Raw genomic sequence first — 57,671 nt, forward strand, 5'->3', positions numbered from 1 at the left:
TGTCTGATAATCAGCAGAATAAAGTGCAGCTGCAGGGTGGTGATTGGGTGAACTTGTTGCCTACGAAGAATATGAAACTTACTGTCGATAAGAGTGCAGTGTTAGCTAATAATGTCGTGCCTAAAGGGTGGGAAGCTTCTATTGTGGATACCATGGAATGGACCTACTCTATGAATTATGTGAGCCGAGCCGAATTGTCTATCATGGCTATGTTGGTCAATAATAACTGGAAACGGCCTATATACTTTACGACCACTACACCGGAGGTTAATTATATCGGGTTGGATAAGTATTTGGTGTCGGAAGGCTTTGCGATGCGTCTGATGCCTATTGATACGGGGAATAATGATTCGGAAGAAGGTTTTGCTCCTGTTGCAGATGTGGATGGTATATATCATAATATTATCAATAAGTACCAATGGGGAAATATGTCTAAATCTTCTTATTTGGATCCTGATTCCTATCGCTATATCAGTTTGTATGTGAGTTCTATCTTTGGAGAGACAGCTCAGAATTTACTACATGAAGGGAAGAAAGAAGAGGCGCGTAAAGTCGTAGTGAATGCCTATGAAAATATGCCTAAGAAGGTGTATCAAATGAGCGAGCCAATGAGTTATGTTTTACTGATCGATGCGATGTATAAAACAGGAGAATCGGCAAAAGCTAAAGAAATTGCATTGAGAAATCTGACCTTCATAGGTGAGAATATGCGTTACTATACGTCGAATAAGCTATTGAGTAATTTAGGATCGGAGCGAAATGTGCGTTTGGGATTAATGGGATTGCAGCGCTATAAAATGGTCGCTGATGAAAGTAAAGATTCTGATGTTCAAAAAGCTGTCGATGGATTGCTGAAAGAGTTTGGCTACTTTTTTGGAGGCCAATAAATAGCCTGGAAACAGAAAAGAAGAAAGCCATCTATTGCAGATGGCTTTCTTTGTTTTATTCTCTTGATAAAATATAGACACTTTAAGAAAAAAAGCCTATTTTTGCCTAAATAATCCCATGATAGAATGGTCATGAGCTTTATTTGTAGATGGGTGAAATCCTTGATAAATAGCGAGCTGAATGAACTAACAGATGCGAAAGCAAGCTCACTTAAGGTGTTTTGTACCTACGTTAATAAATAACTTATTCTGATGAAACAATCTATTTTATTAGACGGTCCCAAGTTTCAGATTACAATTCGAAGATTGTGTCAACAATTGATTGAAAATCACGGTGATTTTAGTAATGCTGCGTTGATAGGGATTCAGCCCCGTGGCACTTACTTGGCTAATAGAATCGCCAAGGAGTTGAAAGAAATGGTGGGTAGAGATGTCGATACGGGTATTTTGGATATCACATTTTTTAGAGATGATTTTCGGATGAAAGGAGGTTCTCCTCTCTTGGCCAATAGCACGCAGATTGATTTTATCGTCGAGGGCAAAAATGTCATTTTTGTGGATGATGTTTTATGGACAGGGCGGACTATTCGTTCAGCAATGGATGCTATACAGGCTTTTGGCCGTTCTGAAACAATTGAATTGCTTGTGTTGGTTGATCGTCGCTTTTCGAGGCAGATTCCAATACAACCTGATTATATCGGTATACAAGTGGATTCTATCGATTCGCAAAAGGTAATCGTTAGTTGGGAGGAAGTCGATAATGAAGATAGCATCGTGCTAATTACAGAGAGAAAATAAGCGTTCAGTATATATATTTGCAGACCATGTCAACAACAACAGAGCAGTTAAGTACACGACATCTACTTGGTATCAAGGACCTGACTGAAAATGATATCCAACTTATCTTAGATACAGCAGCAAATTTTAAAGATGTCTTAAATAGACCTATAAAGAAAGTGCCTTCACTGCGTGATATCACTATTGCTAATGTTTTTTTTGAAAATTCAACGCGTACACGTCTGTCGTTTGAGCTTGCTGAAAAGCGTTTGTCTGCAGATACTATTAATTTTGCAGCTTCTTCTTCGTCGGTGAGTAAAGGGGAGACGTTGATCGATACCGTCAATAATATATTGGCGATGAAGGTGGATATGATTGTCATGCGTCATCCTTATGCGGGAGCGGGAGTTTTTCTGAGCAGACACGTAGATGCGCAGATCGTCAATGCAGGCGACGGTGCGCACGAACATCCTACCCAAGCATTATTAGATTCTTTCTCAATACGTGAGCGTTATGGCGATGTGGCAGGGCGTAAGGTTGCTATCATAGGTGATATCCTGCATTCACGTGTGGCACTGTCCAATATTCTATGCTTACAAAAACAAGGAGCAGAGGTGATGGTGTGTGGACCGACGACATTGATTCCAAAGTATATCACTTCATTAGGAGTACGAGTAGAACATGATTTAATAAAAGCGCTGAACTGGTGTGATGTGGCTAATATGTTACGGATTCAGCTGGAAAGACAGGATATAGCATACTTTCCTTCATTAAGGGAGTATTCGATGCTTTATGGATTGAACAAAGAAATATTGGACTCCTTGGATAAGGAAATCACTATTATGCACCCCGGTCCCATTAATAGAGGGGTGGAGATTACTTCGGATGTAGCAGACAGTAAACATTCTATTATATTGGATCAGGTAGAGAATGGTGTTGCTGTGCGTATGGCTGTGCTCTATCTTTTGGCTGGTAAAAGAGGTTAGAGGTTGTTAAACCTTGTTAAATATAAAGAGGCCATCAATATTTTGATGGCTTTATTTTTATCTTTCTAGAAATAGTTTTGGAAATTTTAAGCAGGTAAGTTGTCCGTTTTAACTACGGGTTATTAACAGGTGTTAAGAACTTTTGGGTAAAACTTGTCATTGATGACTTAATTTAGTATACTGAATAGAAGTATCACAACGGAAACAGAATTTTGGCATTATAAATGGTAGAATCAAACTATTTATTATTGTATAACACATATATAAAGATTAAGCACCGATATGTATAAAAAGATTTACGGATTAGGGGTCGCGTTAAGCTTAATGACCTTGCCTACATTTGGTCAGCAGACTGCTTGGCAAGATATCAATAGCGCTTATAAGACGGGTCTAGAGTTGTTTGAAAGAGGGAAATATAGTTCTGCGGCGAAACAATTTGACAGGGTAGAAGAGTTAAGGACAAAATCTACACTCCAGTTGGATGAGACAGAAGAACTTACTTTATTAAAAGAAGGTGTCCGCTTTTACCAAGCCGTATGTGCGTTAGAGCTCGGAGATTCTGATGCAGAAGCTCAGTTTCTAAAATATATCAAAGATTATCCATCAAGTGCCAATTCTAAAGCTGCTTTTTTTCAAATAGGTCGTTCTTACTATGCGAAAAAAGACTACGCAAAAGCTATTGAGTGGTTTACAAAAATTGATTCTAAGAACCTTGCCGGAGCCGAGAATACTGAATATAGGTTCAAGCTGGGCTATGCACGTTTTATGACGAATGATTATAAAGGTGCAAAACCATTGTTCCAAAAGCTTAAGGATGACCGAGGACAATTTCAAGAAGCGTCGATTTATTACTATGCGTACTTGTGTTACTTGGATGCAGAGTATAAAACTGCTTTAAATGAATTTGAACGATTGAATGGTTCGAAGACATTTGAGAACAGTTATCCCTATTATATTACTGCTTTATACTTCCTGGACAAGCGTTACGATGATGTCTTGAGCTATGCATTGCCTATTCTACAGACTACAAAGCAGGAGCATGAGACGGAGATGTTCCGTATTATAGGTGCTACTTATTTTATAAAGGGGGATCTCGCTCGATCTAAAGATTATTATGATAGATTCCAGGCACAAGATCAGGGTAAAACTCAAAATAATCAAGATAGTTATCAGATCGGATATATCGCCTACAAGCTGAAAGACTATACGAAGGCTATAAGCGAGTTAGAAAAGTTGTCCGAGCCTGATGCTTATTATCAAAGTGCGATGATTACACTGGGGGATGCTTTCTTGAAGACAGATAATAAACAAAGTGCCCGTAACGCTTTTTTTAAAGCTTCTAAGCTGGACTTTGATCCTCAATTGAAAGAAGAAGGTTTGTTCAATTACGCAAAGCTTTCTTATGAATTGGATTTTCACCAGGTAGCACTTGATGCTATTCAAGAGTATATAGCTACTTACAAACAGACGAAGCGAAAAGAGGAAGCTAATACCCTATTGGCAGAGATTCTTTTGAGTACAAAGAGCTATCGGGCTGCTGTGGATGTGTTGGAGTCGACAGAACGCACTTCTCGAGAGACTAAATCTGCTTATCAAAAAGTAACCTACTATCGCGGTTTGGAGTTCTATAATGAGCGTGCATTTGAAAATGCGATTTCTATGTTTATGCGCTCCGAAGCAAATCGTTTTGATGAGGAAATATATGCTCTTTCTACCTATTGGAAATCCGAGGCTATGTATGAAGTGAGGAAGTATAAAGAAGCTGTAGCGAATTTTAATAAGTTTTTGCAACTTCCGGCTGCTCGCAATACAGATGTATATCACTATGCCAACTATGCATTGGCGTATGCGGCATTCCGTAATGACAATTATAATACTTCAGCAAATTACTTTGAGCGTTTTCTGGCTGGGGGAGGCAAAGATGGTATCGAGCTTAATACCCGTAATGATGCTATCGCTCGCTTGGCAGACTCTTATTTTGCGACTAAGAATTATGGTAAGGCGATGTCCTACTATGACCGTTTGATCAGTTCTAATGCGCAAAGTCAGGATTATGCGTTGTTCCAACGGGGTATCATCCAAGGGTTGCAGGGAAATAACGATGCTAAATTGGCAACGCTGAACTCGGTGATCACGAAATATCCAAAATCGAATTATGCTGATGACGTAGCCTTCGAGATCCCTTATACTTATTTCCTTATGGGACATTATGACAAGGCGATATTGGGACTGCAGTCTATGGTTGAGAAATATCCACGTAGTTCCTATGTGCCGCGTGCTTTATTGACAATCGGTCTGGTACAGTATAATCAAGATCACAATGATGCGGCTTTAGCAACCTTTCAACGGGTTGTAAATCAGTACGCGACAACAGACGAAGCAAAACAAGCGATACGCTCGATTGAAAATATCTATTTGGATAGGGACGATGCCACTGGGTATATCAAGTATGCGACATCCACGAATATCGGTAACCTTTCGACTGCGGAACAGGATGCACATACCTTCGGTGTAGCACGTAATCTTTTTGATCGACAAAACTGGCAGGGTGCGGTAGAGGCTATTAACGCTTATTTTGATAAGTTCCCTAAGCCAATCCAAGAAAAGTTTGCACGCTATATTCGTGGAGAGAGCTACGCCAAGTTGGGTAAGGATTCGGAAGCACTACATGATTTCAATATTATCATGAATGACTGGACTTCGGCTTATACAGAACAGACCTTAGTCAGTGTTTCTAAGCTACACCTTCGTAACAAGGCATACAATGAGGCGGTACAGGTTTTAAAGAAACTGGAGCTAACATCAGAGTATAAATCTAATTATGGTTTTGCCGTTAAAAATTTATTGGTTAGCTATTATCATATAGGTGACTATATCGAGACGCTAAACTATGCTAACATTTTGAAAGGCTATGAAAAGGCTTCAGAGGAAGAGATTGCTTTGGCACATTTGTACGCTGCTAAAGCGTATCTAGCAACTACTAAATGGGCAGACGCTACGAAGGAGTTGAATTTGGCAGCGTTGAAATCTAAGACGGAAACAGGCGCCGAAGCACGTTATTTGGTAGGGGAGCAACAGTTGAGAGCGAAGCAATATGATAAAGCGATTGAATCTGCTTTTGATATCTCGAATACATTCTCGTCCTACGATTATTGGGTAGCTAAAGGTTTTATCTTGATGGCAGATGCCTATCTTGGAAAAGGAGATAAGTTCCAGGCGAAAGCTACATTGGAAAGTGTGATCGATAACTACGAGAACAAAGAGGACGGTATCTTAAAGGCCGCCAATGAACGTTTAAAAAAGCTTAAATAAGAAGAAATAGGAATAAGATGAAATGGAGTCCGATATGATCGGACGACCTCTCGTCTGCCACAAAGAAATATAATTAGATGAAGTTGCATAAAACAGTTTTTAAGAATTACGCTATAGTTGCCTTGTTATTGGGAGCCGGATATCAAGGTTATGCTCAACAAGACCCAACTAAGCCAGTAACGATAGACTCTTTTGATGTCGTACGTGATTATAAGCCTATTCTTGCTGATGCGGTCAAAATACGCCGTAGCCCAGATATGAGCAATAAGCGAAGCTATATGCCTAAACTGAGTTATGGGAATGTGCCTGATAAAAAGTTAGATATCAATACTGGTCTTAAGGAGCTTAATGTACAGGAGCTTCCTTTTACAAAGACACAGGATATCAGTAGCAACTATGTTAAAGTTGGTGTGGGCAACCTAGGTACTATCTTGGGAGAGGCTTACATTGCTGTAGAAGATTATGAAGATCTTCGTTTTGGTGGGTTTGTAAAGCACTTGAATCAGAAGGGTTCGCTAGATGACCAAAAATTCTCTAGACAAGAAGCCGGATTGTTTGGCCGTCGCATTTTATCGGCATTTACCGTAGATGGAGTTTTGGGTTACAATCGATATGGTACTCGTTTTTACGGGGTGCCAGTAGATGTAAATGGAGTAACTCTTAACAAGGAGCATGAAGATCAGGTATTTAACGATATTTATTTTAAGGGTGAATTGACAAGCAATTTTGACCCTGCAAATGAAGAGGCATTTTCCTATTCTGCAAAAGTGGATGCTTATACCTATAAAGATAAGTTTGATGCCAGTGAAAATTCTCTTGCCCTATCGGGATATTTGAATAAAAGATTGCGTACATTCAATGTCGGAGCAAATGTCGCTGTAGATGTCAATTCTATTGGTGGGAGTAGCAATGTCGTCACAAAAGGAGATAAGTTCAGTAATTCTATTGCTAATATCAATCCTTATATCAGCCTAAGAGGTACTAATTATACATTGACGTTGGGCGCAAACATTGTTTCTGAATTTGGGGATAGCACACGGTTCAATGTGTTCCCTTCGGCTGAGGTAGATTTCTCCTTGGTGCCAAGTTACATCCACTTGTTTGGAGGGATAACAGGCGGTGTTCAGAAGGCTTCTTTCAAGAGTCTGTCGCAAAAAAATCCGTATTTGAATCGTGACTTGGAATACCAGAATATGGTAGAGCGTTTGAGCTTCTTTGGAGGAATCAAAGGAAATGCAGGTGCTACTTTCGGGTATAAAGCCAAGGTGATGTACAAAGCTTTGGAAGGTATGCCACTTTTTGTCAATAGTAAGGACCGTCCTTTCCAATTTGATTTAGCTTATGATGGCAATGGAGATGATAAGGTCAAATATTTGGGCATTGAAGGGGAAATAAATATACGTCTTTCTGAACTGGTTAATTTGGGTGGACGTCTGAATATCGATAACTATACGATGGCCCAAGAGCAAGAAGCATGGTTTACGCCAAAATTGCGTTTGGCTGCTAATGCTCGTTTCAATATCTCAGAGAAGCTTTATATTGATGCTGAAGCTCTTTTTCATGGCCTGTCGTATGCTAAAGCTTACGAGTATGATGCTAATGGCGCGCCGTTGGCAGCTTACAAAAAAGAGTCTGTTCCAGAGTTTTTTGATTTAAGTGCTGGAGCCGAGTATAAGGCATTATCCAATTTGGGCATTTTTGTAAAGGCCAATAATATATTCAATAAGGAATATCAACAATACCTGTACTATCCCAAGTTGGGCTTTAATGTGATAGGTGGAGTTAATTTTTCATTTTAATAAAAATAGATTATAACTTTGCATCACACCGTTGTGCTATAAAAACAAATGAATTTAGGAAGGCAAATACATACATTACTTAAAAGACAGTCGTCCGTCTATGTCAATAGACTGGGAACATTTAAACGTGTGCATACCCCTGCTGCATTTGATGCTAAGCGTCATGTGTATCTGCCTCCGATTACTTTCGTTGAGTTTGATAGTGGTTCTAATGATGGGTATGATTTTATAACCTATGTGCAGCAGGCGAATGAATTGGATCGTAACCAAGCTGAATTAAATGTAAATCAGGCCGTCGCTGTCGTGCTGGAACAGCTCACGCAATTGGGGCAAGCTCGTCTCGACAGCCTAGGTGACCTAGTCAGTTACGGCAATTCATACGTGTTCAAGCCCTTGGATCTTTCTGGGTTTAACTATACTGCCGTAAGCGAACAGTTTCATGATGAGGTGGCCGCACCTGTGGAGGCGTCAAATCCGGATGAACTTCGTAAGCAAGAGGCGATAGTGGAAACGCCGATTCAAGTGGTCGATGAGGTGCCTTTAGAGGATGCGAAGCCCGTTGCGACTAACAGTCCTGTTGTGCCACCTTCTACCGATGTTTCTGCAGTAACAGCAGTAGACCAGGGTTTGACGCTTGATGATCCAGAGTTTGAGATTCCTGCTGAACGTAAATCAACCAGCGCATATGTATATGCCTTAGTGGCCGTTTTGGCTGTAGCACTGTTGGGTGGATTGTATTATTATAGTACTTACATGCAAGATGGCAGTGGTATTGCCGAGAACAATGAAGTAGTAATCGTCCCAATGGATTCAATAACTACGGATACAGTGAGTACTGTGCTTCCTGTTGATTCGTTGAGTAGTGTAGAGCAGGACACATTGACAGCTCCTCTACCGGAACCCGAAAAAAGTGAAGAAATAGAAACACCTGCCAATCATCGTTATACCATCGTGATAGGTACTCATAAAACATTAGCTCAGGCTTATGACGAAGCTGAAGCTTTTAATAAGGATGGGCATAAGTCGGTCCGGGTCATTACTCCTAATCTTGCTAAAAACTTAAAGCGCGTGGTATGGGATACTTATGCAGAGAAAGAAGAGCGAGATTCGGCATTGCGTTATGTGAGAAAGCATATCAAAGCAGACGCTTGGCCCGATGTAATCAAATAAAAGAACATAAACCAGTAAATAATTATTTTTAACGCTATGTCATTATTACAAAGCAATCTACCCGTAGATACATTAAATCAAGCACAACAACAGGCGATAGAGTTAGCCACGCAACACGAAAATCTGAACTTGCTTCAGCTTTTGATGAAGGGCGGATGGATTATGATTCCGATTCTTTTATTGTTCTTCTTGGGACTTGTTATTTTTATCGAGCGCTATATTACTATTCGTAATGCTTCGAAAGCAGATGGGGGGTTGATGGCACAGATTAAGAGTAATGTTCTCTCTGGTAAACTGGATTCGGCGATAGCCGTGTGCCGTTCAAGTAATTCGGCCTTGGCTCGGATGTTGCAAAAAGGCTTGACACGTGTTGGACGTCCGATTAAGGATATCGAAGCAGCTATAGAAAATGCAGGTAAATTGGAAGTGTCTCGCTTAGAAAAGAATATTAATATTTTGGGAATTATCGCGGGTATCGCACCGATGCTTGGCTTTGTGGGAACAATCTTCGGAGTTATACAGATCTTCCGCGATGTGGAGATAGCAGGTGGTATTGATATCGGTTCGGTATCAGGGGGACTGTATGTTAAGATGATTGCTTCGGCTTCGGGTCTTACGATTGGTATCTTGGCTTATATCGGTTATCACATTCTAAATATGATGGTCGAACGCCTGATTTTGAAAATGGAGACTGAGGCGGTTGAGTTTATTGACTTATTGGACGAGCCTGGAGTATAGTTCTTCACTAATTACTTTTGCGAATATGAACTTAAGAAATAGAAGAGGAAAGCCGACTGCAGAGGTACATACCGCGGCCTTGAATGACATCATGTTCTTTTTGATGTTATTCTTTCTCTTGGCGTCTGCCGTAGCTAACCCTCAAGTTGTAAAGCTGCTATTGCCGAAGTCGAGTGCTGGTGAGCAGTCCGTGGCTAAAAAGACGATAACGGTTTCTATTACGAGTGATCTAGCTTATCACTTGGATAAGGCTGTTATTCCTTATGAAGCGTTAGAGCAAGCCCTGCAGGGACAGATTAACTCGGGAGAAGAGGTCACTATTATGTTATATGCAGATAGTACAGTGCCGATTCAAAATGTAATCGCTGTCATGGATATTGCAAATAGGCTTAAAATTAAATTGGTTTTGGCAACAGAGCCGAAGAAAGATTAGGAGGCTCGAGTGCTTGGCAAGTCTATTGCTTTTGGCTCCTGGTTTTTTAAATTAGACTTTTAACAGAGCTTCATGTAAGCTCATCTAAGATAGTTTTGACATGTATTACCATCTTAAAGAAGAGAATAATATGCCTAAGGCGCTGGGGTATTCCGCGTTAGTGATGGCAGTATTAGGAGCAATCGGCTTCTTTATTGTATTTGGGCGGCCGGATATCCCAGAGTATGGAATGGGGGGAATCGTAGTAAACTACGGTACATCGGATGAAGGCATGGGGGACGATTATATGAATACGGAAGAGCCTTCAATGGATGAGAATGCTAACGACGTACAACCCGATCGAATCGTTCCGACCGAGACGCCTACGCCTACACCTACCCAACAGGTAGCCGATAAAGCAGTGGCTACCCAAGATATGGAAGATGCTCCCGCAGTAGCAAAAGCAGAAAAACCTGTAAAGGCTACCGCCGCAGAGACTACAAAAGAAACCAAGACCAGTACACCTGCCGTAAATTCAAATGCACTGTATAAAGGCAAAAAGAATAATGGTAGTGGAGCTGGAGATGGGACGGGATCTACGCCGGGCAATCAAGGTTCTAACCTCGGAGATCCTTTAGCTTCCAATTATGGCGAAGGAGGATCTGGGTTCGGAAATGCTATGATTTCCTTAGCGAATAGAAAGTTTACAGTAGCTCCGAAAATAGATGATAAAGGACAACAGGCTGGTATTGTAGCGGTAGAGTTTAAAGTGGATAAAAACGGCGTAATTACTTATGCTCGTGCGGGCGCTAAAGGAACGACGATATCGGATGGAGAACTATGGTCTAAGTGTGAACGGGCAGTAAGAGGAGCTCGGCTTAATCAGATTGATAATGCTCCAGACAGCCAAACCGGTATTATCAAATTCAATTTCAAATTAAGATAAGGATCATATGCATACCTATACAGAGGCAATCGACTACTTATACAGTCGATTGCCTATGTTTACACGAGATGGTGCATCGGCTTATAAAAAGGATTTAGACCGTACCGTCGCCCTTTGTGTAGCACTAGGCAACCCTCAGAATAATTATAAAACTATACATGTAGGCGGTACCAACGGCAAAGGCTCTTCGTCTCATATGCTGGCTTCTGTCTTGAGCGCTGCCGGCTACCGAACCGGCTTATACACTTCTCCTCATTTAGTGGATTTTCGTGAACGTATCCGTATAGACGGTCAGCAGATAGAGGCACAGTTTGTTGTGGATTATGTCAATAGGCAACAGCAATTGATAAAAGAAATACAGCCTTCCTTTTTCGAGGCTACTGTAGCGATGGCATTTGATTATTTTGCAATAAAGAAGGTCGATGTTGCGATTATTGAAGTGGGGCTGGGAGGACGACTAGATAGTACGAATATAATCCATCCAGATATTGCTTTGATTACAAATATTGGGATGGATCATATGAATCTGTTGGGAGATACACTCGAGGAAATCGCCGCAGAGAAGGCCGGAATTATAAAAACCGATACGCCTATTGTAATCTCAGAGACACACCCGATAACAGCTCCTATTTTTAAAGCTAAAGCTGCAATTAGCCACGCACCATTGATTTTTGCAGATCAGGTATTACAAGCTAGACGTATAAGTAAAACGGACACTCTGCAACAGATAGAAGTACAGTCTAACGATAATACGACGGTTTATGATCTGGATTTGACAGGGTCTTATCAGTTGAAAAATATATTGGGGGTATTAACTGTAATTGAACAGTTGAGGAATTTAAGTTATATCATTCCACAGGATAAGGTGAGGGAAGGATTGGAGCGGGTTCAGACACGAACCGGATTACAGGGACGATGGCAGACTATATCTACAGAACCGCTCATCATCTGCGATACGGGGCATAACGAAGATGGCATCAAAGAGATTATTAAAAATCTAGCTGAAGTTCATTTTAAAAGGCTTCATGTCGTCATCGGTGCGATGAAGGACAAAGATCTGGATCATATGTTACCTTATCTGCCTAAGGAGGCAACTTATTATTTTTCTAATCCCAATATGCCTCGGGCCATGGGCGCTGATGAGCTGGCGGATAAAGCGAGTTCTTTGGGATTACATGGGGCTGTTTGTGGAGCAGTCGTGAATGCATTGAATAGAGCAAAAGAGGCCTATCAACAAGGAGATTTGATATTTGTTGGTGGTTCCAATTTTGTTGTCGCCGAAGTCCTGAGTGATATTCTGAAGTAATGATTACTGCTTGTAAGGATTTTTACATTTTACTTTTTGAACGTAAGTAGGAGATTTGTATACCCTTTTCTTGTACAGTAAATTTGCTTATCAAAAAATAAAATCTGATATTGGCATCCAATTTATTTTCAAAATAGCTTCAATTTGCTAGTTATTTGCCCATTGATTGTACTAACCAATTAGATGTAAATCTCAAAATAGTTTCCAAATGATTGTGCTGACCTCCTTTTCCGATGAAGAATTATTTGAACTCGTCAAAGAGAATAGGAAAGATGCATATGAAGAAATTTACCATCGTTTTAAAGGTGTCCTGTATGCACATGCCTATCGCATGTTGGGTGATCGCGAGGAAGTCCAGGATCTGATTCAAGAAGTATTTGTAGCTTTATGGACGAAAAAGGATTCCCTGCTCATCAAAAATGTATCTGCTTATCTGTATTCCTCTGTTAGAAACCGCGTAATTGACAGGGTGTCTAGATTGAAGAGTAGAAATAAGTATCTTGATTCGATGGCATTTTATGCCGAACATTATAGCTATCAGGTACCTGATCGTATCCTTTATGAAAAGGAACTTCGAGGATTGATAGAGACAGAGGTGAATGCGCTGCCCGAAAGAATGCGTTTGATTTTTCAAATGAGTCGTAAAGAGCACCTGTCTCATAAAGAAATAGGAGAGAAGCTGGGACTCTCAGAAACAACGGTAAAAAAGCAAGTCAATAATGCTCTGAAAATATTACGCTCTAAATTTAGCAGTAGAGATACATTTATTTTTTTTCTTTTTATCTACTCCCTACCCCAGTGATGTCCGTCTTGTATATGAAAGTTCATAGAACTGACAATACTAGACATGAAAAAGAACCAATTTAACAAACTTCTTAAAAGATATAAGAAAGGAAAAGCTACAGGGGAAGAAAAGGCTTTTGTGGAAGGGTGGTATAATTACCATGCTGGATTAGAACGCTTAGCTCTGCCTGAGGACGGGGTTTTAGAAGAAGACTTGTTGAATATATGGCAAAATATCAGCACAGAACAGGCTCCAGCAGCTCGTATTGTGAGATGGAAGAGGTTTTATGTAGCGGCCTCTGTTGTTGCTTGCGTCCTCATAGGAGGTTTGTCCATTTTCACATTATCCGATCTTTTTAAACAAGACAGTGTTGTAAATATTACAGGTGCCTATCCTTTCCCTATGCTGAACGATCCCAAAAATCAAGGTATAGGAGCTTACGATGCTTACGTCCAATTAGGATCTGGACCTATGATTAATTTGGATAGCATAAAACCTGACCATGCGTTTTCTTATGATAAGGTGAGCCTGAGCAAAGAGGAGGATGGAACAATTGTTTATAAGAAAAATACCAATAAATGGGATCCTATAACTGCTAATCATGCTATTCATACGGTAAAAGTGCCGAAAGCAAAGCAATCGAAGATAGTGCTGTCCGATGGTACCAAGGTGTGGCTTAACTCCGAGTCTTCAATTTCTTTTCCTGAGGTTTTTGCTTGGAATGAACGTAATGTGGAGGTGACTGGTGAGGTATATTTTGAAGTGAAGAGGGATGTTTCTAAGCCATTTTATGTTAAAACTAAAGACGCTGTAGTAAAAGTCTTAGGCACCAGTTTTAATGTGACTGCGTATGGAGACGAAAACTTGTCTTCTACTACATTGATAACAGGTTCGGTCAACGTATTTGCTCCTACAGCAGACGGATCCATGATTGCGGGAACTGACAGAACGCTTGTTCCAGGAGAGCAGTGGACAATTAATAAAACCAATAAAAAAGTTTCGCTTCAGACGGTTGACCTTAAAGATATTATTGCTTGGAAGGATGGTTTGATTTCATTTACGAACCTAGATCTTAAATCTATTATGAAAAAAGCAGCAAGATGGTACGATGTCGAAGTAGAGTACGAGTCGTACGATCAGGATCGACGATTTACTGGAGGTATATCATCACGCACGACTTTACAGGAGTTTATCCGAATTATGGATCTGTATCAAGTGAAAGTTGAGGATCAAGGGGGACGGAAACTTGTAGTGAGATCTAAGTAGCAAATTACATATCGGCTTTTGAAGAGACGTCTTGAGAAAAGCAACGTGTAGATAAATTATATTAACACCTAAATTATAGAATATGCAGGCAGATTTTCCGAATCATACTGATTCTTTGGTACATGCTGAAAAAAAGAAAGCCAATCTACGGAGGTTTTCTTTACGGCTACGTGTCGTAACATTATTGTTGGTAACATCAGTTTCTTATGCTGCTGCGACTATTTTGTTTGCACAGCAATTGGATTTGAAGTTAAACAATGTCAGCTTACAATATGCATTGGATGAAGTTAAACGACAAAGTAATTACATCAATTGGCATGAAGGGCGAGCTATCGTATCGGATATTCCAGTGACGATTAATGCAAAAAAAATATCTTTACGAAATGCGCTTAATAAGATTTTTGAAGGCCAGCCTTATACCTATGAAATCGTAGCAGAGACGATTGTTATCAAACGAAAAAAGGAAGAGTTGACAACGACTGCTGCAGTGTCACCGCTACAAGAGGTGATCACTGTAGAGGGAAGGGTACGTCTTGAGGGGAAAGCTGTGAATGCTGATTTTGGAGGGATAAGTATACGTGAGAAAGGTACGATATCATCAGCTGTAACAGATAAAGAAGGCCATTTCAAGATCCGGGTAAGAAAGAATGCTGTATTAGTATTCTCTATGATTGGATATCGTCCTCGGGAGATGAATGTGGGGGTCGTAGATAAAATAGATATTGAGCTCCAAGAGGAGTTAAGTCGGCTGAATGAAGTTGTTGTTACTGGATATACCGTACAAGAGCGACGTGAGATAACGGGCGCTATATCACAGATAAAGGCTAAAGACATAGAGAATATGCCGATTCAGACATTTGATCAGGCTATGCAGGGGCGGATGGCAGGAGTGAATGTATCGTCAGCTACGGGTATACCAGGTGGAGCTGTGCGTGTTCAGATTCGTGGTGAGGGCTCTATTTCCGCAGGAAATGACCCTTTGTATATCGTGGACGGTATACCAGTAAATTCGGAAGATGCTGGAACTGTGACTTCGAGCAATCCGTTAGCGTTTCTAAATCCTAAAGATATTGAATCGATTGAAGTATTGAAAGATGCAGCGGCGGCTTCTATTTATGGAGCACAAGCTGCCAATGGAGTCGTGCTGATTACTACAAAGAGTGGGGCTGCGGGACCTACAATAGTCAATGTAGAATATAATCAAGGACTAGTAACTCCCATGCCACTGATTGAGACTATGAATACGCAGCAGTTTATTCAAGGGCGAATGGAGGCCAAGCGAAATTACTATCCAGAATATTCGCTTGAACAGATTCGGTCTGAGGTATTGAATGAACTCCAATTACCTATTGGTATGACCGATGCTGAAATCCTGAGTTTACCCAGTTACGATTGGCAAAATGCGGCTTTCAGAAACGGTTGGTCTAGCCAGTTGAATCTGTCCGCTGAAGGAGGAGCACAACGAACCACTTTCCGATTAGGAGGTTCTTATGAAAACAACAGAGGTAGTGTCGTTGGGACAAGTTTTCAAAGAGGGACAGCGAGTTTACGATTAAATCATAGTGTCAATGACAAGCTTTCTTTTAAGGCGAATGTTAATTTAACGATGTTGAGACAGGAAGGTGCTGCAGGTACGGCGGGGGCTAATCTCTTTTTATCCTCACCGCATTACACTGCGCCATTAATGCTTCCTTTTCTTCCTGTATATAACAGCGATGGTTCGTATAGCTTGAATCCACAGGGATTTCCCGGTACATTTCGATACCATGCTATTGCAGCAGCGGAGATGAACGACTTTGTGAGCAAAAATAATTCGATCCTCAGCAGTTTGCGTGCAGATTATAAAATAAGAAAAGATTTGACTTTAAGGTCTTATGCAGGAGTACATTATAATGTTAATGTGGATAATCTATATTCTGATCCGAGAACAAATGAGGCACAAGGGAGAAAAGGTATACTAGTTCTCAATCAGCGATATCCTGTATCTTTTACGACGACGCATCATCTCACCTATAATAAAACATACGCTAAGCATCATAAAGTGACCGCTCTAGGCGGGGTGGAATATCGAAGTTATGTTAATGAAACGACTCGCGTAGAAGCAGAGGGGTTTCCGAGCCATAGATTCAAGACCCTACAGTCTGCATCTACCATCAATAGTGCAACTGGCTCCTTTACAACGGTAAAACGTATGGGTGTATTTGGACAAGCTAATTACAACTATAGGAATAAGTATATGTTGAGCGGGATTTTGCGCTACGATGGGTCTTCTCGTTTTGGAGAAAATCATCTCTTTGGCTGGTTTCCCGCAATCTCTGGAGGATGGGATGCCTCTCAAGAACAGTTCTTGAAAAAAGTCAATTGGCTCAATCAGCTTAAGCTGAGAGTGGGCTATGGAGAAACAGGGAATGACCGTATCGGTAATTTCACTGCGCAGTCTTTGTATGGAACAACGCAATACGATGGACAAGGAGGAACTATTCCTACGCGTCTGGGCAATAGTGACCTAAGGTGGGAGCGGAATGTAACTACTAATATAGGGCTTGACTATTCGGTGTTGAATAGACGTATTTATGGCAGTTTGGAAGTGTATCGAAGAGTAAGTAAAGATCTGTTATTGACGCAACCTATACCTTGGGTGAGCGGCTATGCCGAAATCAGCCGTAATGTGGGTGAAGTGAAAAACGAAGGCCTAGAATTGGAAGTGAATTTTAACCCAGTACGCTCTTCTTCCTTTAACTGGACTTCAGGATTTAATATCAGTTTTGTTCGTAATCGTGTGACTAAGCTTTATGGCGATTTAACTTCTTTGCCGGGTAGAGCTTCAGTGCGGGTTGGGTATTCTTTACATACAAATTTTCTTAACCAGTATGCAGGCGTCAACTCTGCTACAGGTCGCCCGATGTGGTATGATGCGGAGGGGAATTACAGTTATAGACCAGGTGGACAGGGATCCACAAGCTATACGTTACGTGATAGAGGGAATAGTATGTCTGATTATTATGGCGGTTGGAACAATAATTTCAAGTATAAATCTCTACAGCTGGATGTGCTCGTACACTTTGATATGGGACGGGAGATTTATAATAACATGGCTAGAATAATGTCTAGAAAAGGAGATGTATTGGTGAATGGAGCGGCATGGTACTATGACAATCGCTGGACGATGCCGGGACAGGTCACCTCGGTGCCACGTGCCATAGATGGTTCTACTGAACTTAATTCCTTAGCAGCAGATGGCTCTTCTACACGCTTTTTGGAGGATGCATCTTATATCCGATTAAAGCATATCAACCTTTCTTATGATATACCTTCCAATTTTTCTAATAGATTGAAAATATCTAATGCTCGTGTGTTTTTTCAGGCACTCAATGTCATTACATGGACAAAATGGACAGGATATGATCCAGAGTTTTATATTGACGAGAGCAACTTTGACTCAAATGCGGGGATTGTCCCTCAAACAAGGACATTTAATTTAGGAGTTCAGTTTAAATTCTAAAAAAATGAAGAAATATAGTTATTCATTATTAATACTATCGCTTATTCTAGGGCTGGCAGCTTGTAAAAAAGCTATTGAAGTCGATCCTAAACAATCTATTCCTTCGGAAACAGCGTTAGAAACGATTGAAGATATCCAAGCAGGTGTTTTCGGGATATATGCGACACTCCGAAATGTTGATCTATATGGTAGGGATCTAATTGCAGTGGCCGAGGCTCTCGCTGACAACACAGTACATACTAATGTAAGTGGACTTCGAAATGAATGGAATAATAATCTTGGCGCTCATATGGATCCTTGGGAACAGGGGTTCTATGGTGTCAATCGAGCGAATTTGGTGCTTGAAGCTATTGAAAAAGTAGAGGCACCTGGTGCTTGGAAAGACGCAATGGCTGGACAGGCTCATTTTTTGAGGGCCCTGTTTTACTTTAATATGTCGACGGTATATGGCTATGACCCTACAGCAGTAATAGGAGCCAATGATCGCGGTGCGGTACCTGTTTATGAAAAAGGAATCATTGCAATAGAAGACCTTGTTTTAGTTGGACGCGCACCGATTAATTATATGTATGATTTTATCTATAAAGATTTAGATAGTGCGTATTCCAAATTGTCGAGAAATACGGTGGGAGCGGCTCCGCACCGGGCAACTGTCGAAGCTGTGAATGCTTTGTATTCAAGAGTCGCTTTATTTCGAGGAGATTACCCAACAGTCATTGCGCGGGCAGGGGCAACGCTCGAAAAAACGGCAATGTCACTACAGACTAATAGCTCCTATATCAATGCATGGCGAGCTGAAACTCACCCAGAATCTATATTTGAAGTTAAGTTTAACGTAAATGAAAATCTGGGTGCCAATAACTCCTTGCGAGCAACCTTCACCACACGTGCCTTCTTGCAAGACCCTATGCCTTCCACACACGGTTCTCTGGCAGTAGCAGATGAACTAATGGAACTATATGCGGCGAATGATATTAGAAGGCAGTTGATTATAAAAGGGTTAGGGAATAATGTGAATCGAAATGAAATGACCAAGTTTATAAGTCGAGGCGGAGTAAAAGATTTGGACAATGTCCCTGTTATAAGAGTTTCAGAACTATATCTCAATCGGGCAGAGGCATATTTTCGTATCAATGAGATTGGTTTAGCTCGAGAGGATGTCAATGTTATCAGGCAACGTGCAGGATTGTCAGCGACTACAAAATCGGGTTCGGAACTACTGGAAGAGATCTTGTTGCAACGTAGGCTAGAATTTGCATTTGAAGGACACCGTTGGTTTGATCTGAAGCGATTGGGACGTAACATCGTGAAATCAGGAAGGACGCTTGCCTTTACAGATCCCAGAATCTTGGCTCGTATTCCTTTTCGCGAAGTGAATGCTTCGGAAGGGATGATTAGACAGAACAAAGGTTATTAATATTATTGAATAAGAAAATGAAATACATAATAACAATATTCATTAGCGTTTTCATGTTGACCTCCTGCTTTAAGGATTATAACGAGGACTTCTTGATTACAAAGAAAGCTGTCGAGTTTGAGGATGCAGCAACGAATTCTAATGCGCCAGGGAAAAACTTTCCTGTTCTTGCAAACCTGTTGGAAATGAACGGTGTCACGTCTTATCGTGTAAACTTTTTTGGAGGACTATCTTCTGTTCCGCAACAAATAGCTTACCGTATAGTGGAAGAGCAGAGTACTGCAGTAGAGGGAAGGGATTTCAGATTCATAACAGGCAATAGCCTTACCGTTCCTGCCAATACTAGTTTTGGATTCTTGCAGATCGAAGTGTTGCCGACCATCAATGGGAGTAAGTTGTTGGTTGTTGAGCTTATAGGAAATAATGAAGTAGAGGTCTCTGCCAATTATCGTACTATAGGTATTCCAATGAGCAATGCGGTATTGACGCCTGCACCCGGTATTGTCGTGGACAAAGGTGATTATTTGCACATTACTGAACTGGAATTGGGTGGAGACGCTAATCCCGATATTGGTTGTTTCTTAGACATGAAAACTGCCAATATTTATAATTGGGAAGCAGTGGAGCTATTTCCTGAAAAAGCGACGATAGGTTATTTTCACTCCGGGAGCAACTTTGCAAATTTTGTTTTTCCAGGCTTGTCTAGCATGTCCACAGCATGGAATAGTTACTACAATCGAATTCGAAATTGGTCTGTTGCACCAACAGGGACGGTCGTAAGGTATACTAATATTCAACCAGTAGACGAGGCTTTGTACGAGGGGTTGGATTCCAGAGCAGATATCGAGAATGCTGTACGCAGTGCACAGATTGATGTCTTAACGCGACACGGTTCGGCATCCACTTATGGGCCTGGCGAACGCGTACGTTCTTTGAAATCCGGAGATATCGTGTTTGTTTACTCGTCCACACATGATTTTTATGCGGTGATACGAGTGAAAAATGCTTTACCTGACGGAGCAGTGGCGAGTACGGATAGAAAAATAAAAATAGAGTACAAAGTTCAAAAGTAAAAACTTAAACCAATTAAGTTATGAAAAGGATATTATATATAGTTTATTCACTAAGCGTGATAGGGGGCGCAGGCTTGATGTGGTCCTGTGATAAGGAAAAACAACTACCCTTAGACAAAGATGTCAAAAAAGAAATCGCTCCTATTGATCTCGGAGAAGAAGATCAGGGAGAGGATGTCAGTACGATTCGAGATTATATGTATACTAAGGTATTTATGACGGCAGATGCGGTCGATATGGGAGGTAGTGCTATGGATCTTGCATCAGGTAAAGTGTATCGGGGTACTAATATGCATAATTATGCACATGCTATTGATTTTTTGTACATGGATTATGGTAATGGTACCAAAGGGAACATCGTTCTCCCAGCGTCTAGAGAATTGTCTGTGAATATACTCGGAGAAGATGTTCAATATGGGTGGCGCCATAAAAATGAGGGCGTCTTGTATCGATTGGATATGGTGAGTTCAAGGGATATGGAATGGTTTAATAGCGCCAACTCGGCAGAACGAATCAGCATCTTGGTAGATTCGATGATACATGTACTCTCTACCGATCCAACGCATAAAAAAGATCGTTACCGAAATATAAAAACGAATGAAATTTATGTTTTTAAATCATTGACTCGTGGTATTTCCAGTCTTATTCACGTTAATCAGCAAATTAATGCGGGTGATGGGTCACAATGTCGATTGGAAGTCAAGAGTGATACGAGTAGATTACAAGCAGTCACTCCTATTTCGGGAGGACTTATCAACGCCAATGGTAACTATTATGCGGATAAGATGGAAATCACATTCCAGAATCTTTCAAGCACTCATGAAGAGTATTATATTGATTTTAAAAAGAAGAAGTTTTATACACAGAGTGAACTACAGGCCGAGGATTATGCGAATATCAACTTTATTTTAGGGCGTAGAAGTAGTAATGGAGAGCTCTATTTGTTTACGCCAACAAGTGCTCCAGGAAAGACAAATTATAATAGTTCCACACTCAGTGCACATTTAACCTCCTTACAAAATGCTGGACATTTCTTGACGTGGAAATCTCGTTTGTTAAGCACTCATTCATCGTACAACACGAAGAATAATAATTTTGAGAATACACGATTGAATAATACATCAATATATCAGTTCTATGCATCTATATTGAATAATGGGTGGGCGTCGCATTACACTGTAAACACAGACGCACGTGATCTAGTAGGTAGAGTATATAGCGTCAGTAACAGGCCAGATAGCCCTGCGTACAATCAGCTGGAGGGGCGTACCGATCTTTTTTTCGCGGTCTTCAAGTTTGTGGAATATGATAGTGGCACTGGTAGAGTGGTCATTGATGTGAAAAGTTATAATTCCTTAGATTAAAATACTGCTATGAAACTATTAGATTATAAATATTACATATGGGGCATACTTCTAGTCTGCACGATTATTTCTTGTGAGCGTAATATCGCGGTGTCAACCGATGATATCGACACGGACTTTTTTAAGGATGATGCTATTTCCCGAGTTTTTCTAAAGCCCGGGGGGAGAGAAAGCAGTGCGGGGGGGTATATGGATATACGTGGAGGTTCTCTATTTGACTTTAGTGAAATGGAAAAATATTATCATGATGTAGATCTGGCTTATACCTATGGCGTGGAGACGGGAAATAATCTATTAACAATGGATGCTAAAGATGTGTCTTTTGCTGAAATCGGTGAGGAAATAGAACATGCTTATCCTTACAAGAATAAAGGCGAATTGATTTTGTTTTCGGAGGTGACGAAGGAAGATAAAGCGTGGTTTGATCAGCTTGCGTCTGTACAGGATATACGGCGTGGTTATGATTCGGTTATGGGAGTGCTGTCTTCTAAATACGGTGCTGCGGTGCAGCCGGTTAAAAGACTGACTAATCTAAAAAAAGGAGATATCGTGTTGTATAATGCGATAAATCGGAAATTTAAAAGTATTATTTATATCGAAGATGTGGCTGGTGCTGCCAACGGGAGTATGGTAATGTCCATTAAATCTGATATGACAGAGCAACGCTATCTTCAAAAACCTGATATACCACTTCATAAACTGTCTGGCTGGGGAGATACCTTAGTTTTTAAAGTTAATACTCCATTGGGAGACGAAAATTATGTAGATCTATTGAACAGAAAAGTCTCTAAGGCTGAGGATTTGGAGGGAGAAGATGTTTCTCAGATCACCCTGTTGCATGTTTATGATGGGATATCTTCGGGCTTTTATACCATGACGAGCAGTTACATCGGATCCTCGTACAGACCTGAATTATGGAACTGGATCAATACGCTTCCAAATAGAAATGAGATGCATTGGAATAGAATAGATAACCATGTTAAATACCTGCCAGGAAAAACTTTTGAAGATTTGAGAAATAATAATGAATCTCTACGATCATATGGCGCTTATATAGGTGATAACTCATGGACGTCAAGATTCACAGGTTCTACATTGGTTCCTGGTTTTGTGATGTGGATTAAGGATAAATCAAATCAAACCATGGGTTTTTTGAAGGTCTTAGAAGTAGATAATAATATTGGAACATGTAAAGTAGTTTTAAAATATGTGCATAAAGAATAGCCTTTCTCGATTGAATACAGCAGGTTTCGTCTTTTTGACAAGCATTATGTTTTGTCTATTGATTAATAGTGAGGTTGTGCAGGCACAAGAGGTTTCTTTAAAGGTTTTTAAATCAAAACTCACCGCTCAAAATGCTAAGCCTGCACGTAATTTTTTGGACTTGAAAGAGAGAAAGATGTTGGATCTGATAGCGGCTAGCTATAGACCTGAAGACATCGATATGTTCGTTTTATTTGGCCGCAATACACGTGTCAACATCATGTTGCCGTCAAGCAAAAATATAGCCTCTTTTGGAGAACACTTTAAAATAAATATACAGGATGGCTGGGATACTCATAATAAAGGCGTACTGATCAACCTAGGGAAGGACCTGAATATACAGAAGCAGTTTGATGTAGTTAAGACCTTGTCGCAACTGGAGACCTGGTATGCAGAGGCCGAAATCGAAATTGGTAATAAAACAGGTTATCAATTGCGTAAAAATGGGCCGATCGACAATTTGATTCGTGTTGAAAAGGGAGATATTATCCTGTTTAAGGCTATCGATAGGTCGTTTTATGCAGTGGGCATGGTACAACGCTTAGAAGAGTCTCATGAAGGACAACTGGTTATCGAATGGAAACTACCAAAAAGCTTCTGAGCGTAGGAAAATAGTGATAAATATAATTATAAGAATATGAAAATGATAAGATCTTATACAATAGGGCTAGTTTTGATGCTGCTTGGTCAGACTATGCTTTTACTGGCCTGTAGCAATAGACTTGAAAATGAATTGGGCATACAGACCAATAAGGATAAGTACGCACCTGATGAAGACAAAGAACCAGGTGAAAAGCCTGAGCCTGGTAAAGATAGGATGCCGAAAGTCTTGGCTGATATTGCAAAAAGCAATAATATACCAGGTGTACAGATCGCCCATTTTAAAGGTGATAAAGTCGATTCTTATGTGTATGGAGTTACGGATATTGCGAGTGGAACACCATTGACAGATGAGCATCTTTTTCAAGCAGCTTCTATCAGTAAAATTGTTGCTACATATGCATTTTTGAGGCTTTACGAAAAAGGCTTGTTTGACCTGGATGAGCCCCTGAATAAATACTTCATTTATGATCGTGTAGCAAGGGCGAATAATCCTAAAAATGATCTTATTACAGCGAGGCACGTACTGGCACATTTAACAGGCTACCCTAATTGGGTAACGAGTGCTTATTCTCTAGCCTGGCGGACTTCGATTTTAGAACCAGGCGCTACCTATACTCCGGGTGTTCATTATCGTTATTCGGGGGAGGGATTTACCTATTTGCAGGAGGTGATAAAACACTTGACAGGAAAGAGCCTTCAGCAGATTGCAAAGGAAGAGGTGTTTGATCCGTTTGGCATGACCAGCACCAGTTATCAATGGGATCCTAAATTTGAAGGCAAAAATACGGTAGGACATACCAATACGGATGGTGTCGTGCGCATGATCGGTGGCAACGGGATGACTGAGTTTACAGAACAGTCGGCCAATAGTGCATATTCTATGTTTACTAATGCTAGAGATTTTGTAAAGTTTTTGAAGAATGGACTGGTAGATGGGAAAGGATTAAAACCCGAAACTTACAAGTTGTTGACGACTACTGTTAGTTGGTCCAATGGCGTTAATAATCCAAATTTATCTAGGGGATTGGGATTGGTAATCCAGCATAATGAGCGGGGGTTGAGCCTATACCATAGTGGTAGTAATCCTGGGTATTTAGCTTATTGTATTGCTTATCCTGACCTGGATGAAGGGCTGGTTATATTCACCAATCATAATGATGCAGGTCGGTTTATGGGACGGAGTGGCTTTCCCTATTTTTTAGGAGAAGACCAGACGTTCTATATGTTTAATTAATACCGAGAGTCAGCAGAGATTGTGTTCAACAGTAGAAAAAAACAGAAATGAATGTATTTAGAAATGTGCTGCTTTTAGCATTGTTTTTTATCGAGAGTGATTTTTTATATGCACAGAAAAGTGATCTTCGTGTATATACACTGACGTTAATGGGGCAAAATAGTCAATTGGGAGGAAATATGGTCGACCTGGACAAAGGGCGAGTATATCCAATAGAAGAAGCGGGCTATAACCCTAAGCGGATAGACTTTGGTTTTATGTATGGTCGTAACACTGGGGGAAATCTTATGGTTCCCATCAGTCAGGGCTTTCTGACTTTTGGCGATAAGTTTAAAGAAGCTTTATTGTCTTGGGGCAATAATCGTAATAATGGAACTTTTATAAATCTAGGGAATACGGTAGAAGCACAGGAGATCTATCAAAAGATAGTATCTCGTGTACAGATCGACGCCCTGTATAGTGAGTGGTTCGATAAGATAATGACTAATCCAGGTTATGATCCAGGAAAGCATGGCCCTGGACAGCGCACTCGACCGATCGCTGTCGGTGACGTTGTTTTGTTCCGCTCGGAAAACAAGGATACGCAGCATATCTTACGTATTGTGAAATTTGTACAGAGCCAGAATGGAACGTTAGAAATAGAAGTGAAATCCCCCCTGAAGAATAATAAAAAAGGTAAGTTATAAATAAAAAAGATGAAACAGTTAACCTACATAATTATAGCTCTTTTACTGCCCTGGTTTGCCGAGAGTCATGCACAGCAGAAAGAGGTACGTAGCCATTTCCCAGATAAGAAGTGGGCCGTTGTCAAAAATCCAGAAGAACTGGGATTATCAAAGACCAAACTGCTGGAAGCCAAAAAACATGCTGATAGATCCAATACTTCAGCAGTAATGATTATTGTAAATGGAAAAGTAGCCTATCAGTGGGGCGAAGTAGATCGTAAATATAATAGTCACTCTATCCGTAAGAGTATCATCAGCGCAATGTATGGCAAATATATTAGCGAAGGAATAGTCGATAAAAATGCGACGATGGGGGACTTGGGAATAGATGACAATGAGGGATTGTCAGACACAGAGAAAAAAGCAACAGTACTGGATTTGCTAAAAGCCCGTTCGGGAGTATATCATCCAGCACTTTATGAGTCCGAAAGCATGAAGAAAACGAAGCCAGCGCGTTTCTCTGTCCGTCCAGGCACACATTGGTATTATAATAATTGGGACTTTAATGTGCTAGGGACCATATTTGAACAAAAGACGGGTAAGCGTTTTTTTAATGCCTTGCAAGAAGATATTGCTCGTCCCATTGGAATGGAAGACTATGAACCAGCGGATGGTAGTTATGTCAGTGGTAAGGAGTCTAAACATAGGGCATATCCCATTCGTATAACGGCTCGAGATCTGGGGCGGTTTGGATTGTTGATGCTCAATAAGGGCAATTGGAATGGTAGACAAGTGATTGATAGCGCATGGGTCTATGAAAGCACGCGCTATCATTCGGATGCGACACTATCGGGGACTTCGGGTTACGGTTATATGTGGTGGGTTGCTCGCAATTTTAATAAGTATCCGCATTTTAATGGAGTGGAACTCCCAGAGAGTGCATATTCTGCGCGAGGAGCAGGGGGACATTATTTGGTGATAATTCCAGACTACGATATGGTGATTGTGCACCGTGTAGATACTGATATACCTGGTAATCGAGTAGCTGCTAAAGATTTTAATACATTACTACAAATGATTTTAGACTCAAGGATAGAACAAAAGAATGATTAAACTAACCTATAAGCCGTATGACGTACAATTGAAGCACGTCTTCCGAATATCGAGAGGTGAGCGTAAAAGTGCTCCCGTAATGTTGACCAAGCTTTCTTATGAAGGTGTGGATGGTTATGGCGAAGGGTCTATGCCTCCATTATATGGTGAGTCACTAGAAACTGCACAAGCTTTCTATGCAAAAGTCGATTTATCTCAATTCGACAACCCGTTTGATACAGAGACGATTCTTTCTTATGTCAATAGTATTGCACCGGGAAATCAAGCAGCGAAGACTGCTCTTGACATAGCGCTACATGATTTGATTGGTAAATTGTTGAATCTACCTGTACACAGTTTGTTTGGTCTGCCTACAGTATCCCAATATACGTCAATGACAATTGGCATAGATGAGCCGGCTGTAATGGCAAAGCGTGCATTGGATTATAAGAACTTTAAATATTTGAAGATAAAGCTGGGGACAGACAGAGATAAAGAGTTGATTCAGGCTATTCGTGAGGTTAGCGATCAACCTTTCTTTATTGACGCCAATCAAGGGTGGAATAATAGAGAGCAGGCATTGGAGTTTATTCACTGGCTCCAGGAGCAAAATACTATTTTTATTGAACAGCCCATGTTAAAAGAGGATAAAGCGGGGAATGCTTGGTTGACCGAAAGAAGTCCGTTGCCTATTATCGGGGATGAAGGGTTTCAACGCTTGGCTGATCTGAAAGAAGTCTCGAGTATCTATCATGGAATCAATATCAAATTGATGAAGTCTACAGGGCTTCGTGAAGGATATAAAATGGCTGTCACGGCAAAGGCATTGGGTATGAAGGTGATGTTGGGCTGCATGACAGAGACATCCTGTGCGATATCCGCTGCAGCACAATTAACTGCTCTTGCTGATTGGATCGATTTAGACGGTAATTTGGACGTAACGAACGATCCTTATTCTGGTGTAAAAGTCGAGCAAGGGCTGTTAAGACTTTCTGCTGTCCCTGGGATAGGTTTGACACAAACCAACTGGGAGAGTATTTAATTATCTATGTTAGAAATCCTCCTTCTTTTCAGATTCCAATCTGTACCTGAAAAGAAGGAGGATTTTTTATGGAGCTACTATTTGTATCAGGATTCCACACAGATATCCTACGTAAGTCCCTATAGCGTAAAAAATAACTCCAAGGATGCCAATGAGTATTCCAGAGACTATAGGGTCTTCTGTTATGAAAGGCATATTTGCATTTTGTGGCATATAGATTGTTTCAGTTGGTATAAGAAGGATGCTTAGGCAAATGTTACAGCTTGGCGTCTATAATGAGTTGGAACAATCGGCCAATATTGGCATTAGATAGAGATTGGCCAGCGTCGGTATCGACTCGGTGTACAATCACTAGATCAAGTGTGGGGATAACGAGCAAGATCTGCCCCCCTACACCACTAGCCATATAAGCATTGGCAGGCAAGTCCACATTGGGTAACAATTTATACTGGTTTTCTAGTTTATTGACCCACCACATATATCCGTAACCCGAATTTTGTGAAGCAGAAGCATCCGAATAAGAGCGTGTGCTCTCGATGACCCATTCTTCTGGTAGGATTTGACGGTTTTTCCATTTTCCTTTATGGAGCATCAGCAAGCCAAAACGGGCTAAATCACTCGCGGATATGCGGAATGGATAAGCTTTGTGTCGTGAAACCTCGCCACTTATGTATTGTCCATCGGATACTTTAAAATGTTCCATTTGTAGAGGAATGGCCAATTCGTTGTATATCGTTTGATAGATGTCTTTGCCTGTCTGTTGCATGAAAATAGTCCCCAATGCGTTGAAATCCCAATTGTTGTAGTACCAAAATGTACCTGGAGCGTGTTCGTGCCGTTCGGGCTTTCTATTGACCATAGCCTCTGATTCATAAAGGGCTGGATGATAGATTCCCGATCGGGCTTGTAGCAAATCTTGCACGGTAGCTTGCTTTTCTGTATTTGTTAACCCCTCTTCGTCGTCGATCACCAGATCCGCCATTGTCGATTGCAGATTAATGGTGCCATCTTTCACATAATTGCCATATAATGCGCTGAGAAAGCTTTTTCTCAAAGAGTGGCTTTGGTACTTATGGTTGATATTTCCCTTTTGATATACCACTTTCCCCTTTGAAATGACCAGTAAGGCTGCAGATTTGTACTGGTCGTATTTTGGAGCAATCAATGCCAGTTTGGAAGAAGAAAAACCAACATCTTCGGCTTTGGAAATGATCTCCCATTGTGCACCCGGGAACAAAGATGGCTCCTCCTTGATGGGAGGTGGATCAGGTACAACAGATGTCGATTTACAGGCTGCCCCGACTAGGGCGATGAGGCAACACGTGGTGATTAGTTTGCCATAACGGTTTATTTCTCTGATTATCATATGCTTAGAAAAATATAGGTGGTACATTATTTATTCTAAGACGGATGAAAGAGGTGTAGGGAGTAGGGGAAAAACGAAAAGAGGTGATATAATTCATTCTTTCATAAGAACCTGTTCCATACTTTGCCAGGTTCTTATGAAAATCAGGCTGATCTTATTCTAGTGACGTCCTGTCATTTCGTCTTTTAAGAAGCGTCCAGTTTCACTTTTTTTCTGCTTGATCAAGTCTTCTGGTAATCCTGTAAACATCAGTTTTCCACCTTCTTTACCTCCTTCTGGGCCCATGTCAATGACCCAATCTGCAGTCTTGATGACATCTAGGTTATGCTCAATAATCAATACCGTATTCCCCCGGTCTACCAATCTGTTGATAACACCTAACAGTACATTGACATCTTCAAAATGTAGACCGGTTGTCGGCTCATCGAGGATATAGAACGTATTGCCTGTGTCTTTTTTAGAAAGTTCGGTCGCTAACTTGACGCGTTGGGCTTCTCCTCCAGATAAGGTGGTGGAAGATTGCCCTAAAGTAATGTATCCCAAACCGACATCTTCTAAAGTCTTTATCTTGCGATGGATAGAAGGGATATGTTCAAAGAAAGCAACAGCATCGTGTATACTCATATCCAACACATCGGAAATCGATTTTCCCTTATACCTTATCTCTAATGTTTCGCGGTTATACCGTTTGCCATGGCAAGTCTCGCAAGGTACCTGTACATCGGGCAAGAAGTTCATTTCGATAATCTTCATGCCTGCTCCCTGACAGGTTTCGCAACGGCCACCTTTGACGTTGAACGAAAACTGTCCAGGTTTATAGCCTCGGATTTTGGCTTCGGGCAACTGTACAAAAAGTGTCCTGATATCCGAAAATACGCCAGTATATGTCGAGGGATTGGATCGTGGTGTACGGCCAATGGGACTTTGGTCAATTTCAATCACTTTATCGATATGCTCCAAGCCTTTGATGCTTTTGTAAGGCATTGGTGTGGCTTTTGCCCGGAAAAAATGTTTGTTCAGTATTGGATACAAGGTGCCCGTGATTAAGCTGGACTTCCCAGATCCAGATACGCCTGTAACCAATATCAATTTCCCTAAGGGAAAGTCTACAGAGACATTTTTTAGGTTATTCCCTGTCGCTCCATTTAGCGATAAGGTGTGGCCATTGCCCGTACGACGATCTTTAGGTATCTGAACTTCTTTCTTGCCATTTAAATAATCGGCCGTTAAGGAGTTTGCTTTTAAAACCTGCGCTGGAGTTCCTTGGGCAACCACTTGACCTCCATGAATGCCTGCGGCAGGCCCCATATCAATCACATAATCTGCGTGCAGTATCATGTCTTTATCGTGTTCGACGACCAAAACTGAATTCCCTATATCACGCAGGTTTTTTAATGAACTAATCAAGCGCTCATTGTCACGCTGATGCAGACCGATACTGGGTTCGTCTAATATGTACAATACGTTGACGAGCTGTGAACCGATCTGTGTGGCTAGACGTATACGTTGAGCCTCACCTCCAGAAAGTGTCTTTGAAGAACGATCCAAACTCAGGTAATTCAGACCGACGTCTAATAAAAACCCTAAACGCGTGCGTATCTCTTTTAGGATTTCTACGGCGATTACCTTTTGGCGCTCATCAATCCGCTGTTCGATATCCATGAGCCAGTTCATCAACGACGAAATATCCATTGCCGCCAGCTCACTGATGTTTTTGTTATCGATTTTAAAATGTAGTGACTCTTGTTTTAGACGGGCTCCTTGGCAAGTTGGGCAACATACTTTTGTTCTAAAATCCTCCAAAGCAGGAGCATCATCACTCGTTTTGCCAGTATACTCTTCCAGCATTTTGAATATCCCGGAGAAACTAACTTTATATTCCCGGGCACCATACGATCCATACGATACGGTAAGAGAGATCGGTTCTTCAGCTCCAAAGAGTAATATGTCAATCTGTTCTTCTGTTAGTTTTTCGATAGGAGTGGTCAGTGAGAATTCGAATCTTTGTGCTACCGCCTTTAATACGGCAAAGTTCCATGATTCGCGTGAAGGACCTAATGGTATGATTGCTCCTTTTTGGATACTGAGTTTACGGTCTGGTATGACAGTATTCTTGTCAATTTCGAAGATATAGCCTAATCCATCGCATTTAGGACAGGCACCATAAGGAGAGTTGAATGAAAATGTATTAGGTTGGGGCTCATCATAAGAGATTCCCGATTCTGCATCCATTAGATAACGGCTGAAAAACTGCTCTTTTGTATTTTCTTTGTTAGCTATTTTGATAATGCCCTTAGCAGATTTCATTGCCTGCAGTACAGAAGTATATAGACGCTTACGGTCCTGTTCTTCAACCATCAGACGATCGACAACAATTTCAATATCGTGTATCTTGTAGCGGTCGACCTGCATTTTTGGAACCAATTCCAATAACTCACCATCTACACGTACTTTGGTATACCCTTGTTTCCGAATCTGTTCAAATAGCTCTCTATAGTGCCCTTTACGACCTTTGACAATCGGTGCCAAGATATAGATTCCTTCCTTGTTAAAATCGTCCAATATCCTGTCGACAATCTGATCTTCGGACATACGTTGCATACGCTGCCCACTTACATAAGAGAATGCCTCACTCGCCCGAGCATACAGTAGACGTAGAAAATCGTAGATTTCGGTAATGGTTCCTACGGTAGATCTTGGATTTTTGCTGGTTGTCTTTTGTTCAATCGAAATGACAGGACTCAAGCCCGATATCTTGTCGACATCGGGACGTTCCATTCCACCTAAAAACTGACGGCTATAAGCAGAGAATGTCTCCATATAGCGGCGCTGCCCTTCGGCGTAGATGGTGTCAAAAGCTAAGGATGATTTGCCCGAACCACTGAGTCCCGTGATGACCACTAATTCGTTTCTTGGGAATGAGATATCTATGTTTTTGAGGTTATGGACGCGGGCGCCAAACACCTCAACTTCATTCTGATCTCCTAAATCTACTGCTTTTGTTTTTGACATGGGACGTTAAGTTTTTGCAACTTGCAAAGTTACTGAATATTAATCAGACTTAATAGGAAGGGCTTGTTGGAGTATCTGTTTTTTTAGGATTGGTAATGGATTTATTTGTAAATTGTGGCTATTAAACAGGGAGTCTGTGAAGAAATTAGATTTAAGTAAGCAGGAAAAAGAGATCGTAGATCAAGCGTTGCAACACTGGTGTGAGCAAAAGCTACTAGAGGAAGATAAAGTGCGGGAATTGCAGGAAAATATAGATGAGCGTAGTTTTGAATGGAAGGTGCTGGCACGGTATGCATTTTGGGTAGCATTGGCTTCGTTGATTTTTTCTGTCGTTTCTCTTTTTGCAGACGATATGTTAGTCCGCTTTGTGGAGCAATTCTACGAAACACCGAATATTGTGTTCTGCCTGTTCTTCGCCGGATTGGCCGTAGCTTTCTATATACTTGGATTTCGGAATAAAAAAAGGTATCCCGATAAAACCTTCTCTAATGAAACGCTGATGTTGTCAGGTGCTTTTTCTACAGCTGCAAGTATTGGCTTTTTAGGACAGATTTTAGACCGTAATACGCACTATTTTACGATACTCTTTTTTATTTCGATTTTAATCTATGCCGTGTTGGCTGTCAAATTGAAATCAAAGCTGATATGGGTATTCACCCTGGTTGCATTGGGGGTATGGTTTGCTACCGAAACGGCATTACATAGCGAGTGGGGATGGAAATTTTGGGGGATGAACTTCCCATTACGCTTCACTATTTTTGGTGCCCTGCTCATTGCATTTTCAATTTGGATTCAACCGCGCTGGAGTGCGTTGCTTGAGTTCCAGTCTACTAGCTTTGTGATAGGTCTGTTGTATACAATGATTGCCTTATGGTGTCTCTCTATCTTTGGGAATTACAGTGATTTTGAAGCTTGGACCCAAATACGGCAATATGAAATTTTATATTGGGGATTATTGGCAATAGCGGTGTCGTTGGCTTTGGCGCTTTATGGATTAAAGAAGAAAGATGCGGTGCTACGGGATATTGGATTTGTGTTTTTTCTTCTGAATCTTTATACCCGTTTTGTAGAGTACCTTTGGGATAATATCAACCGTACAATCTTCTTTCTAGTCCTGGCGATTTCTTTTTGGTTGGTAGGACGTTGGTCTGAAAAGATATGGAAGAAACAGAGCACCTCTTAAGAAGTGCTCTGTTCTTAATTTATCTTGATACTGTAGGTGATGTCAACACCTCCTGCAGCAAGCATGTCATGTACTGAACAATATTTCTTTACGGCAAGTTCAGCAGCTTTTTGAGCCTTGATCTCATCGATATCACCTTTTAGATAGAAGCTAATATGGATTTTGGTGAAAATGTTAGGGATTTCTTCTCGACGGTCTCCTTCTACTTCTACCTTGATGTCTTGAATATCCTGTCTTTGTTTTTGTAGGATGGTCGTTAGGTCAAATACACTGCATGATCCTAAGGCCATTAAGACCAGTTCCATGGGGCGTACGCCTTTCTCTTCTCCGCCTATAGATGCAGGACCATCGATATTTACCTTGACTGGGGAGGACGTGCTTGATCCTTCAAAATGTACGGCATTATTTACCCTTTGTAATACTGTTTTCATCTGTTTTTTTATATTTAATGATCAGGTAGATTCGATCGGACGCTTGTAGTAATCTCATCTGATTCTGATTATAATATCAAACTTATATAAAATGGCCGGTATAAAAGAATGCTAAAGCAAAAAAGGCACTTTGTAACTAAAGTGCCTTTTCTTAATTAAATCGTAACTGCTTTTAGGGCATTTTTACACCTCGATATTGCATCGCATCGATTTTGTCGAGTTGACTGCCATATTTTGTATTGATTGCATCGATAAAGATATTAGCCATGATGGCATACCCCATAGGGGTTAGATGGACACCATCTAATGAAAACACATTGCCTGTAATATACTTATTGCTGATTACTATCCCGTTGTATACATAGCCATTCTTAACTTTGTTTAAGAAAGCGTGAATATCCGCAACTGCTAAATCGTTGTCCTTTGCGACTTCTAGAATCTTTTTGTTGTATTGGTCAATACGTGTCTTAACCTCTGCAACCTCAGCTTCATCCAATACATACTGGCTTTCGATAGGGTTGTTTGGATGTAGACCATAAGGGGCTTGTTGTTCGTTAGGCTTACCCAATAGACCTGACGATGCAAAGGGCAGGACAAACATGTCTTTATCGGTGGCAGGTCTTGTACCGGCTTTAGTTGCTATAAAAAGAGCGGTAACAGCTGGCCCCCCTTGGGCCTGTGAAGCGGCGGTAGCGGCCTGTAGCAATGCTTGTCGGGTTACTGTAGTCAGGAATGGGACAGCCGATACGTCTGGAATAGTAGCAATGACACCTTTTTGTTTGTTCCCAGTTAGACCTTTGATGAAGCTCGTTAGTTTGTTGCTGAACGTTGTTATATCAGTAAGTGTACTGGTGCCGTCTGATTTAGCGACACCGCCATTGCTGGCATACCCCAAGGCATCGTTATTACCAAGACTGAAAGAGAAGAAGGTATGATTTTTAGACGTTGCGTATGCTTGGTATGTCATTAGTGAATTGCCAGGCAGTAACCTTTCGAAATAAGGATTTCCTTGTATGGTTCCGAGTCCTTGCAGATCAACCATATCAAGTCGCATGCCCGGTACACCGAGATTGTTAATCTCTTCTGTGTATTTGGTGTATAAGGGTGTGTTATTTGGCGATAAACCTCTAACTGCTAGTTTGTCTGTAACAGGTTCGGTTACGGGTTGCCCATTGACCAAAGCTTTCAAGCGGATATACCCCGAACCATTGGACTGACTTTCTGTAAAGAAAGGGGATTTGAATTCCCCTCCTCCATGAGCCTTCATTTTTTCTGCAATCAACACCGGGAAAGCCAACTGTTGGCCTTCCAAATATAGTCCTCCATCGGCAAAGCCGGCGGTGAGCGAATTACCTATAGCGATATATTTGGAAAAATCGGGTTTTGAAGTACCTGTATTTTCATTGGGCTTTGCATTGTCAATTTCAGGTGCGCAGGATGCTACTAGGGCACATGCTACAAGGCCTATATAAAGTTTAATGTTTTTTTGGAATCTTTTCATCTGTCAATACCTTTTAGTTATTACCATTTGTAGGTGAGTGAAATACCAGGAGCATGGATGTTGGTCTTGAATGTCCCGTTCAGACCTGTTACAGCATTGGTTACTGTGCGTTCCAAAATACGTTGGAAGGTGTACGCTCCAGTTAGATCAAATTTGTCCGATAGCACGTAGGTGAATCCTAAGGAAGCCATCACACGATTGTTGTCCGGTGTCTCAGCGTATACATATTGGGCAGAGACTGGGCTCGCGACATAGCCTACACCGGTACGAAGATCAAGTTTGTCTGACGCTTTGTAATTAAGTCCTATTTTTCCAGAGAAGGCCTTTTGGTAGTTCTTAGGCTGATAGGTGTCTTCCAGTGTTGCTGTATTGTCTTTGTAGTCAAACGTCAACGATTTGTAGATGTCATATCCGATAAAGGTTCCGTCTGCGGCGATGTCTAGACGTTCACTAATAGGAAAGGACACACCTATGTTGAAAGAAGCCGGTAAGGGCAATTCTGCCTCGAAAGTAGTCGTAGGAAATGACGCTGCCAATGCATCTGGCACCGTAAACTTGGCATCACCATCTTTTAGCTTGGTAACGACTTTGGAACGATAGCTTAGTGAAACTGCAAATTCATTTTCGAGGTTGTAATGGACGCCGACGTTGTAACCGGTTCCTGTACCCATTCCTGAGAGCTCTGCTCGGCCAGGATTACCATTGGCGTCGAATGTAGGTAAGGATCTCGATAGATCGACGAAGCCGAGGTTGTACACAAAGCCACCTCCAATACTAAAGTTGTCCGTAATTTTAAAGCTCAGTGTGGGTTGTATATAGATCGCGCGCATTTGCAGGTGATTCAGCTCATACTTGCCTGGCCAATCTTGTCCCCAGTCAACAGCACCGCCAAATGGAGTATAGACACCGAGTCCGGCTTTCCACCAGGTGTCTTTCGGACCGAATGTGGCGAATACCGAAAAAGGAGGAGTAATCTGGAACTTTGTATCATACTGCTGTGTCGAGTTGACTTCTTTAAAAGCAGATCTATACATGACAGCAGATGCTCCCGCAGAGACAGCATTGTGGTCCATCTTGACGAGCGCTCCCGGATTATAGAATATGCTGGATTCATCGACAAATAATGCAGAGCCAGCGCCTGCCATACCTAAGGCTTTTATGCCTTGTGTGTTCACTTGTGAGCCTTGAGCAAATAAGAGTGTAGGGCTAGCTAATAGAAACGATAATAGTAGTTTTTTCATAAGCTTATTTGGTTAACATATTCTTTAAAATACAATGCTAACATAGTATTTTTTTTTCAATTAAAATAATTTTATGTCTTTTTTTAATCCGTGTATTCCTTGAAAATTACTATCTTAAGGGCATCAAATATTATTATCATGAGTCAAGTTTTATTTAAAGGTACAACAGTTAATACGGCGGGAAGTTTGCCGGCTGTCGGAACAAAAGCTCCGGATTTTTCGTTAACAGCAGCTGATCTGTCACAAAAATCATTGTCGGATTTTTCTGGTAAGAAGATTGTGCTGAATATTTTTCCAAGTATTGATACAGGTACCTGCGCGATGTCTGTACGTACTTTCAATGAGAAAGTGTCTTCTATGAGTAATACGGTTGTACTTTGTATTTCAAGAGATTTACCTTTTGCACAGGGGCGGTTCTGCGCAGCAGAAGGAATTGAAAATGTGGTGACACTATCAGAATATAAAGACGATAAGTTCTCGGAAGCCTATGGTGTACGTTTTTCTGATGGTCCACTGCAAGGCTTATTGAGTCGTGCAGTCGTAGTGATAGATGAAGGTGGAAAGGTCATCTATACAGAACAGGTTGCAGAGACTACGAACGAGCCTAATTACGAAGCAGCAACAGCTTCTTTGTAAGAACTATTATAGAATCAGTAATATCTTTTTTATCTCGTGAAAGCGGGGCGAAGAGATATTACTGTTTTATAGAAGTCGTTATTGAAAAAAGTAACGCAAATAGTTTGTTTTTTTTGATAGTGATTCGTGAATCCACTGCATTTTTTCTAAGTTTGGCTAATTTTGCATTATGAAGGAATCTACAACTCAAAAGGTCGCACTTATTACAGGTGTTACTGGACAAGACGGAGCTTATTTGGCCGAGTTTTTATTAAAAAAAGGCTATTTGGTACACGGGTTGAAGAGAAGGAGCTCGCTCTTTAATACCGATCGTATAGACCATTTATATCAGGATCCTCATCTAGATAATAGAAATTTTGTTCTACATCATGGTGATCTTACGGATTCCACCAATTTAATTCGGATTATTCAGGAAACCCAACCTGATGAAATATATAATCTCGCAGCACAATCACATGTTAAAGTGAGTTTTGATACGCCAGAGTATACGGCTAATGCCGATGGGATAGGTACATTAAGGATACTCGAGGCAGTCAGGCTATTGGGCTTGGTTGATAAAACAAGAGTATATCAAGCCTCTACTTCGGAATTGTATGGTTTGGTACAGGCAGTACCTCAAAGTGAAACTACTCCTTTTTACCCACGTAGCCCTTACGCAGTGGCCAAAATGTATGGATATTGGATTACTGTAAACTATCGTGAAGCCTACAATATGTATGCATGTAATGGTATTTTATTTAATCACGAAAGTCCCGTGCGAGGAGAAACGTTTGTTACTCGAAAAATTACGAGAGCTGCTGCGAAAATAGCTTTAGGCCTGCAAAGTAAACTTTTCTTAGGTAATCTCTCTGCTCAGCGCGACTGGGGCCACGCGAAAGATTATGTCGAGGCAATGTGGCTTATCTTACAGCAGGATACACCAGAAGATTTCGTCATCGCCACTGGCGTGACGACTACGGTTCGGGACTTTGTACGTTTAAGTTTTGCGGAGTTAGGTATAACCATTGAGTTTAGTGGTAGAGACGAACAAGAGAAAGGTGTCATTATTGATCGGGACGATGATCGTTTGAATGAACTCGGGATCAATCCTGAAGGGGTGAAGCTGGGGCAAACCGTTGTGAAAGTTGATCCTCGTTATTACAGGCCGACAGAAGTGGATTTATTAATAGGCGACCCTACCAAGGCTCAAACCAAGTTAAGCTGGCAACCCAAGTATGACTTGCAAATGTTGGTATCTGAGATGGTGCTGTCAGATCTTCACCTGATGCGAAAAGAGCAGTATCTGAAAGAGGGTGGTTTTGAGACGCTTAACTACTTTGAATAACCGTATTTTTTGGAATAGTTTTTGTTTGGTACTTCTGAGCTATGGTAAATAGAAGTTTAAACGTGAATTTGGTATTAATGGAAGGTATGCTATGGAAGTAAAAAGTACATCTGTCGAGAGTGAGGTCCCAGATAATAAGAAGGATAATTCGAAGATTTATTTTTTTATGATTGCTATAGCTTCGCTTCTGGCAACCAATATATATTTTTACGTAAAGTTTAAGTCATCTGGAGAAAAGCTTTACACAGTTGCGTTGCAGAAAGAAAATCTGCAGATTGAAATTGACCGAATCGAAGCTGAATTGGACAATATAAAAAATCAGAATATAGAAGGTCTGCCTGATAATCTGATACAAGAAGAATTGTTTGCACGTAAGATCATTGATGATCTGCGGGCTGAATTGGAAAATTCGAATATTTCAGATGCGCAGATACAGGCTGCCAAGGATCAGATTCAAAAATTAAAAAATAATGTTTCTTCCCTAAAAGACGAAGCGGGAGAGCTAAAGCTCCAAAATGACATTCTTTTGAGGAAAAACAAGGAATTAAGTTCCTCTGTACGTGAAAAGAACGAGCAGATGGAGACTCTGAAACAGCGAAATGAGCGATTGAGTGAAAAAGTGAGCATTGCGTCTTCTGTCAAAGTCTCCAGTATTCTTGTTAATGGGGTAGAGAAGACAAGAAAAGGAGATCTAGAAATCGAAACCAAAGCTAAGCGGGTTGATGATTTACAGATAAAATTTTCTATTGCGGACAACCCCTTGGCTAAAGAAGGAAGTAAAGAGATTTTTGTTCGTATTATTGATCCCCAGGGCAATCTCATAGCAAAGGCTGGAGATGTATTTAGTGTACATGGAGATAAGCTTCAATATACTTTTAAAGAAGCTATTAGTTTTACGAATAGAGGAGAAGAATATCAGTTTTTGTGGCGGGATACTAACCGTTTTAAAAAGGGAGCTTATACGGTCTTATTGTATGCCGATGATGCCATTATGGGAAGATCAAGTGTCGTTCTAAAGTAACTTATTATTTATAATAGATATTGAAGGGCGGGTATACTTTAAAAAAGTTTATCCGCTTTTTGTTTCTGCTTTATTTGGATAGCTTGATTTTCTTATCCGCTTTAATCAAACTTGTTATATTTTAAAATGTACACAAGTTGCCAAAATCAATATTACATCCCAGGGCTTAGTATTTGAATACCATTATTCTAGGTTATTTAGATGGCGCATAGGACTGCTCTGCTGAGACTAATAGAGGAGAATGCTATTAAACGAACAATGGCCATAATATCTAATATTATGGCCATTGTTCTTATTTATGTCTCGGGTTTATTACCGTTCGTAATTCTCTTTTTTTGGAAAAATTAAGGAAGCGACAACGCTAAGAGCCAGTATGCTCAATATGATGATTAAGGAATGTGTAGTCGTGAAGCCCCATTCTTTTAGCCAATTATGTAATAACATCTTAGCGCCTATAAAGATCAATAAAAAGGCTAGTCCAACTTTTAAATAGTGGAATTTGTGAATGATGTTGACCAATAGGAAGAACATCGATCTTAAGCCCAGTACAGCAAATATATTAGAGAAGAATACAATATAAGGGTCTTTTGTTACAGAAAATATTGCTGGAATAGAGTCAACGGCAAAGATTAAATCTGTAAATTCAATAACCAAAAGCACGAGAAATAAAGGGGTCATGTATCGTACACCATTCTCTATATGAAAGAACTTACCCCCATCCATCTTTGAAGTAACCTTAAAATATTTTGAGGCGAATTTGACTACTGCATGGTTTTGAGGGTCGACTTCTTCTTCTTGGTTTCTGTTGATATACATCATAAAACCTGTATAGACCAAAAAAGCCCCGAATACATATAGAATCCACCCAAACTTAGCAATTAATGCTGCTCCAACGAAAATAAAGATACAACGTAAGATTATTGCTCCTAAAATCCCCCATACCAATACTTTATGGTAATAGCGTTCTGGTATACCAAATGAAGAGAAAAGTAAGACCATCACAAATATGTTGTCTACCGATAAAGCATATTCCACCACATACCCTGTGAGATATTCTAAAGTTAGATTTTTATTATAAATATGAAGACTGGCTACAAGGTCACTTTCTATGATTTTGACGTCATGGTAGTGTTTGGCAACAATTTCTTTCAGACGTGCTATATCATGTACATTGTGCAGTTCATTACCCCAGAAATAAAGTACAAGACCAAAACCCAAGGCAAATAGTATCCATATCAAAGACATAATTGCCGCTGCTTTTAGACTTATTGGCTTGTCGCTTTTGCTAAATAGACCAAGGTCAATTGCAAGCATGAGGATGATAAAAACAATAAATCCTCCAAAAAACATTATCTCGTGACTCATATTATTTCTTTCTTTCTGTAGTAAAAGTTACTAATTGTTTCAGTCCTTCTTTATATACATTGTCCGGGAATTTCGCTAAGAGATCAAATGCCTCTTGTTGAAATTGCATCATCTTTGTTGTCGCATATTCCAGCCCCCCACTACTTCGTACAAATTGAATTACCTCATCGACTTTCTCGTTATTTTCGTTGTGGTTTTTGACCAAATTAATAATTCTTCGCTTTTCTGAATTTGACGTATGCGCTAATGCGTAGATCAAAGGTAAGGTCATCTTCTTTTCTTTGATGTCATTACCTACTGGCTTACCTACATCATCCAATCCAAAATCAAACAAATCATCTTTTATCTGAAAAGCCAATCCGACTTTTTCTCCAAATAATCGCATCAGTTCTATCGTTTCGGTGTCGGCTTTAGCTGATGAAGCTCCAGATGCACAGCAAGAGGCAATTAATGAAGCCGTCTTTTTGCGAATTATCTCATAATAGATATCTTCCTTGATATCCAGTTTACGTGCTTTTTCAATTTGTAAGAGTTCGCCTTCACTCATTTGTTCAACAGCTTCAGAGACGATTTTCAACAGGTCATGCTCATTGTTATGAACCGATAGTAGGAGACCTTTGGATAGAAGAAAATCTCCAACAAGGACAGCGACTTTATTTTTCCATAAGGCATTGATGGAGAAAAAACCTCGCCTTTCATTGGCGTTGTCAACGACATCATCATGTACAAGTGAGGCGGTGTGAAGAAGCTCTACCAAAGATGCTCCACGGTAGGTGGATTCTGTAATCTGGCCACATAGACCAGCCGTAAAAAATACAAACATAGGGCGCATTTGCTTTCCCTTTTGTTTGTATAAATACTGTGTTATAATATCTAAAAGTGGAACAGAACTTTGCATGGACTGCTTAAACTTCGATTCGAATGTCGAAAGCTCTGTTGCAATGGGGCGTTGTATCTCCTTTAAACTAAGCATGAATGATGGTAAATACCAATTAGCGTCTATTTATACGCAATAAAGATAACAAAAATCCATTAGATAGATTCTACCGATTCTTCTAATTTAGTGTACCATTCCATGCCATACTCTCGAATAAGGGGATCTTTTAAAAATTTGTAGACAGGCACCTGGAGTTCTTTTCCAAAGCTACAGGCATCTTTACAGATATGCCATCTGTCGTAGTGTAAGACATCGAACTGGGGGTAGTGGGTCGTACGTATTGGATACAAATGACAAGAAATAGGTTTCTTCCAGTCTATTTCGCCTAATTCATAGGCTTTTTCTATGGCGCATTTCGTAATTCCATTTTCCCAAGTAACGTATGCACACTCCTTATTGCCATCTACGCAAGGAGTGGTTAGATCTCCATCACTATCGATTACATGCGTTCCTTGTTCTTCCACCGCTAGAATGCCTTTCTCAGTCATATAAGGCTTAATCTTGGGATAAATCTCTTGCAACACAGCTTTTTCGGATTCGCGCAGTGGAGCTCCAGCATCTCCCTCTACACAACAAATACCTTTACATTTTGATAGATTACAAACAAAATCATTACTTAACAAGTCCTCATGGACTAAAACATTATCAACCTCAATCACGATTTTACTTATTTTGAATAACTTACTTTTTTTCCCAATTCATACTTCAGCCCTTCAGCTTTTGTCAACTCCATGGTGACAGAACCTATTAAAATCTCCACCTGAGCTTTTACCGGTATACGATTGCCATCGTTGGTAACCCAAAGATACAATTTACTGTCTTTTTTAAAGATACGTCCAGGTTTGATTTCTGGACTCAGTTTAATACAATCTAAGGTTCCTAAACTCGTCTTGATTTTTTCTGTGCCTACATAAGCTACTTTTAGCTCTGCAATTTCATCATTCAAAAAGTAAGTTATTTTAAATGAGTCTCCTGTTTTCAACGAGGAGAGATCTAGGTTACGTGAAAAATAGTAAGCAGACAGCAAATCAAATATCTGTGATGTTTTTCCCTTAAAGGTGCCCTTTGCTCCTTTAACAGTTGAGTTTCGATGATCAAATGTAGCATACTCTTTACGGGTATAATTATTCTCATGGATATCTTCTGTATATAGATAAGGTTGGTAGGTATTTCCGTCTATATAAGAATCATATTTGTTTTTAACCGTATAAAATATAGAGAATCCGGATGAAGTCTGTCCAAATGCATTGAGGTGAAAAGTATTTTTATTACTGAATTGTAGTTGAGACTTATTCACTGATAGTACACCGTTGGCAGCCGATATGATTCCATATCTGAGTTTGTAGGAAAGTTTTTCACCTTCTTTAAATGTCGGTTCTTTCAGGTATGGAAGAGATTGGGCAAAGCTCCAGGTGAAGCTAATAAACAAAGCAAGTAATGTACAGTAGACTCTTTTCATATATGTTCAACTTGTTTTTAACGGGCACTGACTTATATTAGGTGTTTCCGAGGGGCTATCTGCTATGCGTTTATCCGAATGCAGTATCCTCATTAATATACCTAAGACTCTCCAAAACTACAGAGGGTTTAATTTTTTCGCTTAAATACGGGAACAGTAGAACAGGGCTCACCATACATAATGCTTTTTGCTACTTCACTAAGCTTATGTGTAAAGGACACAAACGCACTTTCTGGAACATAGATGTCTCCACACCCCTTGACTACGATACGTTGATCCACATAGACTGTATAATCTATTGATTGGATTGCATCGGAAAATAAATTCCGGACAACCTCTTCCTTCGTGCCAAAATTTATCGTTTTTGCGAAGGGGCTGAACTTATTGGCTAGAATCATATAAGCCCAAGTCGGGACTATAGCATCTGTCGAGCAAGTAATCGCAATATGCTTGTCTTGATATTGAGACCAGTCATGTTGTTTTACGAAATCTCTGAAATCTTTTTCTTTAAGTATCAGGCCATGAAATAAATTGTCCTTGATGTCATACACCAAGATATCGTCTTCTATAGGGGCATATTCTGCTAGATCAATAGTAATCAGACCACTTTGTGCAACTTTATTGACTATGTTCTCTTGAATATCCATGTGATAAAAATATAAAAAAAGCCGGACATGTGATAATGCCCGGCTGTAAAATTAATTATAATATCTTAATAAAATCTAATTCGATTGTCATCAATCTTGGCATTATCCTGTAACGCTTTAAAGACTGATCCCCAAGAACGTTGTTGCTTGGACGTCAATATTTGTTTTTGTTGGTTTTTACGTTCTGTATCTACCATTTCTTTAGGATTTACAAAGCTATCCACCTGTACCGCATATATTCCTTGTGTTCCTTCTATCGATTTAGAAGGTTTGTTGGGTTGCAGTCCGAATACAGTACCGACAACTGCACTTTCTAAAGATACACCAGGTATTACCGGATTCGCTAATACGATGTTTTCTACCGCTATTGCCGGTTTTCCAACCTTTTGAGCTACTTGATCTATAGATGCCGCGCCTTGGAGAGCATTATTCATTTTTTCCTTCAACATACGTGCTTTCACTAGGTTTTTGACTCCTAACTCGATATCTCCTTTCACCGCTTCCAGTGACTGAATTCCTTTAGGATTTACACCAGCTACTTTTGCTACGATAAAACTATTTTCGGTTTCATAAATCTTATCAGACACATCACCTTTCTTAGCTTCAAATACCCATCGTATCAGTTCTCTAGACGCTTCAGCACCGTTGAGTGAATTGTCCATAGGTTGTACACGTGTTGCCTTTTGCAAGTTTAAATTTTCTTTTTTTGCTGTTTCTGCAAAATTAGCACCATTAGCAGCTGTAAAGAAAGAGCTCGCTTTAGCGTAGGCGGCATCAGTCGTTTCTTTTCCGGCTGTGATTACTTTGTCTAATATTGCTGCTTTTACGATTTTAGAGTTTCCGATTTGCTTTTCAATTTTCAGAATATGTACTCCGAATTGTGATTCTACAACGACAACATCTCCGGTTTTACCATTGAAGGCTGCTTCCTCAAATGGACCAACCATCTGTCCCCTTGTAAATGTACCCAAGTCTCCACCATTGGCTTTGCTACCTGGATCTTGGCTGAATTCAACTGCTAAAGAAGAAAAACTTTCGCCCTTTGCTAGCAATCCTTTAATAGAATCTGCTTTTACTTTCGCTTTTGAAACACCACCTTCTGCTGCAACATTCAATAGGATGTGACTTGCTTTTACTGAATCAGGGCTGAATTTAGAGTCGATTATTTTTGCAATCTCATAAGCACCATTCGCTAGGAAGGGGCCTACAGTAACTCCTTTTGCAGCATTAAATATAATTGAATCCAAAGCAGGGCTAACCTGACCTTTTCGGTAATAAGTAACAGGATACTTGTTGTCAGAACTACTCACTACAAATAGGGAATCGTTTGTAGAAGCGATCAACTCTTCTTTTAGCGTTTGAATTGCTGTCAGTGTCGCTGAAGAGTCTTTGGCTGTAGGACTTGCATCGAATAAAACGTATTCAATAGCACGAGTCTCTTCTGGGTTCTTAAATGCATTTTTATGCTTGTCGTAATACTCTTTGTAATCAGCGTCTGTTAATTTGATGTCAGCTTCATTGACAGAAGAGTAGTCAAGTAATATATATTTGAAGTTTGCTAATTTGTTTTTAGCAGTATATTCGTCTTGCGCTTCCAATGCCGTAACGTATACGGTATTGCTCAGTAAGTTCGCGTATTTTTCGGTCAGTCTTTGCGAACGTACGTTTTCAAGGAGTAATTCCCATTGTTGAGCTACTTGTGCATTACCTCCTTTGGCTTCATTTATAACTTGGCTCAGGTAGTTCCGATCAAACTGACCAGTTTCAGGGTTGGTAAAAGTTTGCATGATCTGAGGCGATGGATTCGGACCTGTTATAAGGTCGTTTAGTTCCTTTTTGCCTACCGACAGACCTAGCTTTTCAACTTCAGTAGCTATCAACTCTTTGGAGATAAATTGATTCCAAACCTGTTGTACGGCGAAGGTTTTTATCTGAGGAGTTTCAGCACCGCCCATTTGTTGTTGATACATTGCCGTAGTTTGTTCTACCTGCGCATTGAAATCGAGGTAGTCAACAGAATTTCCGTTTACACTACCGACCTCATTTTGCTTTTTGGCCCAAAATGGCGTTCCGGACTGAATGATGTCCCCCAATAAAAATGCAACAATTGCTAAACCGATTATGAATATTACCAATCCGGCTCGGTTACGCAAATTACCCATTAATCCCATATTCTCGTATTGTATTTATGTGTTCTTTAGTTATTTAATTGAGTTTTGTTAAAACAAGGCGCAAGATACAACTTTTATAAAAAAAAAGTGTAAATTTTTATAATGTTAATAAAAGTTATTTAAAGCTTTATAACCATCGCCAAATTAATTACCAAACGAAGGCAGCTGGCTATTACCTGAAGAGATATAGAAACCAGTCATATTTTGACCGTTTATGTTTTTAAAGTCTGTATCAGAAGTGAAAGAAGTCGCCTGTAGGTTGCCTCTAGCATCTTTGAATTCGAAAGAAATAGGTACATCGTTGTAATAGATTTTCTTTTTCTCATCGTAATATAACTCTTCGGTTTTGATAATGGAGCCGTCAGACATATTTACAACTACATTTTTCTTGAACTCTGTAATTCCATCCAAAACCCGCTGTTTGCCGTAGTCAGACCGAATACGTTGGCTTTCCTTCCCTTCGGAATCGTAAAATATGATTTGGAGCCCTTTTTGAAATTCGTAATTACTGTTCTTATTACCCGTAGTATCATGATATACCCGCATTTCGGGGCCTGTGAGTTGTGCTTTTACAATAGCAGAATCGCTCACGATTATCTTGACGTCTTTCGATATATCTACAGCCTCTTCTTGCTGAATATTTTCGATTTTACTGACTTCACGTAAATCATTTTCGCAGCTGTAAAGCAAGAAACCCCCTATTGCAATACAAAGCGATAGGGGGGGCTGGATTAATATTTTTGTAGAGCATGTATTCATGCTAATCATAACTTCTTCTTCTGAACCAAGTGTCATTCAATGTAAAGCCAAGGTTTAGGTTGATATATCGCTCGCGTACTAAATTATTGGATAGCGTGCCTCTTTGTCCGAACTCTGCAGAGATATTGATCCGAGAGAAGGTCAGTCCAAAATTTGTTTCTGGTAGCGGCAAGCCTAGTCCCACTGTAACTGCCATATCATCGATGTTCTGATTGTTGTATTGGAGTGGAGTCTGGTCGTATCGGAAGCCCAGTCTATAATCTACGATGTTCCAATACCTAAACGATGTCGGGTCCGGTTTGATTTGTCCTCCAACTGCAAAACCATAGTTTTTTCCAAGTGCAGGTTCGCCTGCGCGTGTCTGAAAATAGCTCCAATCAGCGTATTTAAAATCAGCACCAACCATCCAATTATAACCCTTGGAAAGTGTAAAACCAACGGTGTGTTTTAACGGGAGATTTACTTTTCGAGACAGGCCTGTTACGCTAGATACTGTATCTAGCGGTATGTTCTGATAGTCTGGATCAGAGGATGGTTCTGTTCTTTTAATGAAAGATGTGGTTTTGCTTGTTATGGTATTGTTGAGTGAACCCATATATCCGATAGTTAGGTTCAATTTCCTACTTATCGCTTTGGAGTACTGTACACCATAGTCTAATGTCGCTCCACGAATAAGTCTTGTCTCATTGTAACGAGCATTTAGCATGTTTGGATTTTGCGGAAAACTGACTAAGTCTATGTCTGTTAGTTCGCCAAAAAGAAAACCAACATTAGCTCCGACACTTACTCCTTTAAATGGAGAAACGCCGTAGCCCAAAAAAGCTTTGTTTATTCCACCCTCACCTTTGGACGAGATATTATAGGTCAAATCACCTTCTTTTCTTCTGCTGGTCTGATTGTAGCCTACGTCAGAGTAGGGCATAAGTCCAAATGCAAAACCACCGAAACGCTGAGACAATGGAATACCTATCGCTAGGTGTGAGAATGCAAAATCTGCAGTATTATCTTTGACCCCCGTACGACTTAGTTCGGTGGCATTACCATATAATCCAGCTTCTAAAATTGTTCTTGAAAATGCAGAGTAACTTGCAGGATTTCCCATGTTCAAGATAGGAAGACCAGACTGATAACGTATTGCACTGGATATTCCTCCCATGGCACGGGTCTGTGGAAGAAGATCCTCTCGCATTTGTCCTAGGCCGAATTTCGAATAAGGAGAATGTGAGGTTGTAGTCTGGGCATTCGCTTGGATATTTGCCAGCAAAAGACCTGTAGCAACTACAAGCTGTAAAGCCTTTTTGGCACTCAAAACATTGAATTGTTTATACATATATTTTTATAATCTCCGCGCTTCGGACGTCTTTTTGTGTTATCTCGATAGGCCAATAACGAACTGGCATGTTTTAAATTATCCATTAGCGTGTTCTACTAGTGGATAATTTCGTTACAAAACTATTTAAATTTTGCTGAATCCTTTGCCTCATTTTGTTAAAAAAGGTTAAACGATTGCTTGTCAGTTTTTTACATAAATTGAAAGTATATTATTGTTATCATAATAATGATGTAAAGGCTCTCATAGACCCACTTACTTTTTGCAAATGAAAAATAGTAAGCCAAATAGATGGCTAGGGGTGGGGCGCAAAGCAGAAAGTGATTGATATTGATTTTTTCGTTTAGATAGAAGGATCCTGCGATCAATAATAACATGTAGAAAAGCAACTGAAAAGATTTTCGTATATGTACGATACTTCTGAAGTATTGATCTCGGAGTACTGCCAGAAAAAGTAAAAGTGCTATTGCAATGGGGACTACAACGAGATAGTCTTGAAAATCTACACGAATCGTATGTGTCAGCGAATTTGTAAATGGCGTGAATATAGCTTTGAACTCGTCAAACCTGTCTAGCCAGTAATAGGCTACGCCAAGTAGGAAATAAACAATTGAAAATCCCAGGATAGGTGTGATCCACTCTCGCCAAATAAACGGTCTGAATATTATTAAGGCGATCCATAATAATAGAAACATGACGATAAAGGGAAAATATACTAGACTACCTAAAGCGACAATCATTCCTAAATCAAACATAAGTCCCTTTACATCTGCTTGCTTATAGATGGCGAATAGTTTGCTCATCATCCAGATGGTGATGAAGTTACAGATTAAGGTGGGGGATAGTACCAAGAATGGTAAAAAGAGACTGACCAGAGTCATAAACAGCAATGCCGTCAGAAAATTTGGTTTACCCAAAAAATTAAAATGATTTACTACTTTGTTGAGCAGTAAAGCTTGCAGCAGTGTTAATGTCAATGTCAACAAGACATTCGCTGCAGGAGTAAGGCCTGCGCCGATCTCGATACCGAAAAGATTGTTGGCAGCAGGTTCAAGAAGTACTGGCCTTAAATCTTGTGGCCGATGGATAAACACGCCCAAACACAAAAAAGTACCGATAATCGATATGAATAGTATATTGATTGGTGTAAACTTTCTGTGTTGTCTGATGATCATAGTAGACTATGTTTATGAATTTCTCTTCTCCAATTTGGTGACTTTTCTGTCAATGGTGAATAAGTAAACAAATACCCCGACTACTATAGTTAACAGTACCAGTACGACAACCCATATTTTACCCGAGCTTCGTAACCCCTCGGCCATTTCGATGTCAGACGATTGTGCATAAGAGACTAACGTTGTTAAGAAGGTTAAGAGCGTTAATAAACTGATTTTTTTCATGCGTAAATAATTTTTTCTTTAAAGGTCGTGCGGAATATCCAGATTTTATGATCCTTTATTGCCAGATCCTGTTTCTTACCCGTCGCTAATGCTAAACAGTATAAGAATGGCGTCCTTATATATTGTTAATATTCTGTTTAAAATTAATCAATTTGGTTCGCTTTGCGCTCCAGCAATCTAACCCTGTAACGTAGGGTGCAGATCCATACACCAGTTAGTATCCAGCCGATAACTGCAGAATAGAAAATAGGACGCATATTGTGATCCATGTCCAGATCTCCAAAAGTAGAATTTCCTCCACTGCCTGGGTGCAAAGAGTCTGTCATCTTTGGTAAAATATACATGAGCACAATCATAATCGGAAAGGCAAAGATATTGTACACAGCAGATATTTTAGCGCGTTTCTGTTCTTCTTCCAGGGTGTTGCGTAAGACAAGATAAGCTAGATACATCAGTGTAGCGATTGCAGAACCATTTGTTTTTGAATCGCTAGGCCAAGCTTCTCCCCAGGTAATATTGGCCCATTGCATTCCTGTCAGTAGCCCCAGGAAACAGAATATCACACCCGTGTTTACTGCCTCGACAGCGATGATATCATGCTTTGGATTACCATTATTAAGATACTTGATGCTATATACGACAGAGATAGTATAGAGTGTAAACATAGCAAACCACATCGGAACATGAAAGTAGACATTCCTTATCGTTTCGTGGAGAAGAAATAATTTGGGAACGGGGCCCATAAATCCAGCGACAACAGAAGCACTAACTAAACATGCTGCTAATATTTTCCACCAGTTTTTTTTCATTTTCTATGTGTTGTTTTAATCCCTCCAAAGGTAAGGAAATAACAACAAAGAAATAGTAACAGTTATGACATTAATTGCTATAAGGACACCAATTTCATTGTAGCTTTCAGCTCTGTTTAGCCCCTGTAAGGCATTTTGAGAAAGCGTTATCAAGACAATCAATAATGGGATGATGATTGGAAACGCTAAGACAGCCATCATTGTGCTGTTATTGCCTGTTTTAGCACTGATACCCGATACCATCGTAAATACTGTCGCAAAACTAACAGCTCCTAGAAAAACAGCTATAAAGTAAAATAGAGGGTCTCCCACGGGATTTTTAAAAACTAAGGAGTAGATCAGGTATGCGATGGCAGATAAAGCTGTCATCAGTATGATATTGTATATGATTTTAGAAAGTATTATAGCTTTGGGGCTTGCGATAGAGTAATAGTAAAGCTGTCTATACTGGCTTTCTTGAATGAAAGATCGGCTTATCGCATTTATAGAAGCAAAAAGGAGTATAATCCAAAATAAAGCGTTCCAAATTAAGGTATCTACTGATTTAAATGCCTGGTAGCAAACAAATACAGTAGATACCACGTATAGTAAGATGCCGTTGACGGCATGTTTAGAACGCCACTCTAAGGTAAGATCTTTATTGACTAAAGTTTTGATTTGCTGCAAAAGACTCATGTATGGCAAAGATACACAATTTGCAGTGTCTAGCATTTACTTTTGGAAATTAAGCCTTTGAGATTTCTGATTTTGCTTTTTCAGCTAAATCTTCGGTTTTATGGGCTATTTTGTCTGTGGCATCAGAAGCTTTTCCTGCCCAGTCTGATGCTTTTTCCGATACTTTATTTAGCACATCTCTGCCTGCGTCTTTTGCTTTCGATTTCCATTCACGCAAGTCCTCCTTAGCTTCCTTAGCAAGACGCGAAGCTCTCTTTGCTTCTTTCTTTGAAAGATCCTTAAGTGATTTCGTTAAATCTTTGATTCCGTCATTGGCTTTGTTCAATGTTTTCTTGCCATCCTCAGTACCCAATAAATAATAAGCAGCAGTTCCAACCGCCAATCCTAACAATGCAAATGCAACTAATCCGTTCCTATTTTTCATCTTTATAAATTTTGTTTGTTTTCCGACTTGTTATCTATCTATAAACAAGCATCGTTCCAAAAAGTTTTCTGGGCGAATGGATTAACAAATTTTAACCCCAAGCAATATGATTCTTCTTTAACTGATGCTTTTTTGGGTGGATTGAAGTGTGTACAGATGATGGTATAATCCGGAACCTTTTGCGAGGAGTTCTTCATGGTTGCCAAAATCAGCTACTCGCCCTTCGTCAATCACAAGGATACTGTCCGCATTTTTTATGGTAGACAGACGGTGGGCAATAATAATCGAGGTACGGTTTTTCATGAGCTCTTCTAGCGCTTCCTGAACTAGTCGTTCTGATTCGGAATCTAACGACGAAGTAGCTTCGTCCAATATTAAAATCGAAGGATCTTTTAGTAGTGCTCGTGCTATAGCGATACGCTGACGCTGCCCTCCGGATAGTTTTACCCCTCTTTCACCGACCATCGTATCATAGCCATCCGGGAACCCCATGATAAAATCGTGTGCATTAGCACGCTTGGCGGCCTCGATAATGCTTTCCGCATTAGCATCCAGTCTGCCGTAATTTATATTCTCCCGTATTGTACCCCCAAAGAGTAAGACGTCTTGTGGTACGATAGCTACTTGATTTCGTATATCAGTGATTGCAAAGCTAGTGGCAGGCATTTCATCATAGCGAATTTCGCCCGAAGAAGGTTGGTAGAATTGAAGGGTTAAAGATGCTATAGTGGATTTTCCGGCTCCGCTAGGGCCCACTATTGCTATTTTTTGCCCAGCATCTGCCGTAAACGAGATGTCATTTAATATAGTGCTCTCTAGCCGTGAAGGATAAGAAAAGCTGACCTTGTCAAAAGTCAGTTTACCCATGATATGCCTTTTGATGTTTTTATCTTCTTCGGAGACCTGGATATCCTCAGTTTTTTCGTTAAGAATCTCGATTACTCGCTCGCTCGCTCCTAAAGCCCGTTGTAAGCCTGCGTACAATTCGGGAAAACTTCCCATAGAGCCGGCTACGAACATCGAATATAGAATGTAGGTAGTCAGGTCTCCAACAGAGATCTCACCTATAGACACTAGAGAAGCTCCATACCATATGACAGCAATCACGGCTCCAAATATGCAAAAGATGATAAAGGAGGCGAATAAACCTCGGTAGGTGGCTCCCTTGATAGCAAGGCTGACCGCATTCTCCAACTTTTTATTGTAGCGTTGTGATTCATAGTATTCGTTTACAAAAGCTTTGACGTTGGATATTCCGAGTAAGGTTTCCTGTACGATACTGTTAGAGTCTGCAAGCTGATCCTGGGTCTGACGTGAGAGCGTACGGATAAATCGACCGAAGAAAATCGCAGCAACAATCAAAATAGGCAATATGCAGAGGTTCATCAAAGCGAGCTTTGGAGATACTATAATTAATAGAAAAACACTGATAATCAAACTTATGCTTTGTCGTATAATTTCTGCCAATGTCGTAGTCAATGTGTCCTGAATCTGCGATAAGTCGGCAGAGAGCCTGCTGTTCAGTTCGCCAACTCGGCGATTCGCGAAAAAATCCATTGGAAGCGTGATGAGTTTCAGATAAGATTCTCTACGGATGCTAGCCAGTGATTTTTCTGCTATCTCTACAAACAGGCGAATCCGGAAGAACGAGGTAATCGATAGGAAGAGTAAGATGCTGATTGATAATGCTCCGATGAATAAAACATCGGACTGCAGCCAAGGGTAGGTTTGTTTGCCTTGTGCCGCGTCTATCATAGCTCCAAGTAAGGCTGGGAGAGTAAGCATCGTTAGACTGGACATAATCAAAAAGATCATTCCTATGATGAACTTACCTTTGTAAGGTTTCAAATAAGACAAAAGCTGAGCTGCCTTTTTTAGTAGTTCTTTGTTTAATTTGGGCTTAGGTAAATCATCGGAATGCGAATCGCCACTGTTCAATCTTGGTCTAGCCATTATTTTTGTAATCTTAAAGCTTTTTGTTCCAACGGACAAATGTAGTGATATAAAGTAGTCGCCTTATCAAACTTTCGTCAAATTTTTTGACCGACGACGTTTGTATAAAAAAAATAAAACGCCACTGAGAAATAAGATTACAAATATGACATAGCGATATTTATTGTCCGTATGGTCTTCTTCCTCTAATGCTTGAATCGTATTTCTCAGTTTTTCGTTTTCAGCCTGTAGTTTGGAAATAGTTTTCATATAGGCGGTTACCTGTTGGTCGTATTCCTTGGCCAAGGCATGAAAACGATCAGCCTCACTGTCTTTCAAGTCTAAAAGCTTGCGTGTTTCGAGAAAGATGGCATTGTCATTTATTACTACAGACTTCAATATGTCGATTGATTTCTGCATATCACTTTTGGTCTTGAACAATCCGAAAATGCCTGTTTTTTGCTCTAGCGAGTTTGTGTAGTCACCGAATCGCTTGCTTCGTTGATCTAGTAAGACATTGACCCGCTGTCGTTGAGTTTCAAAAGAAATCGAATCCTGATTCTGTTGGACAAGAGCCTTCGCAGGGATACAGCTACATAGTAATAGGTATAAGAACCAGGCATATGTCTTTATCATAATATTTTAGTTTATTAGTCCAAAAACTCAACCATGATGGTTTCGTCAGGGTATAAACCCAATAAATTACTGGCATGCCCTTTATTGATCGCTATCTCCAGATAGTCAGAAATTCCGAATAGACACAGTTTCTCCCCTTCGGATACTTCGTTATAGTGCCAGCTCATTTTGTTTATGGTTTCGTTTCGTTTAAAATGAAGAACAAAATTTCTTCCTTTTTGAACTTGATTGAACAAATCCTTGCTGATATTGGAGATGACATTGCCAAAAGAATCTATATACGACACATGTCCTTTAATAAAGCTGTTTTCTATTATGGGCAGTAGTGTTACTTTTTGTAAGGGAGTATCGATAGCTGAGCCGAGATCCTCAATAGGATTTCCCTCGGCGATATGGCAGGTGGCTTTGACGAGAATATCCGCTAACGGGAAGTGCAAAAATCGAAGGTCTTGCATCATCTCGATTTCAAAGAGCTGTTCTGCTTTTTTTTCACCAAGAATAATACTGAATATGCCATTATCCGCACCAACAAAATAATGCCCCTCAAACTTCATGGCTATGTAGCGACAGCCTTCTTGAAAAACAGTGTCTATACCGATGAGGTGTACTGTCCCCTTAGGGAAATAATGATAGGCATTCTGGAGGATAAATGCGGCGTGCTGTATGTTGAAAGAGGGAATCTCATGTGTGATGTCTATTAAACGTACATTGGGCAACAATGATATTATGCTCCCTTTCAATGCCGCCTGATAAAAATCGCGGTAACCTAAATCTGTTGTTAATGTTATTACTCCCATATTCACAGCCCGTTGTCCTAAAAACGCGCCCTAAAACTGTTGTTTTCTAAAAAAAAGTAAAGACAAAGTTAGTAAAACTAGTGCTCATAAAGGCCTTTCGGATTTAAAATAATGAATATTTTTCACATTCGATACATGTAAAAATATTAGTTTGTATTTTTGGTTATAATTTTCTTAGATAAGAATGTTTTTACATTATACAAATTGAAAATCTTATCTATATTTATCTAGGGAGATGTCCATGTCGATATAAGCTATAGGCTTTCTGACATCGATAGGGTAGTTATCCCTCTGGTAATAAAATAGACATGCATTAACGTCTGATTCTAATAGGTTGAAAAAACAAGTCATACTGTACACGATATTTAAACTAAAAACCACAATAATTTGAGCGAATTAATCATCAATTTGGACAATGTTAATTTGGTCTCTCTATGGGGAGCTCAAAATGAGAATTTTGAATCTATTAAAAATAGATTTCCAAAGTTGCGTTTGATAGCAAGGGGGACGGAACTTAAGGTGTTGGGAGAAGAGGTGGAACAGCGTTTGTTTGAATCCGTGTTTTCCCCTGTTATTGATCATGTCATTAAGTACAATGCTTTGGGGGCACTGGAACTGGAAGAGCTGTTGGGGATTCCACCAAGAGAGAAGAGTTTGGGCGATAAAGAAAAGCAGGAGGAAAGCCAGTCGGCAGGACTTAAAGGCGAGCCCATTGTGTATGGTCCTAACGGGTTGATTGTTCGTGCGCGTACTCCAAACCAGCGAAGAATGGTGGATAGCATCGACAAGAATGATATTTTGTTTGCTGTAGGGCCAGCTGGGACCGGTAAAACCTATACCGCTGTTGCGTTGGCTGTAAGAGCGTTGCGTAATAAAGAAATCAAACGCATCATTTTAACAAGACCTGCTGTAGAAGCTGGAGAGAATTTGGGTTTTTTACCTGGAGATCTTAAAGAGAAGGTAGATCCCTACTTGAGACCCCTTTACGATGCATTGGATGATATGATCCCAGCTGAAAAGTTAAAAGGTTATTTAGAAAACCGAACCATTGAGGTTGCACCGTTGGCTTTTATGCGGGGGCGTACGTTGGACAATTGCTTTGTGATTTTGGATGAAGCGCAGAATGCGACTGATATGCAACTTAAGATGTTTTTGACCCGTATGGGGCCAACCGCTAAATTCATTGTTACGGGAGATCTTACGCAGATTGACCTTCCGAAAAAATCACAGTCAGGATTGGCAACGGCAATTAAAATATTGGACAATATTAGCGGTATTGATATTGTGTATCTTACGGGGAGTGATGTTGTCAGGCATAAGCTGGTAAAACGTATCTTGGAAGCTTACGGAGATTTGAATACAAATAATTAATTAAATATACGCTACGGCGATTTACTACGATGAGTGCAATAAAAGAAACCCATTTTAATTTTAATAAACAGACAGGTTTTTACAAGGGTAAAGTACGGGATGTCTATACAATCGACAACAACTATTTAGTGATGGTAGCGTCTGATCGTATTTCTGCATTTGACGTAGTGCTTCCTCGAGCTATTCCCTTTAAGGGGCAGGTTTTGAATCAGATTGCTGCCAAGTTTTTGAAAGCAACGGTTGATATCTTGCCTAATTGGGTTATCACTGTTCCAGATCCTTCGGTAACTATTGGGCAGGCCTGCGACCCGTTTAAGGTGGAAATGGTGGTTCGTGGTTATCTTTCCGGCCATGCTTGGCGGACTTATCGTGATGGTGGGCGCGAACTCTGTGGGGAAATTCTCCCTGAAGGGCTGAGGGAGAACGATAAACTGCCAAAAGCTATCATTACTCCAACTACAAAGGCTGCTGTGGGACATGATATGGATATCTCCAAAGCCGAAATTCTGGCGCAGGGAATTGTAAGTGTCGAGGATTATGAACAATTGGAAAGCTATGCACATGCACTTTATCAACGTGGAGTAGAAATGGCTGGAGAGAGAGGTCTTATTTTAGCTGATACGAAGTATGAATTTGGGAAGAGAGATGGAAAGATCTATCTTATAGATGAGATTCATACGCCCGATTCTTCGCGCTATTTTTATGCTGAAGGGTACGAAGAGCGTCAGGCAAATGGTGAGCCTCAAAAGCAGCTTTCGAAAGAATTCGTTCGTCAATGGCTGATCGAAAATGGGTTCCAAGGTAAAGAGGGACAACAGGTGCCTGAAATGACGGACGAGATTGTTGATTCGATCTCTGCACGGTATATCGAACTTTATGAGTATATTACCGGAGAACGGTTTCATTATGATGTCGAAGAAGATGTTTTGGCGCGCGTCGAACGCAATGTGAGTGCGGCTTTGGAGAAACTATAAAAGAGGATAAAGATATGCGTTATACTATTGATAAGCATGAGCGATATGTTGTTATCGAGCCGCTTATTTCTACATTGGATGCAGCGGCAGCGGCATTCTTAAAGGGAGAATTCATGCTTCGTAATACATCGGGGCAACGTAATATTGTGTTGGACCTTTCTCAAGTTCAGGATATCTGCGAAGAAGGGGTGCGTATGGGCTTGTTGGCAGATCGACTGTGTCAGGGCGCTGACGGGATGTTCATTATCACGGGATTGACCCCTTCCGTAAAACATATATTGAAAGTTGCACACCTCGATGGTTTTTTTACGATTGTTAGAAATCTAAGCGAAGCAGAAGATCTTATATTCGGGAATGAGATTCAGCGGGATTTGATCGGGGGTAAATAAGATATGCGGTTTGAAATCTTAGTCCTGGGCAATAGCTCAGCTACCCCTATCTATGACCGACATCCTACTGCGCAGATTCTAAATTTCAATGAGCAACTGTTTTTGATCGATTGCGGAGAGGGGACACAGATGCAATTGCATCGTTACGGGATTAAGAGCAATAAAATATCCCGGATATTTATTAGCCATCTCCATGGTGACCATTATTTGGGATTGGTAGGTTTACTTTCCTCTATGAATTTG

Annotated in this window: 51 protein-coding genes (2 of these 51 only partly in view); 30 read left to right on the plus strand and 21 right to left on the minus strand. The window is 40.3% G+C overall.

What is annotated here, in order from left to right; translation table 11 throughout:
* The 22 genes from M472_RS38490 to M472_RS45265 all read left to right on the plus strand — a co-directional run.
* Positions 1 to 887 carry the 3' end of a glycosyltransferase family 117 protein gene (locus M472_RS38490; RefSeq protein ID WP_235049517.1) on the plus strand. It extends 2,149 nt beyond the left edge of the window, so only the last 887 of its 3,036 coding nucleotides appear in the window; the start codon falls outside the window, past its left edge; the stop codon is at positions 885 to 887.
* A gap of 252 nt (positions 888 to 1,139) precedes the next feature.
* On the plus strand, positions 1,140 to 1,685 hold the full coding sequence (pyrR, locus tag M472_RS38495; protein ID WP_021071324.1) for a bifunctional pyr operon transcriptional regulator/uracil phosphoribosyltransferase PyrR: 546 nt from the start codon (positions 1,140 to 1,142) through the stop codon (positions 1,683 to 1,685).
* Positions 1,686 to 1,711: 26 nt separating this feature from the next.
* Positions 1,712 to 2,650, plus strand: a complete 939-nt coding sequence (locus tag M472_RS38500) for an aspartate carbamoyltransferase catalytic subunit (RefSeq protein ID WP_021071325.1) — start codon at positions 1,712 to 1,714, stop codon at positions 2,648 to 2,650.
* A gap of 282 nt (positions 2,651 to 2,932) precedes the next feature.
* Complete coding sequence (locus M472_RS38505; RefSeq protein ID WP_021071326.1) at positions 2,933 to 5,962, plus strand: tetratricopeptide repeat protein; 3,030 nt, start codon at positions 2,933 to 2,935, stop codon at positions 5,960 to 5,962.
* A 77-nt stretch (positions 5,963 to 6,039) separates the two neighbouring features.
* On the plus strand, positions 6,040 to 7,761 hold the full coding sequence (locus M472_RS38510; protein ID WP_021071327.1) for a TonB-dependent receptor: 1,722 nt from the start codon (positions 6,040 to 6,042) through the stop codon (positions 7,759 to 7,761).
* Between the two features lie 48 nt (positions 7,762 to 7,809).
* Entirely contained in the window at positions 7,810 to 8,931 is a 1,122-nt protein-coding gene (locus tag M472_RS38515) for a hypothetical protein (protein ID WP_021071328.1), read from the plus strand.
* A 36-nt stretch (positions 8,932 to 8,967) separates the two neighbouring features.
* Complete coding sequence (locus M472_RS38520) at positions 8,968 to 9,669, plus strand: MotA/TolQ/ExbB proton channel family protein (protein ID WP_021071329.1); 702 nt, start codon at positions 8,968 to 8,970, stop codon at positions 9,667 to 9,669.
* Positions 9,670 to 9,694: 25 nt separating this feature from the next.
* Complete coding sequence (locus M472_RS38525) at positions 9,695 to 10,102, plus strand: ExbD/TolR family protein (RefSeq protein WP_021071330.1); 408 nt, start codon at positions 9,695 to 9,697, stop codon at positions 10,100 to 10,102.
* Between the two features lie 100 nt (positions 10,103 to 10,202).
* Complete coding sequence (locus tag M472_RS38530) at positions 10,203 to 11,027, plus strand: energy transducer TonB (RefSeq protein ID WP_021071331.1); 825 nt, start codon at positions 10,203 to 10,205, stop codon at positions 11,025 to 11,027.
* Positions 11,028 to 11,034: 7 nt separating this feature from the next.
* Positions 11,035 to 12,333 carry a bifunctional folylpolyglutamate synthase/dihydrofolate synthase gene (locus M472_RS38535; protein WP_021071332.1) on the plus strand — a complete coding sequence of 433 codons (1,299 nt, stop codon included), beginning with the start codon at positions 11,035 to 11,037 and terminating at the stop codon, positions 12,331 to 12,333.
* A gap of 208 nt (positions 12,334 to 12,541) precedes the next feature.
* The gene (locus M472_RS38540; protein WP_021071333.1) at positions 12,542 to 13,135 is read left to right on the plus strand and encodes an RNA polymerase sigma factor; all 594 of its coding nucleotides are present in this window, start codon (positions 12,542 to 12,544) and stop codon (positions 13,133 to 13,135) included.
* Between the two features lie 45 nt (positions 13,136 to 13,180).
* The gene (locus M472_RS0122950) at positions 13,181 to 14,383 is read left to right on the plus strand and encodes a FecR family protein (protein ID WP_021071334.1); all 1,203 of its coding nucleotides are present in this window, start codon (positions 13,181 to 13,183) and stop codon (positions 14,381 to 14,383) included.
* An 82-nt stretch (positions 14,384 to 14,465) separates the two neighbouring features.
* Positions 14,466 to 17,885, plus strand: a complete 3,420-nt coding sequence (locus M472_RS38545; RefSeq protein WP_021071335.1) for a TonB-dependent receptor — start codon at positions 14,466 to 14,468, stop codon at positions 17,883 to 17,885.
* Positions 17,886 to 17,889: 4 nt separating this feature from the next.
* Complete coding sequence (locus M472_RS38550) at positions 17,890 to 19,302, plus strand: RagB/SusD family nutrient uptake outer membrane protein (protein WP_021071336.1); 1,413 nt, start codon at positions 17,890 to 17,892, stop codon at positions 19,300 to 19,302.
* Positions 19,303 to 19,319: 17 nt separating this feature from the next.
* Positions 19,320 to 20,375, plus strand: a complete 1,056-nt coding sequence (locus M472_RS44630) for a hypothetical protein (protein ID WP_022829407.1) — start codon at positions 19,320 to 19,322, stop codon at positions 20,373 to 20,375.
* Positions 20,376 to 20,395: 20 nt separating this feature from the next.
* Positions 20,396 to 21,739: a hypothetical protein gene (locus M472_RS38555; protein ID WP_144062751.1), complete on the plus strand. Its 1,344-nt coding sequence runs from the start codon at positions 20,396 to 20,398 to the stop codon at positions 21,737 to 21,739.
* A gap of 9 nt (positions 21,740 to 21,748) precedes the next feature.
* The gene (locus tag M472_RS38560; RefSeq protein ID WP_021071339.1) at positions 21,749 to 22,963 is read left to right on the plus strand and encodes a hypothetical protein; all 1,215 of its coding nucleotides are present in this window, start codon (positions 21,749 to 21,751) and stop codon (positions 22,961 to 22,963) included.
* The gene (locus M472_RS38565) at positions 22,947 to 23,603 is read left to right on the plus strand and encodes a hypothetical protein (protein WP_021071340.1); all 657 of its coding nucleotides are present in this window, start codon (positions 22,947 to 22,949) and stop codon (positions 23,601 to 23,603) included. The genes M472_RS38560 and M472_RS38565 overlap by 17 nt, the downstream gene beginning before the upstream one ends.
* A 36-nt stretch (positions 23,604 to 23,639) precedes the next feature.
* On the plus strand, positions 23,640 to 24,839 hold the full coding sequence (locus tag M472_RS0122960; protein WP_021071341.1) for a serine hydrolase domain-containing protein: 1,200 nt from the start codon (positions 23,640 to 23,642) through the stop codon (positions 24,837 to 24,839).
* A gap of 47 nt (positions 24,840 to 24,886) precedes the next feature.
* Positions 24,887 to 25,525 carry a hypothetical protein gene (locus tag M472_RS38570; protein WP_021071342.1) on the plus strand — a complete coding sequence of 213 codons (639 nt, stop codon included), beginning with the start codon at positions 24,887 to 24,889 and terminating at the stop codon, positions 25,523 to 25,525.
* Positions 25,526 to 25,534: 9 nt separating this feature from the next.
* Positions 25,535 to 26,617, plus strand: a complete 1,083-nt coding sequence (locus M472_RS45260; RefSeq protein WP_021071343.1) for a serine hydrolase domain-containing protein — start codon at positions 25,535 to 25,537, stop codon at positions 26,615 to 26,617.
* A complete protein-coding gene (locus tag M472_RS45265) occupies positions 26,610 to 27,638 on the plus strand; it encodes a dipeptide epimerase (RefSeq protein WP_021071344.1) in 1,029 nt (342 codons plus the stop codon). Before M472_RS45260 ends, M472_RS45265 begins: the two co-directional genes overlap by 8 nt.
* Before the next feature lie 256 nt (positions 27,639 to 27,894).
* On the opposite strand, the gene M472_RS38585 is transcribed toward M472_RS45265, so the two are convergent.
* Positions 27,895 to 29,004, minus strand: a complete 1,110-nt coding sequence (locus tag M472_RS38585; RefSeq protein WP_021071345.1) for a serine hydrolase domain-containing protein — start codon at positions 29,002 to 29,004, stop codon at positions 27,895 to 27,897.
* 159 nt (positions 29,005 to 29,163) lie between these two features.
* Positions 29,164 to 32,016: an excinuclease ABC subunit UvrA gene (gene uvrA / locus M472_RS38590; protein ID WP_021071346.1), complete on the minus strand. Its 2,853-nt coding sequence runs from the start codon at positions 32,014 to 32,016 to the stop codon at positions 29,164 to 29,166.
* A 136-nt stretch (positions 32,017 to 32,152) separates the two neighbouring features.
* Here uvrA and M472_RS38595 point away from each other — a divergent pair, with 136 nt between their 5' ends.
* On the plus strand, positions 32,153 to 33,199 hold the full coding sequence (locus M472_RS38595) for a hypothetical protein (RefSeq protein ID WP_021071347.1): 1,047 nt from the start codon (positions 32,153 to 32,155) through the stop codon (positions 33,197 to 33,199).
* 14 nt (positions 33,200 to 33,213) lie between these two features.
* Here M472_RS38595 and M472_RS38600 read toward each other — a convergent pair whose 3' ends face one another.
* The 3 genes from M472_RS38600 to M472_RS38610 all read right to left on the minus strand — a co-directional run bounded on the left by M472_RS38600 (position 33,214) and on the right by M472_RS38610 (position 36,372).
* Positions 33,214 to 33,630, minus strand: coding sequence for an OsmC family protein (locus M472_RS38600; RefSeq protein WP_021071348.1), 417 nt, complete (start codon positions 33,628 to 33,630; stop codon positions 33,214 to 33,216).
* A 172-nt stretch (positions 33,631 to 33,802) separates the two neighbouring features.
* Positions 33,803 to 35,131, minus strand: coding sequence for an SGNH/GDSL hydrolase family protein (locus tag M472_RS38605; RefSeq protein ID WP_021071349.1), 1,329 nt, complete (start codon positions 35,129 to 35,131; stop codon positions 33,803 to 33,805).
* A 20-nt stretch (positions 35,132 to 35,151) separates the two neighbouring features.
* Positions 35,152 to 36,372 carry an OmpP1/FadL family transporter gene (locus tag M472_RS38610; RefSeq protein ID WP_021071350.1) on the minus strand — a complete coding sequence of 407 codons (1,221 nt, stop codon included), beginning with the start codon at positions 36,370 to 36,372 and terminating at the stop codon, positions 35,152 to 35,154.
* Between the two features lie 138 nt (positions 36,373 to 36,510).
* Between M472_RS38610 and tpx the strand changes: the two genes are divergently transcribed.
* From tpx to M472_RS38625, 3 genes are all read left to right on the plus strand, one after another.
* A complete protein-coding gene (gene tpx, locus M472_RS38615) occupies positions 36,511 to 37,008 on the plus strand; it encodes a thiol peroxidase (protein WP_021071351.1) in 498 nt (165 codons plus the stop codon).
* Positions 37,009 to 37,177: 169 nt separating this feature from the next.
* The gene (gmd, locus tag M472_RS38620) at positions 37,178 to 38,332 is read left to right on the plus strand and encodes a GDP-mannose 4,6-dehydratase (RefSeq protein ID WP_021071352.1); all 1,155 of its coding nucleotides are present in this window, start codon (positions 37,178 to 37,180) and stop codon (positions 38,330 to 38,332) included.
* A 91-nt stretch (positions 38,333 to 38,423) separates the two neighbouring features.
* Positions 38,424 to 39,353, plus strand: coding sequence for a hypothetical protein (locus M472_RS38625; RefSeq protein WP_021071353.1), 930 nt, complete (start codon positions 38,424 to 38,426; stop codon positions 39,351 to 39,353).
* Positions 39,354 to 39,665: 312 nt separating this feature from the next.
* Here the strand turns inward: M472_RS38625 and M472_RS38630 are convergent, their stop codons facing one another.
* The 16 genes from M472_RS38630 to M472_RS38700 all read right to left on the minus strand — a co-directional run bounded on the left by M472_RS38630 (position 39,666) and on the right by M472_RS38700 (position 54,694).
* A complete protein-coding gene (locus M472_RS38630) occupies positions 39,666 to 40,718 on the minus strand; it encodes a TerC/Alx family metal homeostasis membrane protein (protein WP_022829408.1) in 1,053 nt (350 codons plus the stop codon).
* 1 nt (position 40,719) lies between these two features.
* Positions 40,720 to 41,691, minus strand: a complete 972-nt coding sequence (locus M472_RS38635) for a polyprenyl synthetase family protein (RefSeq protein ID WP_021071355.1) — start codon at positions 41,689 to 41,691, stop codon at positions 40,720 to 40,722.
* Between the two features lie 59 nt (positions 41,692 to 41,750).
* On the minus strand, positions 41,751 to 42,314 hold the full coding sequence (locus M472_RS38640) for a DUF3109 family protein (RefSeq protein ID WP_021071356.1): 564 nt from the start codon (positions 42,312 to 42,314) through the stop codon (positions 41,751 to 41,753).
* Positions 42,315 to 42,322: 8 nt separating this feature from the next.
* Entirely contained in the window at positions 42,323 to 43,114 is a 792-nt protein-coding gene (locus M472_RS38645; RefSeq protein WP_021071357.1) for a DUF3108 domain-containing protein, read from the minus strand.
* Positions 43,115 to 43,242: 128 nt separating this feature from the next.
* Positions 43,243 to 43,761, minus strand: coding sequence for a DUF2480 family protein (locus M472_RS38650; RefSeq protein ID WP_021071358.1), 519 nt, complete (start codon positions 43,759 to 43,761; stop codon positions 43,243 to 43,245).
* Between the two features lie 65 nt (positions 43,762 to 43,826).
* On the minus strand, positions 43,827 to 45,932 hold the full coding sequence (locus tag M472_RS38655; RefSeq protein WP_021071359.1) for a peptidylprolyl isomerase: 2,106 nt from the start codon (positions 45,930 to 45,932) through the stop codon (positions 43,827 to 43,829).
* 144 nt (positions 45,933 to 46,076) lie between these two features.
* Entirely contained in the window at positions 46,077 to 46,691 is a 615-nt protein-coding gene (gene lptC / locus M472_RS38660; RefSeq protein ID WP_051146149.1) for an LPS export ABC transporter periplasmic protein LptC, read from the minus strand.
* A gap of 1 nt (position 46,692) precedes the next feature.
* Positions 46,693 to 48,021: a hypothetical protein gene (locus M472_RS38665; protein ID WP_021071361.1), complete on the minus strand. Its 1,329-nt coding sequence runs from the start codon at positions 48,019 to 48,021 to the stop codon at positions 46,693 to 46,695.
* A 191-nt stretch (positions 48,022 to 48,212) separates the two neighbouring features.
* Complete coding sequence (locus M472_RS38670; RefSeq protein WP_021071362.1) at positions 48,213 to 49,196, minus strand: DUF6427 family protein; 984 nt, start codon at positions 49,194 to 49,196, stop codon at positions 48,213 to 48,215.
* 12 nt (positions 49,197 to 49,208) lie between these two features.
* Positions 49,209 to 49,421: a CcmD family protein gene (locus M472_RS45015; RefSeq protein ID WP_081643196.1), complete on the minus strand. Its 213-nt coding sequence runs from the start codon at positions 49,419 to 49,421 to the stop codon at positions 49,209 to 49,211.
* A gap of 143 nt (positions 49,422 to 49,564) precedes the next feature.
* On the minus strand, positions 49,565 to 50,230 hold the full coding sequence (gene ccsA, locus M472_RS38675) for a cytochrome c biogenesis protein (protein ID WP_021071363.1): 666 nt from the start codon (positions 50,228 to 50,230) through the stop codon (positions 49,565 to 49,567).
* A 15-nt stretch (positions 50,231 to 50,245) separates the two neighbouring features.
* Entirely contained in the window at positions 50,246 to 50,905 is a 660-nt protein-coding gene (locus M472_RS38680; protein WP_021071364.1) for a heme exporter protein CcmB, read from the minus strand.
* A 49-nt stretch (positions 50,906 to 50,954) separates the two neighbouring features.
* Positions 50,955 to 51,329: a YtxH domain-containing protein gene (locus tag M472_RS38685; protein WP_021071365.1), complete on the minus strand. Its 375-nt coding sequence runs from the start codon at positions 51,327 to 51,329 to the stop codon at positions 50,955 to 50,957.
* 117 nt (positions 51,330 to 51,446) lie between these two features.
* Entirely contained in the window at positions 51,447 to 53,282 is a 1,836-nt protein-coding gene (locus tag M472_RS38690) for an ABC transporter ATP-binding protein (protein WP_021071366.1), read from the minus strand.
* A 66-nt stretch (positions 53,283 to 53,348) separates the two neighbouring features.
* On the minus strand, positions 53,349 to 53,897 hold the full coding sequence (locus tag M472_RS38695) for a hypothetical protein (protein ID WP_021071367.1): 549 nt from the start codon (positions 53,895 to 53,897) through the stop codon (positions 53,349 to 53,351).
* Between the two features lie 14 nt (positions 53,898 to 53,911).
* On the minus strand, positions 53,912 to 54,694 hold the full coding sequence (locus tag M472_RS38700) for an SAM hydrolase/SAM-dependent halogenase family protein (protein ID WP_021071368.1): 783 nt from the start codon (positions 54,692 to 54,694) through the stop codon (positions 53,912 to 53,914).
* A 387-nt stretch (positions 54,695 to 55,081) separates the two neighbouring features.
* Here M472_RS38700 and M472_RS38705 point away from each other — a divergent pair, with 387 nt between their 5' ends.
* The 4 genes in view from M472_RS38705 to M472_RS38720 are tightly spaced (at most 29 nt apart) and all read left to right on the plus strand, a layout consistent with a single transcriptional unit that may run on beyond the window.
* A complete protein-coding gene (locus M472_RS38705; RefSeq protein WP_021071369.1) occupies positions 55,082 to 56,065 on the plus strand; it encodes a PhoH family protein in 984 nt (327 codons plus the stop codon).
* 29 nt (positions 56,066 to 56,094) lie between these two features.
* On the plus strand, positions 56,095 to 57,039 hold the full coding sequence (locus M472_RS38710) for a phosphoribosylaminoimidazolesuccinocarboxamide synthase (RefSeq protein WP_021071370.1): 945 nt from the start codon (positions 56,095 to 56,097) through the stop codon (positions 57,037 to 57,039).
* Positions 57,040 to 57,053: 14 nt separating this feature from the next.
* Entirely contained in the window at positions 57,054 to 57,428 is a 375-nt protein-coding gene (locus M472_RS38715) for an STAS domain-containing protein (RefSeq protein ID WP_021071371.1), read from the plus strand.
* Between the two features lie 3 nt (positions 57,429 to 57,431).
* Positions 57,432 to 57,671: the 5' portion of a ribonuclease Z gene (locus M472_RS38720; protein WP_021071372.1), read on the plus strand. The gene runs 672 nt beyond the window's last position; only the first 240 of its 912 coding nucleotides appear in the window; it begins with the start codon at positions 57,432 to 57,434; its stop codon lies off the right edge, out of view.

The organism is Sphingobacterium paucimobilis HER1398 (genome assembly GCF_000416985.1).
GTDB lineage: Bacteria > Bacteroidota > Bacteroidia > Sphingobacteriales > Sphingobacteriaceae > Sphingobacterium > Sphingobacterium paucimobilis.

Excerpts from the sequence above, each read along its gene's own strand:
- M472_RS38685 (WP_021071365.1), bottom strand. The coding sequence starts at position 51,329 with ATGAAAAATAGGAACGGATTAGTTGCATTTGCATTGTTAGGATTGGCG.
- ccsA (WP_021071363.1), bottom strand. The coding sequence starts at position 50,230 with ATGAAAAAAAACTGGTGGAAAATATTAGCAGCATGTTTAGTTAGTGCT.
- M472_RS45260 (WP_021071343.1), top strand. The coding sequence starts at position 25,535 with ATGAAACAGTTAACCTACATAATTATAGCTCTTTTACTGCCCTGGTTT.
- M472_RS45265 (WP_021071344.1), top strand. The coding sequence starts at position 26,610 with ATGATTAAACTAACCTATAAGCCGTATGACGTACAATTGAAGCACGTC.
- uvrA (WP_021071346.1), bottom strand. The coding sequence starts at position 32,016 with ATGTCAAAAACAAAAGCAGTAGATTTAGGAGATCAGAATGAAGTTGAG.
- M472_RS38665 (WP_021071361.1), bottom strand. The coding sequence starts at position 48,021 with ATGTATAAACAATTCAATGTTTTGAGTGCCAAAAAGGCTTTACAGCTT.
- M472_RS38570 (WP_021071342.1), top strand. The coding sequence starts at position 24,887 with ATGAATGTATTTAGAAATGTGCTGCTTTTAGCATTGTTTTTTATCGAG.
- M472_RS0122960 (WP_021071341.1), top strand. The coding sequence starts at position 23,640 with ATGAAAATGATAAGATCTTATACAATAGGGCTAGTTTTGATGCTGCTT.
- M472_RS38695 (WP_021071367.1), bottom strand. The coding sequence starts at position 53,897 with ATGATAAAGACATATGCCTGGTTCTTATACCTATTACTATGTAGCTGT.
- M472_RS38540 (WP_021071333.1), top strand. The coding sequence starts at position 12,542 with ATGATTGTGCTGACCTCCTTTTCCGATGAAGAATTATTTGAACTCGTC.
- pyrR (WP_021071324.1), top strand. The coding sequence starts at position 1,140 with ATGAAACAATCTATTTTATTAGACGGTCCCAAGTTTCAGATTACAATT.
- M472_RS38655 (WP_021071359.1), bottom strand. The coding sequence starts at position 45,932 with ATGGGATTAATGGGTAATTTGCGTAACCGAGCCGGATTGGTAATATTC.
- M472_RS38545 (WP_021071335.1), top strand. The coding sequence starts at position 14,466 with ATGCAGGCAGATTTTCCGAATCATACTGATTCTTTGGTACATGCTGAA.
- M472_RS38600 (WP_021071348.1), bottom strand. The coding sequence starts at position 33,630 with ATGAAAACAGTATTACAAAGGGTAAATAATGCCGTACATTTTGAAGGA.
- M472_RS38645 (WP_021071357.1), bottom strand. The coding sequence starts at position 43,114 with ATGAAAAGAGTCTACTGTACATTACTTGCTTTGTTTATTAGCTTCACC.
- M472_RS38670 (WP_021071362.1), bottom strand. The coding sequence starts at position 49,196 with ATGATCATCAGACAACACAGAAAGTTTACACCAATCAATATACTATTC.
- M472_RS38650 (WP_021071358.1), bottom strand. The coding sequence starts at position 43,761 with ATGGATATTCAAGAGAACATAGTCAATAAAGTTGCACAAAGTGGTCTG.
- M472_RS38520 (WP_021071329.1), top strand. The coding sequence starts at position 8,968 with ATGTCATTATTACAAAGCAATCTACCCGTAGATACATTAAATCAAGCA.
- M472_RS38715 (WP_021071371.1), top strand. The coding sequence starts at position 57,054 with ATGCGTTATACTATTGATAAGCATGAGCGATATGTTGTTATCGAGCCG.
- M472_RS38690 (WP_021071366.1), bottom strand. The coding sequence starts at position 53,282 with ATGGCTAGACCAAGATTGAACAGTGGCGATTCGCATTCCGATGATTTA.
- lptC (WP_051146149.1), bottom strand. The coding sequence starts at position 46,691 with ATGAATACATGCTCTACAAAAATATTAATCCAGCCCCCCCTATCGCTT.
- M472_RS38550 (WP_021071336.1), top strand. The coding sequence starts at position 17,890 with ATGAAGAAATATAGTTATTCATTATTAATACTATCGCTTATTCTAGGG.
- M472_RS38610 (WP_021071350.1), bottom strand. The coding sequence starts at position 36,372 with ATGAAAAAACTACTATTATCGTTTCTATTAGCTAGCCCTACACTCTTA.
- M472_RS38525 (WP_021071330.1), top strand. The coding sequence starts at position 9,695 with ATGAACTTAAGAAATAGAAGAGGAAAGCCGACTGCAGAGGTACATACC.
- M472_RS38700 (WP_021071368.1), bottom strand. The coding sequence starts at position 54,694 with ATGGGAGTAATAACATTAACAACAGATTTAGGTTACCGCGATTTTTAT.
- M472_RS38510 (WP_021071327.1), top strand. The coding sequence starts at position 6,040 with ATGAAGTTGCATAAAACAGTTTTTAAGAATTACGCTATAGTTGCCTTG.
- tpx (WP_021071351.1), top strand. The coding sequence starts at position 36,511 with ATGAGTCAAGTTTTATTTAAAGGTACAACAGTTAATACGGCGGGAAGT.
- M472_RS38605 (WP_021071349.1), bottom strand. The coding sequence starts at position 35,131 with ATGAAAAGATTCCAAAAAAACATTAAACTTTATATAGGCCTTGTAGCA.
- M472_RS38565 (WP_021071340.1), top strand. The coding sequence starts at position 22,947 with ATGTGCATAAAGAATAGCCTTTCTCGATTGAATACAGCAGGTTTCGTC.
- M472_RS0122950 (WP_021071334.1), top strand. The coding sequence starts at position 13,181 with ATGAAAAAGAACCAATTTAACAAACTTCTTAAAAGATATAAGAAAGGA.
- M472_RS38530 (WP_021071331.1), top strand. The coding sequence starts at position 10,203 with ATGTATTACCATCTTAAAGAAGAGAATAATATGCCTAAGGCGCTGGGG.
- M472_RS38500 (WP_021071325.1), top strand. The coding sequence starts at position 1,712 with ATGTCAACAACAACAGAGCAGTTAAGTACACGACATCTACTTGGTATC.
- M472_RS38560 (WP_021071339.1), top strand. The coding sequence starts at position 21,749 with ATGAAACTATTAGATTATAAATATTACATATGGGGCATACTTCTAGTC.
- gmd (WP_021071352.1), top strand. The coding sequence starts at position 37,178 with ATGAAGGAATCTACAACTCAAAAGGTCGCACTTATTACAGGTGTTACT.
- M472_RS44630 (WP_022829407.1), top strand. The coding sequence starts at position 19,320 with ATGAAATACATAATAACAATATTCATTAGCGTTTTCATGTTGACCTCC.
- M472_RS38635 (WP_021071355.1), bottom strand. The coding sequence starts at position 41,691 with ATGCTTAGTTTAAAGGAGATACAACGCCCCATTGCAACAGAGCTTTCG.
- M472_RS38535 (WP_021071332.1), top strand. The coding sequence starts at position 11,035 with ATGCATACCTATACAGAGGCAATCGACTACTTATACAGTCGATTGCCT.
- M472_RS38585 (WP_021071345.1), bottom strand. The coding sequence starts at position 29,004 with ATGATAATCAGAGAAATAAACCGTTATGGCAAACTAATCACCACGTGT.
- M472_RS38710 (WP_021071370.1), top strand. The coding sequence starts at position 56,095 with ATGAGTGCAATAAAAGAAACCCATTTTAATTTTAATAAACAGACAGGT.
- M472_RS38625 (WP_021071353.1), top strand. The coding sequence starts at position 38,424 with ATGGAAGTAAAAAGTACATCTGTCGAGAGTGAGGTCCCAGATAATAAG.
- M472_RS38505 (WP_021071326.1), top strand. The coding sequence starts at position 2,933 with ATGTATAAAAAGATTTACGGATTAGGGGTCGCGTTAAGCTTAATGACC.
- M472_RS45015 (WP_081643196.1), bottom strand. The coding sequence starts at position 49,421 with ATGAAAAAAATCAGTTTATTAACGCTCTTAACCTTCTTAACAACGTTA.
- M472_RS38555 (WP_144062751.1), top strand. The coding sequence starts at position 20,396 with ATGAAAAGGATATTATATATAGTTTATTCACTAAGCGTGATAGGGGGC.
- M472_RS38515 (WP_021071328.1), top strand. The coding sequence starts at position 7,810 with ATGAATTTAGGAAGGCAAATACATACATTACTTAAAAGACAGTCGTCC.
- M472_RS38630 (WP_022829408.1), bottom strand. The coding sequence starts at position 40,718 with ATGAGTCACGAGATAATGTTTTTTGGAGGATTTATTGTTTTTATCATC.
- M472_RS38680 (WP_021071364.1), bottom strand. The coding sequence starts at position 50,905 with ATGAGTCTTTTGCAGCAAATCAAAACTTTAGTCAATAAAGATCTTACC.